Annotated in this window: 60 protein-coding genes, 1 riboswitch and 2 other annotated features (1 of these 63 running past the window's edge); of the genes, 11 read left to right on the top strand and 49 right to left on the bottom strand. The window is 27.2% G+C overall.

The annotated features are described in order from the left end of the window. From ACQPVP_RS14345 to ACQPVP_RS14240, 22 genes are all read right to left on the bottom strand, one after another. On the bottom strand, nt 1–13 hold the 5' end (the start) of the coding sequence (locus tag ACQPVP_RS14345; RefSeq protein ID WP_430851067.1) for an NAD(P)/FAD-dependent oxidoreductase. The gene continues 1,211 nt to the left of window position 1, outside the view; 13 of the gene's 1,224 nt are visible here — the first part of the coding sequence; it begins with the start codon at nt 11–13; the stop codon falls past the left edge of the window. Beyond that, complete coding sequence (locus ACQPVP_RS14340; protein WP_430851065.1) at nt 13–426, bottom strand: 4Fe-4S dicluster domain-containing protein; 414 nt, start codon at nt 424–426, stop codon at nt 13–15. The genes ACQPVP_RS14345 and ACQPVP_RS14340 overlap by 1 nt, the downstream gene beginning before the upstream one ends. After that, entirely contained in the window at nt 413–2,518 is a 2,106-nt protein-coding gene (locus ACQPVP_RS14335; RefSeq protein WP_430851063.1) for a molybdopterin oxidoreductase family protein, read from the bottom strand. The genes ACQPVP_RS14340 and ACQPVP_RS14335 overlap by 14 nt, the downstream gene beginning before the upstream one ends. A gap of 138 nt (nt 2,519–2,656) precedes the next feature. Beyond that, nucleotides 2,657–3,112, bottom strand: a complete 456-nt coding sequence (locus tag ACQPVP_RS14330; protein ID WP_430851061.1) for an MOSC domain-containing protein — start codon at nt 3,110–3,112, stop codon at nt 2,657–2,659. Between the two features lie 4 nt (nt 3,113–3,116). Further along, a complete protein-coding gene (gene moaA, locus ACQPVP_RS14325; RefSeq protein WP_430851059.1) occupies nt 3,117–4,088 on the bottom strand; it encodes a GTP 3',8-cyclase MoaA in 972 nt (323 codons plus the stop codon). Between the two features lie 18 nt (nt 4,089–4,106). Continuing rightward, nucleotides 4,107–4,586, bottom strand: a complete 480-nt coding sequence (gene moaC / locus ACQPVP_RS14320) for a cyclic pyranopterin monophosphate synthase MoaC (RefSeq protein ID WP_430851057.1) — start codon at nt 4,584–4,586, stop codon at nt 4,107–4,109. Nucleotides 4,587–4,595: 9 nt separating this feature from the next. Further along, on the bottom strand, nt 4,596–5,612 hold the full coding sequence (locus ACQPVP_RS14315) for a molybdopterin-binding protein (protein ID WP_430851056.1): 1,017 nt from the start codon (nt 5,610–5,612) through the stop codon (nt 4,596–4,598). 23 nt (nt 5,613–5,635) lie between these two features. Beyond that, a complete protein-coding gene (locus tag ACQPVP_RS14310) occupies nt 5,636–6,127 on the bottom strand; it encodes a MogA/MoaB family molybdenum cofactor biosynthesis protein (RefSeq protein ID WP_430851054.1) in 492 nt (163 codons plus the stop codon). After that, entirely contained in the window at nt 6,128–6,691 is a 564-nt protein-coding gene (gene mobA, locus ACQPVP_RS14305) for a molybdenum cofactor guanylyltransferase (protein WP_430851052.1), read from the bottom strand. It lies immediately after the preceding gene. Between the two features lie 9 nt (nt 6,692–6,700). Further along, nucleotides 6,701–7,903 carry a molybdopterin molybdotransferase MoeA gene (locus ACQPVP_RS14300; protein ID WP_430851050.1) on the bottom strand — a complete coding sequence of 401 codons (1,203 nt, stop codon included), beginning with the start codon at nt 7,901–7,903 and terminating at the stop codon, nt 6,701–6,703. Nucleotides 7,904–8,057: 154 nt separating this feature from the next. Continuing rightward, a riboswitch (molybdenum cofactor riboswitch) is annotated at nt 8,058–8,193 on the bottom strand. Between the two features lie 8 nt (nt 8,194–8,201). Beyond that, entirely contained in the window at nt 8,202–8,699 is a 498-nt protein-coding gene (gene mobB, locus ACQPVP_RS14295) for a molybdopterin-guanine dinucleotide biosynthesis protein B (protein ID WP_430851048.1), read from the bottom strand. A gap of 264 nt (nt 8,700–8,963) precedes the next feature. Then, complete coding sequence (locus ACQPVP_RS14290) at nt 8,964–10,190, bottom strand: NAD(P)/FAD-dependent oxidoreductase (RefSeq protein ID WP_430851046.1); 1,227 nt, start codon at nt 10,188–10,190, stop codon at nt 8,964–8,966. Next, nucleotides 10,190–10,597: a 4Fe-4S dicluster domain-containing protein gene (locus ACQPVP_RS14285; protein ID WP_430851044.1), complete on the bottom strand. Its 408-nt coding sequence runs from the start codon at nt 10,595–10,597 to the stop codon at nt 10,190–10,192. The genes ACQPVP_RS14290 and ACQPVP_RS14285 overlap by 1 nt, the downstream gene beginning before the upstream one ends. Nucleotides 10,598–10,608: 11 nt before the next feature. Continuing rightward, nucleotides 10,609–12,693, bottom strand: coding sequence for a molybdopterin oxidoreductase family protein (locus ACQPVP_RS14280; protein WP_430851042.1), 2,085 nt, complete (start codon nt 12,691–12,693; stop codon nt 10,609–10,611). 165 nt (nt 12,694–12,858) lie between these two features. After that, nucleotides 12,859–13,467 (bottom strand): ATP-binding cassette domain-containing protein, encoded by a 609-nt coding sequence (locus ACQPVP_RS14275; RefSeq protein ID WP_430851040.1) that lies wholly within the window; start codon nt 13,465–13,467, stop codon nt 12,859–12,861. After that, entirely contained in the window at nt 13,460–14,227 is a 768-nt protein-coding gene (locus ACQPVP_RS14270; RefSeq protein WP_430851038.1) for an ABC transporter permease, read from the bottom strand. Before ACQPVP_RS14270 ends, ACQPVP_RS14275 begins: the two co-directional genes overlap by 8 nt. Then, complete coding sequence (locus tag ACQPVP_RS14265; protein WP_430851036.1) at nt 14,202–15,194, bottom strand: ABC transporter substrate-binding protein; 993 nt, start codon at nt 15,192–15,194, stop codon at nt 14,202–14,204. Before ACQPVP_RS14265 ends, ACQPVP_RS14270 begins: the two co-directional genes overlap by 26 nt. Before the next feature lie 177 nt (nt 15,195–15,371). Further along, nucleotides 15,372–16,313, bottom strand: a complete 942-nt coding sequence (locus ACQPVP_RS14260) for a ribonuclease Z (RefSeq protein WP_430851034.1) — start codon at nt 16,311–16,313, stop codon at nt 15,372–15,374. A 99-nt stretch (nt 16,314–16,412) separates the two neighbouring features. Continuing rightward, nucleotides 16,413–17,123, bottom strand: coding sequence for a purine-nucleoside phosphorylase (gene deoD, locus ACQPVP_RS14255; protein ID WP_430851032.1), 711 nt, complete (start codon nt 17,121–17,123; stop codon nt 16,413–16,415). A 110-nt stretch (nt 17,124–17,233) separates the two neighbouring features. Beyond that, nucleotides 17,234–18,547, bottom strand: a complete 1,314-nt coding sequence (locus ACQPVP_RS14250; RefSeq protein ID WP_430851030.1) for a bifunctional folylpolyglutamate synthase/dihydrofolate synthase — start codon at nt 18,545–18,547, stop codon at nt 17,234–17,236. 2 nt (nt 18,548–18,549) lie between these two features. Further along, nucleotides 18,550–19,338: an ATP-grasp domain-containing protein gene (locus tag ACQPVP_RS14245; protein ID WP_430851028.1), complete on the bottom strand. Its 789-nt coding sequence runs from the start codon at nt 19,336–19,338 to the stop codon at nt 18,550–18,552. Beyond that, nucleotides 19,335–20,228, bottom strand: coding sequence for an ATP-grasp domain-containing protein (locus ACQPVP_RS14240; RefSeq protein ID WP_430851026.1), 894 nt, complete (start codon nt 20,226–20,228; stop codon nt 19,335–19,337). Before ACQPVP_RS14240 ends, ACQPVP_RS14245 begins: the two co-directional genes overlap by 4 nt. Nucleotides 20,229–20,339: 111 nt before the next feature. On the opposite strand from ACQPVP_RS14240, the gene ACQPVP_RS14235 reads away from it, so the two are divergent. Continuing rightward, entirely contained in the window at nt 20,340–20,771 is a 432-nt protein-coding gene (locus ACQPVP_RS14235; RefSeq protein ID WP_430839070.1) for a hypothetical protein, read from the top strand. A gap of 178 nt (nt 20,772–20,949) precedes the next feature. Here the strand turns inward: ACQPVP_RS14235 and ACQPVP_RS14230 are convergent, their stop codons facing one another. From ACQPVP_RS14230 to ACQPVP_RS14220, 3 genes are all read right to left on the bottom strand, one after another. Then, nucleotides 20,950–23,592, bottom strand: a complete 2,643-nt coding sequence (locus tag ACQPVP_RS14230) for a valine--tRNA ligase (RefSeq protein ID WP_430851025.1) — start codon at nt 23,590–23,592, stop codon at nt 20,950–20,952. A 111-nt stretch (nt 23,593–23,703) separates the two neighbouring features. Then, nucleotides 23,704–23,926, bottom strand: a binding site (T-box leader). 127 nt (nt 23,927–24,053) lie between these two features. Further along, entirely contained in the window at nt 24,054–24,179 is a 126-nt protein-coding gene (locus tag ACQPVP_RS14225) for a CPC_1213 family protein (protein WP_430851023.1), read from the bottom strand. A 57-nt stretch (nt 24,180–24,236) separates the two neighbouring features. After that, nucleotides 24,237–25,181, bottom strand: coding sequence for a carbohydrate kinase family protein (locus tag ACQPVP_RS14220; RefSeq protein ID WP_430851021.1), 945 nt, complete (start codon nt 25,179–25,181; stop codon nt 24,237–24,239). 222 nt (nt 25,182–25,403) lie between these two features. Here ACQPVP_RS14220 and ACQPVP_RS14215 point away from each other — a divergent pair, with 222 nt between their 5' ends. Next, complete coding sequence (locus ACQPVP_RS14215; RefSeq protein ID WP_430851019.1) at nt 25,404–25,760, top strand: tetratricopeptide repeat protein; 357 nt, start codon at nt 25,404–25,406, stop codon at nt 25,758–25,760. Between the two features lie 23 nt (nt 25,761–25,783). Here ACQPVP_RS14215 and ACQPVP_RS14210 read toward each other — a convergent pair whose 3' ends face one another. From ACQPVP_RS14210 to ACQPVP_RS14200, 3 genes are read right to left on the bottom strand one after another with little or no spacing between them, the layout of a single operon-like run. Then, a complete protein-coding gene (locus ACQPVP_RS14210) occupies nt 25,784–26,854 on the bottom strand; it encodes a transglutaminase-like domain-containing protein (protein ID WP_430851017.1) in 1,071 nt (356 codons plus the stop codon). A 23-nt stretch (nt 26,855–26,877) separates the two neighbouring features. After that, a complete protein-coding gene (gene recX, locus ACQPVP_RS14205; RefSeq protein ID WP_430851015.1) occupies nt 26,878–27,513 on the bottom strand; it encodes a recombination regulator RecX in 636 nt (211 codons plus the stop codon). 16 nt (nt 27,514–27,529) lie between these two features. Continuing rightward, nucleotides 27,530–28,768 (bottom strand): M16 family metallopeptidase, encoded by a 1,239-nt coding sequence (locus ACQPVP_RS14200; RefSeq protein WP_430851013.1) that lies wholly within the window; start codon nt 28,766–28,768, stop codon nt 27,530–27,532. A gap of 348 nt (nt 28,769–29,116) precedes the next feature. On the opposite strand from ACQPVP_RS14200, the gene ACQPVP_RS14195 reads away from it, so the two are divergent. Together ACQPVP_RS14195 and ACQPVP_RS14190 are read left to right on the top strand one after the other, a co-directional pair. Further along, entirely contained in the window at nt 29,117–29,791 is a 675-nt protein-coding gene (locus ACQPVP_RS14195) for a response regulator transcription factor (protein WP_430851012.1), read from the top strand. Further along, on the top strand, nt 29,787–31,295 hold the full coding sequence (locus ACQPVP_RS14190; RefSeq protein ID WP_430851077.1) for an ATP-binding protein: 1,509 nt from the start codon (nt 29,787–29,789) through the stop codon (nt 31,293–31,295). The genes ACQPVP_RS14195 and ACQPVP_RS14190 overlap by 5 nt, the downstream gene beginning before the upstream one ends. Nucleotides 31,296–31,419: 124 nt before the next feature. Here ACQPVP_RS14190 and ACQPVP_RS14185 read toward each other — a convergent pair whose 3' ends face one another. The 4 genes from ACQPVP_RS14185 to ACQPVP_RS14170 form a co-directional block, all read right to left on the bottom strand. Continuing rightward, nucleotides 31,420–32,721, bottom strand: coding sequence for a VanW family protein (locus ACQPVP_RS14185; protein WP_430851010.1), 1,302 nt, complete (start codon nt 32,719–32,721; stop codon nt 31,420–31,422). A gap of 106 nt (nt 32,722–32,827) precedes the next feature. Next, complete coding sequence (locus ACQPVP_RS14180) at nt 32,828–33,151, bottom strand: hypothetical protein (RefSeq protein ID WP_430851008.1); 324 nt, start codon at nt 33,149–33,151, stop codon at nt 32,828–32,830. Continuing rightward, nucleotides 33,144–33,761: a hypothetical protein gene (locus ACQPVP_RS14175; RefSeq protein WP_430851006.1), complete on the bottom strand. Its 618-nt coding sequence runs from the start codon at nt 33,759–33,761 to the stop codon at nt 33,144–33,146. The genes ACQPVP_RS14180 and ACQPVP_RS14175 overlap by 8 nt, the downstream gene beginning before the upstream one ends. Nucleotides 33,762–33,930: 169 nt before the next feature. After that, entirely contained in the window at nt 33,931–36,129 is a 2,199-nt protein-coding gene (locus ACQPVP_RS14170) for a DNA topoisomerase III (RefSeq protein ID WP_430851004.1), read from the bottom strand. Between the two features lie 186 nt (nt 36,130–36,315). Between ACQPVP_RS14170 and ACQPVP_RS14165 the strand changes: the two genes are divergently transcribed. Then, complete coding sequence (locus ACQPVP_RS14165; protein ID WP_430851002.1) at nt 36,316–36,732, top strand: hypothetical protein; 417 nt, start codon at nt 36,316–36,318, stop codon at nt 36,730–36,732. Between the two features lie 63 nt (nt 36,733–36,795). Here the strand turns inward: ACQPVP_RS14165 and ymfI are convergent, their stop codons facing one another. The 3 genes from ymfI to ACQPVP_RS14150 are packed head-to-tail and all read right to left on the bottom strand — an operon-like array spanning nt 36,796 to nt 39,450. Further along, nucleotides 36,796–37,539: an elongation factor P 5-aminopentanone reductase gene (ymfI, locus tag ACQPVP_RS14160; protein WP_430851000.1), complete on the bottom strand. Its 744-nt coding sequence runs from the start codon at nt 37,537–37,539 to the stop codon at nt 36,796–36,798. Between the two features lie 20 nt (nt 37,540–37,559). Then, nucleotides 37,560–38,492, bottom strand: coding sequence for a dipeptidase (locus ACQPVP_RS14155; protein ID WP_430850998.1), 933 nt, complete (start codon nt 38,490–38,492; stop codon nt 37,560–37,562). Nucleotide 38,493: 1 nt separating this feature from the next. Then, on the bottom strand, nt 38,494–39,450 hold the full coding sequence (locus ACQPVP_RS14150) for a metallophosphoesterase (protein ID WP_430850996.1): 957 nt from the start codon (nt 39,448–39,450) through the stop codon (nt 38,494–38,496). Between the two features lie 154 nt (nt 39,451–39,604). Here ACQPVP_RS14150 and ACQPVP_RS14145 point away from each other — a divergent pair, with 154 nt between their 5' ends. Then, nucleotides 39,605–40,726: an amidase domain-containing protein gene (locus ACQPVP_RS14145; protein ID WP_430850994.1), complete on the top strand. Its 1,122-nt coding sequence runs from the start codon at nt 39,605–39,607 to the stop codon at nt 40,724–40,726. A gap of 220 nt (nt 40,727–40,946) precedes the next feature. Here ACQPVP_RS14145 and ACQPVP_RS14140 read toward each other — a convergent pair whose 3' ends face one another. The 6 genes from ACQPVP_RS14140 to glyA all read right to left on the bottom strand — a co-directional run bounded on the left by ACQPVP_RS14140 (nt 40,947) and on the right by glyA (nt 46,553). Beyond that, nucleotides 40,947–42,014 (bottom strand): sulfate/molybdate ABC transporter ATP-binding protein, encoded by a 1,068-nt coding sequence (locus ACQPVP_RS14140; RefSeq protein WP_430850992.1) that lies wholly within the window; start codon nt 42,012–42,014, stop codon nt 40,947–40,949. Nucleotides 42,015–42,025: 11 nt separating this feature from the next. Then, nucleotides 42,026–42,697, bottom strand: coding sequence for a molybdate ABC transporter permease subunit (modB, locus tag ACQPVP_RS14135; RefSeq protein ID WP_430850990.1), 672 nt, complete (start codon nt 42,695–42,697; stop codon nt 42,026–42,028). Between the two features lie 9 nt (nt 42,698–42,706). Continuing rightward, a complete protein-coding gene (modA, locus tag ACQPVP_RS14130; RefSeq protein WP_430850988.1) occupies nt 42,707–43,507 on the bottom strand; it encodes a molybdate ABC transporter substrate-binding protein in 801 nt (266 codons plus the stop codon). A gap of 52 nt (nt 43,508–43,559) precedes the next feature. Further along, on the bottom strand, nt 43,560–44,291 hold the full coding sequence (locus ACQPVP_RS14125; RefSeq protein WP_430850986.1) for an N-acetylmuramoyl-L-alanine amidase: 732 nt from the start codon (nt 44,289–44,291) through the stop codon (nt 43,560–43,562). Nucleotides 44,292–44,480: 189 nt separating this feature from the next. Then, nucleotides 44,481–45,236 carry an exodeoxyribonuclease III gene (locus ACQPVP_RS14120; RefSeq protein WP_430850984.1) on the bottom strand — a complete coding sequence of 252 codons (756 nt, stop codon included), beginning with the start codon at nt 45,234–45,236 and terminating at the stop codon, nt 44,481–44,483. Between the two features lie 78 nt (nt 45,237–45,314). After that, the gene (glyA, locus tag ACQPVP_RS14115) at nt 45,315–46,553 is read right to left on the bottom strand and encodes a serine hydroxymethyltransferase (protein ID WP_430850982.1); all 1,239 of its coding nucleotides are present in this window, start codon (nt 46,551–46,553) and stop codon (nt 45,315–45,317) included. Nucleotides 46,554–46,758: 205 nt separating this feature from the next. Here glyA and ACQPVP_RS14110 point away from each other — a divergent pair, with 205 nt between their 5' ends. Together ACQPVP_RS14110 and ACQPVP_RS14105 are read left to right on the top strand one after the other, a co-directional pair. After that, on the top strand, nt 46,759–47,523 hold the full coding sequence (locus ACQPVP_RS14110; protein ID WP_430850980.1) for a threonine/serine exporter family protein: 765 nt from the start codon (nt 46,759–46,761) through the stop codon (nt 47,521–47,523). 14 nt (nt 47,524–47,537) lie between these two features. Continuing rightward, complete coding sequence (locus ACQPVP_RS14105) at nt 47,538–48,014, top strand: threonine/serine exporter family protein (protein WP_430851075.1); 477 nt, start codon at nt 47,538–47,540, stop codon at nt 48,012–48,014. Nucleotides 48,015–48,039: 25 nt separating this feature from the next. Here the strand turns inward: ACQPVP_RS14105 and ACQPVP_RS14100 are convergent, their stop codons facing one another. The 3 genes from ACQPVP_RS14100 to ACQPVP_RS14090 all read right to left on the bottom strand — a co-directional run bounded on the left by ACQPVP_RS14100 (nt 48,040) and on the right by ACQPVP_RS14090 (nt 50,070). Next, nucleotides 48,040–48,228, bottom strand: coding sequence for a ferredoxin (locus ACQPVP_RS14100; RefSeq protein WP_430850978.1), 189 nt, complete (start codon nt 48,226–48,228; stop codon nt 48,040–48,042). A 161-nt stretch (nt 48,229–48,389) separates the two neighbouring features. Next, entirely contained in the window at nt 48,390–49,403 is a 1,014-nt protein-coding gene (asnA, locus tag ACQPVP_RS14095; protein ID WP_430850976.1) for an aspartate--ammonia ligase, read from the bottom strand. 62 nt (nt 49,404–49,465) lie between these two features. After that, nucleotides 49,466–49,722, bottom strand: a binding site (T-box leader). 75 nt (nt 49,723–49,797) lie between these two features. Continuing rightward, nucleotides 49,798–50,070 carry a metal-sensitive transcriptional regulator gene (locus tag ACQPVP_RS14090; protein ID WP_430839101.1) on the bottom strand — a complete coding sequence of 91 codons (273 nt, stop codon included), beginning with the start codon at nt 50,068–50,070 and terminating at the stop codon, nt 49,798–49,800. 166 nt (nt 50,071–50,236) lie between these two features. Between ACQPVP_RS14090 and ACQPVP_RS14085 the strand changes: the two genes are divergently transcribed. After that, on the top strand, nt 50,237–51,613 hold the full coding sequence (locus tag ACQPVP_RS14085; RefSeq protein WP_430850974.1) for an aldehyde dehydrogenase: 1,377 nt from the start codon (nt 50,237–50,239) through the stop codon (nt 51,611–51,613). 81 nt (nt 51,614–51,694) lie between these two features. After that, entirely contained in the window at nt 51,695–52,861 is a 1,167-nt protein-coding gene (locus tag ACQPVP_RS14080; protein ID WP_430850972.1) for an iron-containing alcohol dehydrogenase, read from the top strand. A gap of 72 nt (nt 52,862–52,933) precedes the next feature. Here ACQPVP_RS14080 and ACQPVP_RS14075 read toward each other — a convergent pair whose 3' ends face one another. Together ACQPVP_RS14075 and ACQPVP_RS14070 are read right to left on the bottom strand one after the other, a co-directional pair. Beyond that, nucleotides 52,934–53,617, bottom strand: coding sequence for a TIGR01906 family membrane protein (locus tag ACQPVP_RS14075; RefSeq protein WP_430850970.1), 684 nt, complete (start codon nt 53,615–53,617; stop codon nt 52,934–52,936). Nucleotides 53,618–53,768: 151 nt separating this feature from the next. Further along, the gene (locus tag ACQPVP_RS14070) at nt 53,769–55,094 is read right to left on the bottom strand and encodes an APC family permease (RefSeq protein WP_430850968.1); all 1,326 of its coding nucleotides are present in this window, start codon (nt 55,092–55,094) and stop codon (nt 53,769–53,771) included. A 218-nt stretch (nt 55,095–55,312) separates the two neighbouring features. Between ACQPVP_RS14070 and ACQPVP_RS14065 the strand changes: the two genes are divergently transcribed. Further along, nucleotides 55,313–55,570 carry a DUF1294 domain-containing protein gene (locus tag ACQPVP_RS14065; protein WP_430850966.1) on the top strand — a complete coding sequence of 86 codons (258 nt, stop codon included), beginning with the start codon at nt 55,313–55,315 and terminating at the stop codon, nt 55,568–55,570. A 74-nt stretch (nt 55,571–55,644) separates the two neighbouring features. Here ACQPVP_RS14065 and ACQPVP_RS14060 read toward each other — a convergent pair whose 3' ends face one another. Genes ACQPVP_RS14060 through ACQPVP_RS14050 form a run of 3 tightly spaced genes read right to left on the bottom strand, consistent with a single transcriptional unit; the run spans nt 55,645 to nt 57,495 of the window. Beyond that, the gene (locus ACQPVP_RS14060; RefSeq protein WP_430850964.1) at nt 55,645–56,265 is read right to left on the bottom strand and encodes an ABC-2 transporter permease; all 621 of its coding nucleotides are present in this window, start codon (nt 56,263–56,265) and stop codon (nt 55,645–55,647) included. Nucleotide 56,266: 1 nt separating this feature from the next. Further along, nucleotides 56,267–57,118, bottom strand: a complete 852-nt coding sequence (locus ACQPVP_RS14055; RefSeq protein WP_430850962.1) for an ABC transporter ATP-binding protein — start codon at nt 57,116–57,118, stop codon at nt 56,267–56,269. A 2-nt stretch (nt 57,119–57,120) separates the two neighbouring features. Further along, a complete protein-coding gene (locus ACQPVP_RS14050) occupies nt 57,121–57,495 on the bottom strand; it encodes a GntR family transcriptional regulator (protein WP_430850960.1) in 375 nt (124 codons plus the stop codon). Nucleotides 57,496–57,671: the final 176 nt, after the last annotated feature.

Genomic DNA, 57,671 nt, shown 5'->3' with positions numbered 1-57,671 from the left:
TTACATATTTCATTATTCTTTTACCTCCTCTAATGTTAAAGCATCCATAGGGCATTTATCTACACATTGAGGGTATTTGCTTTCTGTAGATAAACACATATCACACTTCATAACCTCTCTATTAGTTTGATAATCCATTTTTAGTACTCCATAAGGACATGCCATTATACACATATAACATGTTGCACATCTGCTTTTGTCATAAATAACATAGCCAGTTTCATCATCTCTTCTCATTGCACCAGTTGGACATGAATAAACACATTCTGCTCTAGTACAATGCCTACAATAAATCGGAGCATATCTCCCTTCACTATTTATCACTATCCTTCCCCTAGTATCTCTACATCCATGGGAAACCTTACAAGCAGTTGTACATGTTAAGCAACCAATGCACTTTTTTCTATCTATATTAATTCTCTTCATTAATATCACCTTCTATCTTTTCTATCTTAACTGGTGTATACTTATAGTTAGGTTCCTTAGAATAAGTATCGAATACTGAAGGTAATATTGAGTTTGCTTGAATATAATGCATAGGCGCATACAATTGATCCTTTTTTACAGTTCTACTTAACTTAACTAAAAATCTATTAGTAACACCATTAGGTGAACTTACCTTTACAATATCATTTTCCTTAATATCAAGTTCTTCTGCCAAATCAGTATTTAAGTTAATATATCCTTTTTTTACTATTATTGCTTCTACATCTGGTATTTCTCTAGTTCTAGTTTGAGTATGCCATTGACCAACAGTTGCTCTACCAGTGTTTAATATATATGGATATTCTTCACTCTTCTCATATGGTGGATTCATAATTTCTTCGTATATAAATTTAGCCTTTCTATTAGGCGTATAAAATTTTCCATCTTCAAATAATCTTCTTTGGTTATTTTCAATATTTTCATTTTCTCTATAAGGCCATTGAACCCCTTCTGATCCCTCTAATTCATCATAACTTACACCTGTAATATCGCAAGGCATTCCTTTAGTGCATTTTTTTAAAATCTCAAAAGCATCCTTAGGTGACTTCCACTTATCTAATAAGCTCCCCATTCCCAAAGCTTTCCCTATTCCAAGCATAATTTCATAATCTGATAATTCATTTTCTTTTTTATCTAGAACAGGTTGAATTTTAGATAGTCTTCTCTCCGTGTTAATAATTAGTCCTTCCTTTTTCAATCCATTTGTAGAAGGAAGAATTAAATGGGCATATCTAGCAGTTTCTGTATCAGAATAAATATCTTGTACTGCTAAAAATTCAAGTTTTTCAGCAGCCTTCTTAAATTCTAAGTCGTTAATCCATGAAACTAAGGGATTAGTACATAAAACCCATAATGCCTTTATTTCTCCATTGTTTATTCCATCTACTATTTCGTTATAAGGTTTTGTTGGTTTCTTTGGTAAAAGTTCCTCATCAATTTCTAATATTTCAGCTACAGCCTTTCTTCTCTTTTCATCACTATACTCCCCTCCTCCATAAAGACCTGTTGTATTACTAAAAAGCCTAGATCCCATTGCATTACATTGTCCTGTTATAGAGTTAGCACCAGTTCCAGGCTTTCCGATATTACCCGTCATTAATGCAATATTTATTATTGCTTGTGCAGTCCTTACAGCTTGAAATCCTTGATTTACTCCCATAGTCCACCATAAAGAAACTTTTTCTCCTTTATGAATTATTTCTGCAAGTTCTAATACTCTTCCTTTTGATATTCCTGTATACTCTTCTATATCATTAATATCATATTTTTTTACATGATTTTTAAAACCTTCAAAGTCCTCTGTATTATTTTTAATAAACTCTTCATCAATCCATCCTTTTTCTATTAATACATTTGCTAATGTATATAATAATCTTATATCTGCTTTTGGTTTAATATCTATCCACATATCGGCTCTTACCGCAGTTTCACTTTTTCTTGGATCTATTACTATTACTTTTTTGTTCTTATTTTTATTTTTTGCAACTCTACTCCATAATATTGGATGAGCTACTATAGGATTGCATCCAATAAATATCATCACATCTGAATGCTCTAAATCATCTAAAGTATATGGAGGGGCATCAAAGCCAAAGCTTTGCTTATAAGCTACTACTGCTGTTGCCATGCACAATCTAGTGTTTCCATCACCATTACCACCTAAAAAATTTCTTCCAATATATCCAGCTAATGCCATTTCTTCACTTAAAAGCTGACCAGTACTTAAAAAAGCAAAACTTTCTTTTCCATATTTATCTTGAATTTTTTTAACCTTGTCTGCGAAAACATTAAAAGCTTCTTCCCAAGAAATATGTTCAAATTCTCCATTTTCTTTTCTTATTAGAGGTAAAACAGGATTTTCATGTATAGTATTTTGCTTGTCTAAATTTAAACCTTTTACACAACAAAAACCTTGATTAACTGGATAATCCTCTGCTGGTTTAACTCTTTCAATAAATCCATTATCATTTACATGGAAATCAAAATTGCAAGCTATAGAACAATAATTACAAGTAGACCTAACAACCTTCATATTTTTATCTCCTTTATTTTCATATACTTTTCATAATTAGTATTACAAGTATTTACTATCTATATTCATTTATCCCTTAATAAAAAAAATTGCTAGCAATACTTTTTAGTACTACTAGCAATATAAATAATTAATTTCTTATAATGTAAAAACTTTTTTTTCACTTTCTAACAAAGTACATTTATCTCCAACTTTTACTTTTCCACCCTTCAAAACCTTAGTGAATATTCCGTTTTTAGGCATTATACATTCACCAACTTGATAATATATTGCACATTTATCATGGCACTCTTTTCCTATTTGAGTTACTTCCAATAATACTTCTCCAACTTCTATTTTTTGTCCTATTGGTAACTTATTTAATTCAATACCTTCAACTACTAAATTTTCTCCAAAGGCACCAAAATCAACATTTCCACCTTTATTTCTAAACTCATCTATTTTTTCAAAGGCTAATAAACTAACTTGTCTATGCCATTTACCCGCATGAGCATCTCCTTCTATCCCAAAATCCTCTATAAAATTTCCTTCATTAATTTCTTTTTTTAAAGTTCCCTTATGCTTACTAGTACATACAGCTAATACCTTGCACATATATTTATCCTCCAATTTGATTCATAAACTTTAATTCCTTATCTTTACTTTTTTCTAAGAATAAATGTTTCTCTGGTTTATTGAAGATATTATCTTTGATGAGATTTAAAATTTCCTCTTCTGATGCTCCACTTCTAATCAATTTTCTAAGATCAATACCATAATTAAAATGAAGGCATTGTTTTAGAAATCCTTCTGAGGTAAGCCTAATTCTATTGCAATTTTCACAAAAGCAATTACTAATTGCACTTATGAATCCTATTTGCCCTTTGCCATCCTTTAACTTAATATAAGTTGCAGGACCATCAGTTTTATTTCTTCTTACTTCTTCAATATCTTTATAATTTTCATTAATTAATTCTTTAATTTCTTCGTTACTTACTCCTTTATACTTACTTCCAATACCTATTGGCATAAGCTCTATAAATCTAACATCTATATTTTTTTTTAAAGTAAGCTTTACAAAATCTAATATTTCATCTTCATTCATACCCTTTATCATAACTGTATTTAACTTAACCTTAATTCCAAGTTCTAAACATTTATCTATGGCAGACAATACTTTTTTTAAGTCTCCTAATCTAGTTAACTTATGAAACATTTCTTCCTTTAATGAGTCTAAACTAATATTTACCCCCTTTAATCCAACTTTTTTTAGTACTTCAACTTTTTCTTCTAATATAATTCCATTTGTTGTTAAGTAAATCTCTTCTATTTCAGGAATATTATTTATTTTTTCCATAAGTTCAACAATATCATTTCTTACTAAAGGCTCACCACCTGTTAATCTAATTTTCTTTATACCAAGTTTTGCACTAACACTAACTATTTTACATATTTCATCTTTTGTAAGTTTTTCTTCATTTTTAAAAAAATTACTACCTTCTTCCTCCATACAATAAACACATCTTAAATTACATCTATCTGTTAATGAGATTCTTAAATAATCTACTTCTCTACCATACTTATCCCTCATATTATATTAAAGAGCCAATTATAAGAAGTTAAATTCTCCGCTCTTACCTCCTGTTTTTTTAAGTAAATGAGTTCCCTCTATTACCATTCTCTTATCAACAGCCTTACACATATCATAAATAGTTAATGCAGAAATAGTAACAGCCGTTAATGCTTCCATTTCTACTCCAGTTTTATCTACTATTTTCACTGTTGCTTTAATATCTATATATCTTTCTTCATCATTAATTTCAAAATCAATATTGCAACTAGAAATCATAAGAGGATGGCACATAGGAATTAAATTTGATGTTTGTTTACTTCCCATAATTCCTGCAATTCTCGCAACTCCTAATACATCGCCTTTCCCTATTTTTCCTGCCTTTATTAGAGATAACGTTTCTTCACTTACTCTTATTCTAGAAACTGCGATAGCCACTCTTTCAGTTTTATCTTTTTCAGATACATCCACCATTCTAGCATTTCCACTATTATCAAAATGAGTTAATTTATTATTCATTAATACCTCCTACTTACCAAAAGAACAATGAGGAAATGTACAAACTTTACAATCTAAACATAGTCCACCATGCCCATATGCAGCTATATCATCTAAAGTCAATTTTTCATTTGCTAAAACTCTAGGTAAAACTAAATCCAAAATTGTTCTTTTAGAATACATAGCACAGCTTGGAACTCCAAGTATTGGAATATCATTGTAATATGCTAATAGGAACATAGCTCCTGGTAATACGGGTGATCCATAAGTAACTAATTCCCCACCACATTCTTTAATAGCTGTAGGGGTTACATCATCTGGATCTACTGACATTCCACCTGTACAAATTATCATATCAACTTTTTCATCAAATCCTTTTTTTATTTCTTCTATAATTCTTTCCTTTGAATCTGGTAAAATTACTTGTCGAATAACTTCACTTCCATAATATCCAAGCTTAGACTTAATTACAGGTAAAAAAGCATCTTTAATTCTACCACTATATACTTCATTTCCTGTAGTTATGAGTAAAGATTTTTTATGTATTATTTTTTGAATATGAATAATCTTATTTTGTATAAGTTCTTCGGCTTTAATAATTTTATCTTCTTCTATTATCAATGGAATAACTCTCGTTGCACCTATTTTTTCACCTTTTCTTATTGGAATATTATTATGTAATGTTGATACTATAATTTCTCCTAAAGAATTTAATTTAAGTAGCTCCTCTTTGTTTACTTTTAATACTCCATCTCTATCAGCAAAGAAATCTATCTTTCCTTCTTTAATCTCTTCCGATTTACTAACCCCTTCACCAAGAACAAGGTTTGCTAATCTAATAGCTGCATTATTTTCATGTAATTCCCCTTCTTTTGGCTCCCAAACATAAATATGCTCTTTTCCTATAGATAAAAATTTTTCAATATCTTCTTCCTTTATTATATGACCCTTTTTAAATAACCTTCCCTTAAATTCTCCAGGTATTATTTGAGTAACATCATGTGATAAAATGCATCCTACTGAATCATATACACTTATCATCTTCATATAAAACATCTCCTAAATTATAATTATTTTCTTGCACATTCATTTTGTTCACCTAATAAAATACCAATGCCATGCTTTAAATCTTCTAATACAAAGTCTAAAGCTTCCTCACAGGCCTTCGGACTTCCTGGTAAATTAACTATCAAAGTATTACCTCTAATTCCAGATACTGCTCTAGATAACATTGCTCTTTTAGTAATTTTAATACTAAACATTCTTATAGCTTCACATATTCCCGGTGCTTCTCTCTCAATTATTTCCTTAGTAGCTTCTGGAGTAATATCTCTTTTTGAAAAACCAGTTCCTCCTGTACTTAATATTAAATTTAAATTTAATTTATCAGACATATAAATAAACTCTTTTTTTAGCATTTCTTTATCATCCGGTAAAATAACATATCTTTTTACTTCAAAACCTACTTCTTCTACTATTTTTTTTATAATTTCTCCACTTTTATCTTCTCTTTCTCCCAGATACCCCTTATCACTACTAGTTATTATTCCAACTGTATACAATTAAATCTCCTCCAGTAATTCATATTCTTTTTCTGTGTTTATATTTAAAAAATCTTTTGAACATAGATTATCTTTTAAAACTTTATACTCTGTAGATAAAATGAACTTTTGAATCTTATTATCTCCATTAAATAATGCCTTTTCAATCTTAGGAATTAAACTCTTAGAATATATAGCACACATCGGTTGAAGTCTATTATTAACCCTTGGGATTAAAACTTCATAATCCCCATAAGTATTTCCAATAATTCTCAAAGTTTTTTTAGATATTAATGGCATATCACAGGCTATACAAAGAACCTTATCATTTTTTGAATTCTTTAAGGCAGAATGAATTCCAGATAAAGGGCCATTTCCAATGTATATATCATGGTATACTCTTAAATTTAAGTTTTTATATTCTTCTATTTTATTTGCTATAATTATTATTTCATCAAATTCTTGTCCTGAATTTATTATATTTTCTATAAAGGTTTTTTCTTTATAACATAATAATGCCTTATTATTATAATTCATTCTGCTACTTTTCCCACCTGCTAAGATAGCTAAAGTCTTTTTAATCATTTTTATCTCCTAAAGTTTTATAATATCTACTAAATCTCCATTTTGTATTTCCTTATTGTTAGCTTGAATTTCTATTATACAATTAGAATTTATTGTTGAACTAAGTATTCCATTACCAGATTTTTTTTGAGTAATATAAACGTATTGTTTATATTCTTTTATTTCAAAGTATCCTCTTACAAATCTTCTTTTTAAAGATTTTTTAATACTTCCTTCTGCTAATATAGCCTTTTCTCTATTAATTTTAATTTTCTTATTTCCAGAAAGCTTTTCAAGAGTAGTTTTCCCTAAAAGTTCAAATGTAGTTAATGCAGCTGTTGGATTTCCAGATAAACTAATAACAATAACTTCATTAACCTTACTACACAAAACTGCCGATCCAGGTTTAATCATTATTTTCCAGAATAATTTTTCTCCACTTATACTATCAATAGCATCCTTCAATAAATCCTTTTCTCCAACAGATACTCCACCTGTTGTAATTATTAAATCTACTTCTTTAGATATTTCTTCTATTTTGCTACCTATTTCCTTATAATCATCATTTATATGAATAATTTTATTGATATCGTATCCAAGTTCTAATATCCTTGATATAATCGAATATTTATTACTATTATATATTTTACCATCTAATAGTTTATCCCCTATATCCATAACCTCATCTCCAGTACTAATAAATGCTATTTTAGGTTTTCTAAAAACCTTTATTTTATTAATACCTGAACTAGCTAAAATTCCTATATCTGCATAATCGAGTTTTTTATTTTTACTTATTAGTAAATCTCCTTTAGATATATCTTCTCCTTCAATACATATATTTTCATTTTCTTTTACATTGCTTGTAATTACTATATTTTTTCCTTCTACAATAACATTTTCTTGCTTTATAACAGCATTTGCTCCCTTTGGTATTGGAGCTCCTGTCATTATTTTAACAGCTGTATTTTCTGTTACAAAACTTTTACAAACCTCACCTGCATATACCTTATCTATTACTTTTACCTTATTGTTCATGAAGGAATCTTTTACTTTTATTGCATATCCATCCATTGCAGATTTATCGAAAGGTGGGTTATTTATTTTAGAGTACACATCTTCACTCAACACTTTTTTTAAACCATTAAATAAGGTAACTTCTTTATCATCTAAATTATTTACTTTTTCATTTAATATATCTATAGCTTCTTCTAATGAAATAAAGGATTTCATCTTGCCCTCCTATAAAATACTTAAATAGTAAAAAGGCTTATTATTCATTTTGCGAATAATAAGCCTAAATTTAAATATGCTTAATAACTATAAATATAGTATTAAAATTTAGCTTAAGATAACATTTTACATAAAAACATTTCTTAGACTACTATTTAAATCAACTTATTTTCCTTCCCAAAACGTGGAGATACTACCTTTTCAGATATGTACCCTGTGAATTTAAAATTCAGGTATAAGAACCATAGAATCTCCTTAGGAATCTTATACTCTAGAAAATTTTATTGATAATTAATTTTTAAGTATTGTATTCTTTTTCTTTTAAAACTAAATCTGCTAATTTGTTAAAATCATCTTTTTTTATTACTAAAATATCTTCAAGTTCTAATTCATCATCACTAGCAATTGCTATTAAGCTTTCCTTTGATGATATTATTTCTTTACTAAAACCTTTTCTATACACTTCTATTTTTCTTAAGCTACTATTTTTATATCCTTCTACTAAAACTATGTCTTTATCCTCAGCTAAATCAATAAGACTTTCTAAATCCACTTCTTCTTTAACTTCTTTAATCATAGCAAATCTTTTAGGTGAAGAAATTATTACCGTTTCAGATCCTGCTTCTCTATGCTTATACGTATCCTTGCCTTTCTTATCAATATCAAAACCATGAACATCATGTTTGATTGTGGCAACACTTAGTCCTCTATATATTAATTCTTTTATTAACCCTTCCATAACAAAGGTTTTTCCTACATTAGATTTATCTCCAACGATATTTACAACTTTCGCCATAATACTTCATCCTTTAGCTTAAATTATTAAAACTATTTTACATAAATATATCTTCTATACTTATTATAATAATTTTTATAGCTTTAACAATTAAAAAGTAATAAAATTTACTTCTATATTAATTTTCTTATTATGTCAGAACCTATAACTCAGCGTAAAATTAATAGAATAACTTCAGCACTAACGAAAAGAATTTAACTTTAGTAATTCTTCATTTCAAATTTTTAATTCTTAATGTGGGCTGTTTCTACCACAGCCCACATTCTATTTATAACTAAACTCAAAATTCTTTTCTAAATTAAAGAAATCTGCATAATCTATATCAAAAATATTTTTAGTTACTTTTGATATATCAATCTTTTCTTTTATTAATTGTGTTAATACACCTGCATAAGATAAATCGCCTTGTAGTATAGCACCATATATTTTACCATCTTTATGAATTATCTTCTTATAATTATCTTCTTCAATATTTATCTCAACCTTATAGCTTTCATCTTTAGGTTCAACATCCCCTAATGACATAGTAGCAATTCCAACAAAGTTCATTGTATTTTTGCTACCAAAGAAATCTGTCATTATCATTTCTTTACCTAACATATTATGAGCTGCTATTATACCTTCTTTTACTGCAGTTGGCCATATTGGATTTCTACCAGTAACATCGCCAGCTCCATATATATCTTTAATATTAGTTTTTCCCTTTTCATCAATTATTAAACCAAATCTATCACATTCAACATTACTATCTGTTAAGAATCCAATATTCGATCTAACGCCAGTTGCAACTATCACTAATTCACATGGTATTTCTTCTCCTGTGTTTAATAATAAAGCCTTAGGATTTTTTTCTTCATCAAGTATTAACTTTTCTGCTTTAACTCCTAGCTTTAAGTTAACACCTTGTTTTGAAAATTCATTTTCATATACTGAAGAAGCATATTTATCTAATTGAATAGGAAGAACTTTATCTCCCATTTCTACTAATGAAATATTTACTCCAGTATCTATAAGTCCACTTACAGCGTCTATTCCAACAAGTCCAGCTCCTAAAACAACAATATTTTTTATCTTAGAAGCTTCTTCCTTTATTAAAATTGCATCATCTAAATTTCTAAGACCTACTACATTTTTACCTTCTCTTAATCCTTCAACTGGTGGTATAAAAGCAGATGCACCACTACAAATCATTAACTTGTCATATTTAACAGTTTCACCATTTGAAAGATTTAATGTTTTTTCTTCATCCTTTAAAGCTACAACTTCTACACCTTTAATCCAGTTTATATTATATTCTTCAAAAAAATTTTTAGATGTAAAATTTAATTTTTCAATATTTCTATGGTTAGATATATAATGATGTAAAATACATCTTGAATATACTTCAATATCTTTAGAAATTAATATTATTTCAGCATCCCTATCTAATTCTCTTAAAGTTTTTGCACCGCTAATTCCAGCAGCAGATGCTCCTATAACTACATATCTCATTAATTAGATACCTCCTCTAATGTAATAGCTGCCATTGGACATTTTTCTACACATTGTGGAGTGCCTGCATCTTTACATCCATCACATTTCATTATTTCCTTATGAGTTCTACTATCAGCTTTTAAAACCCCGTAAGGACATGCCATAATACACATATAACAGCTTGCACAACGATTTTTATCATAAGTTACTAATCCCATATTCTTATCCTTGCTCATGGCTCCTGTCATGCAAGTATAAACACATTCAGGTCTATCACAATGCCTACAAAAAATTGGAACATATTTACCATTACTATCTATAGTTATTCTGCTTCTTGTATCCTCGGAGTTATGTGAAACTATACATGCAGTTGTGCATGTTAAACAACCAACACATTTAGATCTATCAATCTTAATTCTTTTCATCTTTAAATCTCCTACTTCTTAGAAATATTTACTGCAACAGTTTTAAAAGATGGCTCCTTTGAATAAGGATCATAAACTGAAGGAGTAAGTGAATTTGTTTCAATATAATGCATAGGTGCATATATATGATTTTTCTTTACATTTTCTGAATACACTACATTAAATTCGCTAGTATTTCCATTTTGAGAAGTAATATTTATTCTTTCATTTTCTTCAATATTTAATTCTTTTGCTAATTCTGGATTCATTAAAACATAAGATACCTTACTATAAATCTTATTATGTTCTATTTCTCTTGATCTAACTTGAGTATGCCATTGCCCAACTGTTCCTCTTCCAGTATTAAAGATATAAGGGAACTCTTCTGAAGTTTTATTCGGATTTTCTGCTATATCTTCAAATAAAATATTAGCCTTCTTTGAAGGTGTATAGTAATTTCCATCTTCATATAATCTTCTTTCATCTTCTTCTAATACTTCCCCCTCTCTAAATGGCCATTGAATACCCCTAGAGCTACTCATATTCTTTCCTTCTAACATTTCATAAGTAACACCAGTAATGTCACAAGGCATTCCTTTAGAACATTTTTTTAATAATTCAAAAGCATCTCTTGGAGTCTTCCAATTATCTAATAAGCTTCCCATGCCTAACTCTTCACCTATTTTGAAGAAAATTTCATAATCAGTAAGTTCACCTTCTTCTTTAGCTATAACAGGGTTAACCTTTGATATTCTACGCTCAGTATTTATTAGTACACCCTCTTTTTTAATAGCTGGAACAGATGGTAAATATAAATCACAAAGCTTAGCTGTATCTGTATCCTCATATATATCTTGAACTACTAAGAAATCTAAGTTTTTAGCAGCTTTCTTAAATTCCTCATTGTTTACAAATGAATGTCTTGGATTTGTACAAATTACCCACAAGCCTTTAATTTCACCAGCAATAGCCTTTTCTATTATTACGTTATATGGTAATGTTGGCTTAGTTATAAGTTCTTCTTCTTTAACACCTAAAGCTTCTGAAACAATTTTTCTTCTTACAGGATTATCAAAATCTCCACCACCATAAAGTCCAGCTGTATTACTAAATGCTCTCGATCCCATTGCATTACATTGTCCTGTTAATGAGTTAGCCCCTGTTCCTGGTCTCCCTATATTTCCAGTAATCAAAGCTAAATTAATTATCGATTGTGCTGTTCTAACTGCTTGATAACCTTGGTTTATTCCCATTGTCCACCAGAAAGATACCCTTTTACCATTATGTATTATTTCTGCTAATTCAAGAACTCTTTCTTTTGAAATTCCAGTTTTATCTTCAACATCTTCTAAAGTAAACTTAGAAACATGCTCTTTAAACTTTTCAAATCCTTCTGTATGTTCTTCAATATACTTATTATCAATCCACCTCTTTTGAATCAATGTATTAGCTAATGTATACATTAAAACTAAATCAGCTTTTGGTTTAATATCAATCCACAAATCTGAATTTAAAGCTGTTTCTGACTTTCTTGGATCTATTGTAATTATCTTAGCATCATTATTTTTTCTTATTCTTCCCCAAAATACTGGATGAGCAATTACAGGATTTGCTCCAATTAAAAATATTGTATCTGAAAGTTCAGCATCATTTAAAGTATATGGAGGAGCATCAAAACCAAAGCTTTGCTTATGAGCTACTACAGATGTAGCCATACATAATCTTGTATTACCATCTCCATCCATTCTCATATAATTTCTACCAACATGACCTAGTAAAGCCATTTCTTCAGTAGTCATTTGACCTGTACTAATATAGGCTACACTTTCTTGTCCATATTTATTTTGAATATTTGTCATTTTTTCAACAAATAACCTAATTCCTTCTTCCCAAGATACTTCCTTCATTTCTCCATTTTCATCTCTTAATAATGGAGATTTTCTTCCTTTAATTTTAGTTTGTTGCTTATCTAAACTTAAGCCCTTTATACAACAAAACCCTTTATTAACTGGATAATCTTTAGTAGGAGAAACCTTTTTTATTTCACCATTTTCAACATAAAAATCTATGTTACATGCTAAAGCACATAAGTTACAAGTTGATTGAATTTTTTTCATATAATTTACATCTCCACTTCTAATTTTAGAAATTAATTTATATTGATTACATTTTAACATTTATAAAAAACATAAACTGTGATAATAATCACAATTAAAATATTTTTTGTTATATTATTAACAAAATTAGATTAGTGGTTTTCTAAATACAAAAAAAGAGGTTAATTAAACCTCTTCTATATATAGCATCTTTTGCTCAACAGGCTCACCCTTTAGCAAAATATATCTATTAACAAATTCCTTCACTTCATTAATATCATGAGTAATTATTATTACTGTTTTTTGCTTTTCCTTAAAATAATCTTTTAGAAACTTTATAATTCTTTCTTTATTATCCTTATCTAGACCCTTAAAAGGCTCATCCATAATAAATATATCTCCATCAGATAATATTGCTCTAGCTATGCTAACTCTTTGTTTCATTCCTCCACTAAGTTCATGTGGAAAAAGACTCTCTATACCTTTTAAATTCATACTATTTAATATTTCTTCAATTACTTTTCTTCTTTGATTTTTATTATATTTATCTTTTATAACTAATTCTAAGTTTTTATATACATTCTTCCAAGGAATTAATCTACTTTCCTGAAATGTAAAACTTATTTTATTCCCTTTTGTTAAAAGTTCATCTTTTAAATACTTTATTAATGTTGTTTTTCCTATTCCTGATTCTCCCATTATAAAATTTATAGAGTTTTCAATAAATGAAATAGAAAAATCTTTATACAGTATTCTCTCATCAAAGGATAAATTTATATTCGTAAACTTAATCAATTAAATATCTACCACCTTTTAAAAGCTTGTTTATAAAACTCATAATTACTTTATCAGTTATAAAACATAAAATTGAAACAATAATAATCCATGCAAATATACCTGCTGTATTAAAATTAATTTTTTCTCCTTGTATTGCTGTTCCTATACCAAAGGTTGGTTGTCCAAAAACTTCTCCTGCAATTACAACTTTAAATACTAATGAAAATGTTGAGGTTGCAATTTGTGAAATATTAATTATAATAGACTGAATATGTAGATTCAAAAGTCTATCAATAAAATTAATATTAAAAGATTTAAGCATTTCAAGTAAGTCTTCATTAGAATTCAAAATAGAGTTTAAAGTACTTTCATATAATATTGGAAAGGCTATAACAATTCCAATTAAATATGGTGCATAGTTTTTATTTAGCCAAATTAATGCTATAAGTATAAATGCAATATTAGGTATAGATTTTAATATTGCATTAATTGGATAAAAAAAGTTGTAAAATAATTTACTAAAGCTTGATATAATCCCCAATATAACTGCAATTATTAAAGCAATTATAAAGCTAAGAGCTCCTCTTATTAATGAATATATTATATTTTTAATAAATCCTTTTTCTTTTGTAATAGTACTAATTTCCTTAATTACTTCACTTACCTTAGGTAAATATATAGAGTTATTTATTATATTAGATATAATAATCCAAATAAGTATTATTAAGATTAATGATATAAATATAAGTTTTTTATTCTTCATAGAAGAAGTTTTCATCTGGTAACTTGTCTCCTATAGATTTAGCATTTTCACTTTCTAAAACTTTAAAGTAAGCCATATAATCTTCTTCATTATCTTTTGCTTTTATAAATGCTATATTGCTGTTAGATATTGACTTTTCTAATATTGCTTCTTCTACTTGTGAACCATTTTCTATTGAATATGTTGCTGCATCTTTATTATTTTTATTTACCCAATTTATAGAACTTTCAATTTCCTCTGTTAACTTATTTATAAAGTCTTTATTTTCATTAATCAATTCTTCTTTTACTATTAAGCTTGCTTGTGGAAAACCCGTTTCACTATTAAATTTATCTTTCCATAAGTCATTTAGACTAGCAACTACCTTAATATTAGGATTTTTAGTTAATATGGTAGTTAATACTGGTTCTGGAACTACTGCATAATTTGCTTTTCCTCCTAATATAGATGGTGCTAACTCAGTTGCCCCACCAACGTAACTTAATGTAACATCTTTAATTCCACTTTCATTTAATAGAGCCTTAAATACTATATCTGGTGTTAATCCACTTCCAATATTAAATACTTCTTTTCCACTTAAATCTTCAAAGTCTATTTCTCCTTCAGTTGATACTAGATATAAGGCTCCTAGGCCTGTTGTTCCTACTAACTTATATCCTAATCCCTTATTATATGCCTGAAGAGCTAAATTAGATGGAACTATTGCTATATCAGGTTCTCCCTTCATAACAGCTGTAGCTAAAGTATCAGATGTGTTTTCAATAGAATAATTAATATTATAATTATCATCTATTTGAACATTTTCTTTTATCATCTTAGAAATAGCTGTAGCTGGTACTCCACTAGGTGCAACAAAAGAAATTTCCTTTTTCACTATATTTGCATTATCATTAGCCTCTTCTTTTGGGCTACATCCCACAAATGCTAACAACATAAAAATTGATAATGCCAAACTAAATTTAACTTTATTCTGTTTATTCATAATCTCGTCCCTCCTGATTCTTCCATTATATCACTTTTTAAATATAAATAAAATGAAAAGCATAAGTGGTGTTTTTGCATTAATCTCAGTTGTAAGAAATATGATATGGCTTTCTTAATTTCAATTAGAAGAAATAGAAGATACTTCTTATAGCAATTAAATTTAAAGCCTTAAAGTTTAATTTATAAACTTTAAGGCTTTTATCATTCCATCTTCCCCTATTATAGTGTTTTCAAATATAGATTTTGCATTTTCTATAAAATCTTTGGGTTCGTTCATTGCAGGGCTAAAGTGAGTAAGTAATAATTCATTGACTTTTCCTAAATCAGCTAAGGTTGCTGCTTCTCTAAAGATCATATGCTTATTTTTAATAGCTTTATTTATATCATCATCACTACCATAAGTTCCTTCGCATATAAATAAATCACTACTTTTTATTAATTCTATAATTTTATCTATTGGCCTTGTATCTGTAATATAGCTTAACTTTATTCCTCTTCTTTCATCACCTAAAACCATAGAACTATCATAGACTACTCCATTAAATTCAACCATTTCTTCTTTTTGCAACTTACTCCATAATTCCTTTGGAACATTCATTTCTATAGCTTTTTCTAAATTGAATTTTCTTCTTCTTTTAAAATATAAACTATAACCTAAACAAGGAGCAGAATGATCAAGCTCCTCAGTATCTAATATAAAATCACACTTATCATTACTACTTAACTCTATTAAATCTCTATTAAATATAAATTCCAATTTTCTTGGATTTTCTATTATTTTTAATTCATAAGGTAAATATTTAAATAAAACACTAAGTCCTTTTATTACATCAATTATTCCAACTGGACCTATTATAATTAAAGTATTTTCTCTTCCACTATTCCCTATTGTAGAAAGAAGTCCAGGCAATCCAACAATATGATCTCCATGAGCATGAGTTATTAATATTATATCTATATCTTTAAATCCTAGCTTATTTTTTCTTATTGCAACTTGTGTTCCTTCTCCCACATCTATTAATATCTTTCTTCCTTTAATATTAATAAAAAGAGATGATAAATGTCTATTAGGCATAGGCATTCCACCACCACATCCAAGTAAAGTTAAATCTATCATAATACACCCCTTAGTGTGCTTCGCACAATGAATAATTAATAATTAAAAATGAATAATTATAGAAAAAACTCCCGTAGGAGTTTTCATTTTAATCTTTTTTTATTTTGCAAGCTCTAAAGCAATTTCCATCATATCTGTAAAGCTTTCTTGTCTTTCTTCTGGTGTAGTTTCTATTCCCTTAAATATATGATCAGATATAGTAAGAATTGATAATGCTTCTACTCCATATTTTGCAGCAAGAGTATATAATTCTGCTGACTCCATTTCTATAGCTAAGCATCCATATTCTGCCCAAAGCTTTGCTCCACCTACATTTGTATCATCGTAAAATAAATCTGAAGATAATATATTACCAACCTTTATATTTAAACCTTTTTCTTTTCCTTTATTATATGCTTCTAATAAAAGATCAAAGTTTGCTGTAGGAGCATAATCCATTCCAAGGAATCTTCTTTTATTTATTCCTGAATTAGTAGATGCACTTTGAGCTAAAACTATATCTCTAACATTAACATTATCATTTATTGAACCTGCTGATCCAATTCTTATAAGTCTTTTTGCCCCATAGAATCTTATTAATTCATTTACATAAATTGAATGTGATGGTAATCCCATTCCTGTTCCTTGTACTGATATTCTTTTTCCCTTATATGTACCAGTATAACCATACATTCCTCTAACTGTATTGTAGCAAACAGGATTTTCTAAGTAAGTTTCAGCAATAAACTTTGCTCTTAGTGGATCTCCTGGTAATAATACTGTTTCTGCTATTGCCCCTTCACTAGCCATTATGTGTAAATGCTTTGACATTTTAAAAGCCTCCTTAATTTATATTTATAAAAACTTTTTTATAATCCTATACTATTATATACTTATATTATTATTTTAAAAAGAGTATATATAAAAACACTCTATATTAACTATATTTTATACTTATTTATCCTATTAAATATATCTCTCATTTGTCCAATCATATACAATGATCCAGCTGCTAAAATTAAATCTTCTTTACCTGCTTTTTCTATTGCAACTCTAGCTGCCTCTTCATAATCCTCAAAGGATAAACAATTTTTATTATAGTTCTTTACTATTACTTTTAAATCTTCTGAACTTTTTGCTCTAATAGAATTAGAAGTTACTGTATAAACTTCTTTAGCTAAAGGACTAATTATTTCTACTATTTTTTCTACTTCCTTATCAGCAAGTATTCCAATAATTAAATATAAGTTTTTATAAGCGAAGTATTCCTCTATATTTCTTTTTAAAAATTGAATTCCAGCTACATTATGTGCACCATCAATCACTATATAAGGATTTTTACTTAATATTTCTAGTCTACCCTTCCATTTTACTTTTTGAACAGCTAATTTAATTTTATTAATATCTAAATCAATATAATTTAAGTTTTCTAACTCTTTTACAGCTTCTATAGCAAGAGATAGATTAATAATTTGATGCTTTCCTAGTAAGGATAAATTTAATAATTCATCTTTACCTTTATAATTAACTAAAATTTTTTGACTTATTGTATTATTTTTATCTATTTTTAGGAAATTATAATTATTAGGATTAACTATTATTAAGTTAGAATTCATCTTAATAGCTTTTTCAGTAATCACCTTCATTGCTCCATCTTTTTGTATACATGTTACAATAGGAATAAGCTTCTTAATAATACCTGACTTTTCCCTTGTAATTTCTTCAATAGTATCTCCTAAAATATTGGTATGGTCTAAGCTTATTGATGTGATTACAGATAAAATTGGAGTTAATACATTAGTAGAATCTAATCTACCTCCAAGTCCAACTTCTATAACTCCAAAATCAACATTTTGCCTATATAAATATAGAAACATAATACAAGTTAAAACTTCAAATTCAGTTGGATGATTAAACCCTTCTTCAACTACCTGATTAACAAAAGGTTTTATTTCATTTATTAAATCTATAAAGTCTTCTTCTTTTATATTTTCATCATTTATTCTTATAGTTTCTTCAACTTCCTCTAAATGTGGAGAATTAAAAAAACCAACTTTATATCCATGCTCTATTAGTATACTACCTAAAATTGCAGATGTTGAACCTTTACCATTAGTACCTGCAATATGTATCAACTTTAAACTATTATGTGGATTTCCTAATAGTTCTAATAATCTTTCTGTACGTTCTAGACCATAATTTGATCCAAGTACTCTTAATTCTTCTAAATATTTTAATGTATCTACATCCTTCATTTTTACTCCATCCCTTTAATTTCATTAACTATATGATTTAAAAACTTCTCCATAGTATCATTTATACCTAAGTAGCTTAACATCCTACTTCCAACAGCATCTTCAAATTCATTAAATAATATTTCTCCATTTTTTAATAGTAGGAAGTCTATTCCACCAAAATCTATATTTATATTTTTTAAAATCTTATTTATAATTTCTTTTTCTTTAATAGAATAATTATAAACTTCTACATTCCCACCTTGTGTAAAGTTTGAAACTAAACTATCCTTCTTTGGAATTCTTATTACTGCATGTTCAATATTGTTATTTATTATGTAGAATCTTATATCTCCAACATAATCTTCTATATATTCTTGATATACATTTTGGCTAAAATTTAAACTATTAAATTCTTCTAATATTCTTATATTAGCTCCACCATGACCATTTTTCGGTTTTTCTATAATTTTTTTATCTTTTTGAAATTCTTCTAAACTTCTATATACTTTAGGATATTTTATTCCTAAAGTTTCAATATAATCATAGGCAATTAATTTATCATTTCCTAATATACAAAACTTATATTCATTAAAAACCCTAGTTCCACTCTCTTCTAACTTATAAGTTACATTAAAGTTTCTAGACCTATTTATTGCAAATTCATATTTACTTGTTAATTTATCTATATCTTTATCTAACACAAGCTTTATTATAATATCCTTATTTTTTCCTTCTTCTATTAACCAATTAATATAAGTTTTATTTCTTTCTACATCTTTTTCATCATAAATAACCAAACCTTCTATCATAAGATTTCCCCTAATACATATTCTAATATTTTTTCACCAAAACTTTTTCCCCAAATATTTTCAAAACTTAAAAAATTCAAGTTTGAGTTTACTTCACATAATAAAGGCTCATCATTTTGTCCAAATAACAAATCAACACCTGAAAAATCTAATCCTAGAACTTTATGTGCTTTTAGTGCTATTTCTTCTTGTGATTTAGTAAGCTCTACTAATCTACCTGTACCACCTTGTGAAATATTAGCCCTAAAATCACTACTAGACTCCCTAAGCATTGCCCCTATTACTTTGTTTCCAATTATATTAACTCTTATATCTCTTCCAAAACTACTTTTAATATTTTCCTGAATTATAAAATCAACCTTATTCTTATTTAATTCAGTAACCTTATTAATAAATTCTTCCCTATTATTTATTAAATAAACTTGCATTCCAAAGGATCCCATAGACTCTTTTATTATTACACTTTCACCAAGAGTCTCATAGCATTTTATTAAATAATCTTCACTATTTAATGAATAATCAAATATCATAGGAGATAAAATAGTTCTTGGCATTTTTATATTATTATTTGATAGAACTAAATGCATTAGTCCTTTATGATCACAATACTTTATTGCTTTACTTGAATTAAAAACTTTATAACCCATTTTTTCTAAATGACTAGCAAGTAGTACATCTTTATCCCAAAAAATTATAAACTCTGGTTCTTCTAATTTCTTTAGATACACTAATTCTGCTTTTCCTTCATTTGAATACATAGGAATTATTTCAGTATTTTTAACAGCTTCTAATTTTATATTTAATTTCTTTCCTTCCTCAACTAGAGTATCTACTAGTTCTTTTATCTTTGGTACATTTAATGTTCCATTATATATTATCCATCCTGTCATATTCAACCTACTCTCTTGATATGTAGTATTAATTAAGCTATTTTTATCACTTTTAAAATTCTTTGTCAACATATATACTTATATTATCAAAAAAATACAAAGGAGATAATTATGAATGATTTAAAAGAAGTATTAAATTTAAATTTAGACAATATATCTATTTTTGAAATAAATGAAGAAAAATTAATAGAACTAAAAAATTGTGATTATTATTTAAAAAACAATTTCTATTTTTGGCTTATAAATAAGATTTACTATTTTGAAGATACAAATAATAATAAAGATTTAGCATATGCCCACTATCTAATGTCTTATTATATATTTATAGTTCTAACGCCTTTATCCTATGAGTCTTTAGCTTTTAATCATATAAAAAGAGCTTTAAAATATGATGATAATATTAAATATAAAGAATGGATTCTTATATTCTCTACATTGCCAACTAGTTATCTAAAGCAATATGATGCTATAAAAATAGCTGAAGAAGTAATTAATGAAGATCCTACTAGCTCATTGGCCAATACTATATTACAGATATTTTAATATTAAAAAGTTGTCTATTAAAATTTATTGTTTTTATAGCTATTTTCATAATAAAAAAACTCTCCAATAAACTTGAGAATATCAAGTCTATTGGGAGTTTTTTTAATAAATCTAATCTCAGTAATCTGGTACAAATTACTTCATTAATTTTTAATTTTTCATTCTTAATTCTTCATTCTTAACTAAGCGCTTCTATTCTAACTAAAACTGCATTTAACATTTCTTGATACTTTTCTCTCTTTTCTTTTTCACCATCTATTACAGCTTGTGGTGCTTTAGATACAAATCCTTGATTAGAAAGCTTTTTATCTATTCTTTCTACTTCGCCTTCTAATTTCTTCTTTTCTTTATTTAATCTTTCAAGTTCCTTTTCCTTATCTACTAAGTCAAGTAAAGGCATAAATAACTCTCCACCCTTAACAACTAAAGATACTGCATTTTCTGGAACTTCATTTTTATCAGCTATAAATGCTACTTCAGAAGCAGATGCTAACTTTTCTATATAATTAACCCCTGATTCAAAGGCTTCTTTTGCTTCATTTGTTGTATAAGCTATAACCTTAGCTTTTCTTGATGGTGGAACGTTCATTTCAGCTCTAACATTTCTTAAACCCTTAATTGCTTCAATTATAAAGTCCATATCTTTTTCAGCTTTATCATTTCTTAAAGCTTCATTATATTTTGGCCAATTTGAAGTAACTATTGCTTCACCATCTGTTAATGTAGTAAATATTTCTTCAGTTATAAATGGCATTACAGGATGTAATAATTTAAGTCCTGTTTGTAGAACTGTATTTAAAACATTATAAACTATTCCTTTTGCCTTTTCATCTTCACTATATAACACACCCTTAACTAATTCTATATACCAATCACAGAATTCAGTCCACATAAAGTCATATACTTTTTGAAGAGCAATTCCTAGTTCATATTTTTCCATGTTTTCAGTAACTTCACTAACTAGAGTATTCATTCTTGAAAGAATCCATTTATCTGCTAAACTATATTCTTTGCAATCTTCATATTTTTTCATAATTTCATTATCTAAATTCATCATAACGAATCTAGATGCATTCCACATTTTATTTGCAAAGTTTCTAGCTGCTTCAACTCTTTCTGGAATATATCTTATATCATTTCCTGGAGAGTTACCTGTTACTAGCATAAATCTTAAAGCATCAGCACCATATTCATCTATAACTTCTAATGGATCTACACCATTTCCCAAAGATTTACTCATTTTTCTTCCTTCTGAATCTCTAATAATTCCGTGAATTAATACAGTATCGAAAGGAGTTTTATCCATGTTGTGTAATCCTGAGAATATCATTCTTGCAACCCAGAAGAAAATAATATCATATCCAGTAACTAAAACATTAGTTGGATAAAAATATTCTAAATCATCTGTTTTATTTGGCCATCCTAAAGTTGAAAAAGGCCATAAAGCTGATGAGAACCAAGTATCTAATACATCTTCGTCTTGATGCATATGTTTTGATCCACATTTTGGACAAACTTCTGGTGCATCAATTTCAACTATCATTTCTCTACAATCATCACAGTACCAAACTGGAATTCTATGTCCCCACCATAATTGTCTTGATATACACCAGTCTTGAATATTTTCCATCCAGTTAAAGTATATTTTATCAAATCTTTCTGGAACAAATTTAGTTTCGTTATTCTTTACAACTTCTATTGCTGGTTTTGCTAAAGATTCCATTTTAACATACCATTGCTTTGATATAATAGGTTCTATAACAGTTCCACACCTATCATGAGTACCTACATTATGAGTATGTGGTTTAACTTTAACTAATAAACCTAAATCTTCTAAATCTTTAACCATTTGCTTTCTTGCTTCGTATCTATCTAAGCCTTGGTATTTTCCACCTAACTCATTAATAACTCCATGATCATCCATAATTCTAATTTGAGGTAAGTTATGTCTAAGTCCTACTTGGAAGTCATTCGGATCGTGAGCAGGAGTAATTTTAACAGCACCTGTTCCAAATTCAATATCAACATAATCATCTACAACTATAGGAATTTCTCTATCTGTTAGAGGTAATTTTATTGTCTTTCCTACTAAATGCTTAAATCTGCCATCATTTGGGTTTACGGCAACTGCAGTATCACCAAGTAATGTTTCAGGTCTTGTAGTTGCTATTTCTAAATATCCACTACCATCAGCTAATGGGTAATTTATATGCCAGAAGAATCCTTCTTGCTCTTCATATTCTATTTCTGCATCTGAAAGTGCTGTTGAACACTTTGGACACCAGTTAGTTATTCTATTTCCTTGATAAATTAAGCCTTCATTATATAACTTAACAAAAACAGTTCTAACTGCCTTATTTAAATTTTCATCCATAGTAAAAGCTTCCCTTGAGAAGTCACAAGAAACTCCCATTTTCTTAAGCTGAGTTCTTATAGTTCCTCTATATTCCTCTGCCCACTCCCAAACTTTTTCTAGGAAGGCTTCTCTTCCCATTTCTTTTTTAACTAAACCTTCTTTTAAAAGTTCATTTTCAACCTTAACTTCAGTTGCAATTGAAGCATGGTCTTGACCTGGTAGCCATAAAGTACAATATCCTTGCATTCTCTTAAATCTTATAAGCATATCTTGAAGTGTATTATCAAGAGCATGACCTAAGTGAAGCTTTCCAGTTATATTTGGGGGTGGCATAACTATTGAAAATGGCTTCTTATTTTTATCAATTACTGGTGTAAAATACTTATTTTCTTCCCAATTTTTATATATTCTTTCTTCAAACTCTTTTGGGTTATATGTTGTAGCTAAGTTCTTCTTTTCTGACATATATTTTCCTCCTTTATCTAATTAGCTAATACTAGAAATATAATATTTAAAATAATATGGCTATTAACCTATTATAAATATCTTTTTAAATAACAAAAAAAGCCTTCATCACAAAAGGACGAAGACTCGCGGTACCACCTTTTTTCTTAATATAAATATTTATATTAAGCTCTTTATATATTAACGACTAAGAACAGCCGCCTTTACCTACTTTATTTCAGTAAAGATGCTCAAAAGCTACCTTCAAGATACTTTAATATAGAAGGCTTTCAGCCTGTGACCTTCATTCTCTTTATATACAGTATTCCCTACTCCTCTTTATCATTGCTTTTATTATATGATTTTGTAAGGTTATATTATACTATATTATTATTTTTGTCAATATTCTGCTATTCAAATAAAATTTTAAAATATAAAAGCTACCTTAATGGTAGCTTAATTAAATAATAACTTTTATAATATTAAATTTTAAAATCCTTCATATCATGTTCTTTTGCCTTTGGTTCTCCAAAAGCTGCTTTTACACTTTCTACTTGTGGATTATGATTAATATGTTTTTTATGACTATTTTTAGGTTTCTTACTCATTTCTTTCACCTCCAAGATTATATAATTATCTTATGTAAAAGAAATTAAATTATGTAATTAGCCTTCTATCCAAGTCATATTTTTTATAAATTCACTAACAAAATCTTCACTCATATTTGGATTTATAGTTTCTTCGTGCATTATAGTTACTATAGACATAGCCATAGCATATTTTACAGTATCCTTTATTGAAAGATTATTCATGTATCCATATCCTACACCAGATACAAATGAATCTCCAGCTCCTGTAACATTTTTAACATCTACACAAGTGGTTTTTATCTTCCCTTCTTCCTTAGAATTCTTGTAGTATATTCCATCTTCATCTAAACTTATAAAGACATTTTCTACTCCCAATTCTAGAAAATAATTTGCTGCATTAATTAAACTTTCATTACTTTCAACTTTAAATCCACATAGCATCTCAGTTTCAATTCTATTTGGTTTTACTGTATGAAAATATTTAATTAAATGACTAACCCTCTTTGCTTTAGTTGCAGAAACTGGATCCAAAATAAATTTAGTTTTTCCATAAAACTTAGTTAAAATATATTCCAATAATTCTGGATTATCTGCATCTAAAATTACATACTCAGCATTTTCAATAACACTTGCCTTTGAATCTATAAAGGAAGTATCCATTTTATTTAAACATTCCATATCTACAATAGCTGATTCCATTTCACCATTTTCATTTAAAATGGCCATATATGTAGGTGTATATTCATTTTCTAAAATTAAAGAATGCTCCATATTATATCCTATCCTCTTAGAATTTTCTAATATATTCCTACCTTGATCATCTCCACCTAATATAGATATAAACTCAGTATTTACATTAACTCTTGCTAAATTTTCAGCAATATTTCTACAAACTCCACCTAAAGATATTTTAATATGTCCAGGTATTGAATCTCTTTTTTGATATTTCTTTCTGCTAAAGCCTATAATATCTACTATTGATGCCCCTAATACTAATATATAAGGTTTATTCTTACACATACCATCTCTCCCGATCTATAAAGTCCATTCAAAAAAACATAACTACATTATATTAAAGAAACATAAAAAAATAAAGATTTTTTTTAAAAACTTTGTCGAATTTTATTTTTACTATAAAACTATCTATTTGTAACCATAATTTATATATCTTTCATATATTGAATATTAACTTACTGAAATGTCAATAATTTTATTAAAAGATAATTATTTCTGGAGGTATTTATGAATTTCTTTGATGAAGGTAATAAATATTATAATCTTAAAGATTATGAAAAAGCTATAAATTTTTATAAAATGTCTATAGAAAATAATGAACATACTGCATGCTCTTATTACAATTCTGGGGTTTGTTATATAAAATTAAAAAATTTTAATAAATCAATAGAAATGATAAAAATAGCTTTATCTACTCAACTAGACAGCAAATACTTTTTTAATCTAGCATATTGCTATGCTATGAAGGATGATATGAAAAAAGCTTTGATTTATTTTAATATGTCGTGGTCTTTAGATCCTTCTGATAAAGATTGTGAAAAGGCAATTAATTTAATTATGACAAAAAATAAAAAAGCCTTATAACCTTTTTAGGTCATAAGGCTTCTTTAATTCCATTCCCCAGCAATTTCTGCATTTAAATGATCATTATTAAAATCTACACTATCAAAATAATCTCCCGATAAATAGAAAGTTGGATCTACATTAATCCATATTCCTTCATCCTCTAAATAAGCTTGATTCCATGCATGAGGGCCATAACTTTGCCCATCATAAGCATCTCCAGTAATTATTCTACTACCAAGCCCAACTGCTCTAGACATAGCTACATAAAGACATGCATAATCAAAGCATATACCACTTCTAGTATTCCATGCTTCTACAGCTCCACTATTAGTTACCCCTTCAGGTCCAAGAGCCATTTCAGCTTTGCTAAAATCATATTTTATATTAGAACCAATCCAAGCATATAGTCTTTTTGCCTTTTCCCTATCTGTTTTAGCATTTCCCACTATTTCTTTTGCTTTTTCATCTATTTCTGGCAAAGACTTTATTCCATCTTCTAAAGTTACACCATTATAGTAAACAATAACATTAGTATTAGCTGGTATATATTCTTTAAAATCATTATAAGATAGAATCGGTTTATTAATAGTTACTATATTTTCTAATGTATTATATCCGTTTATACCGTTAAAAATGTTTATTTTCATACCTCTACCAAAGGTAGAATTATATGTTATAACTCCCATAAACATTATTAATATAATTATTAAACCTTTTACAAAGCCAAAAATTGTTGAAAACAAAACTATTCTCATTTTACCTTTATTCAGTAAAAAATTATATGCTTTTGTTAAAGGTTCATTTAACCATTTCAAAATCAAATAAATAATACTTTGAAGAATAAGAAACATCCCTCCTAATATTAAAGCCTTAAATAAATTATTATTTAAGCCATATAAATTAGGATTATTGCTTATAAATTTTAGAATCACTAAATATATTTTTTCTAAATTTAGGAGCATAATTAAAAATGTTATAAATATAGAAAAATAATATATTAATTTATTTAAGGAGTATTTTGCACTTTCTTCTTCTAGAGAACCCTTAATACTATCTTTTATTGAAAAAATAATCAATAAGGCACCAATAATTTGTGGTAAATATGCAATCATTATCTTTCCTCCTTTGAAATATTTTAAATATCATTCATATTTGTAATTTTCTTTACAACATATGAAACTGTATCATAATCATATCCTTTTGATAATAAAAATCTATATAACTTTTGTGATAATTTAAACTTATCATTTTCCCTTTTAGCTATTGTATTATATTTTTTTATTGCTAAATTGTATGCACCTTCTCTTTCATCTTCTTTTTCTATGCTTGATATTTCTTCTTCTATTATATTATCTTTTATTCCTTTTTTTATTAAATCAAACTTAATTTTCTTTTTTCCTTGAATTCTACTTTTATCCTTAACATACATCTTTGCATAATTATTGTCACTTAGGAAATTATACTCTTTTAAAAAATTCATTGTTTTATCTATAGATTCATTATCATACCCTTTTAAAATAAGTTTATCTTTTAACTCTTTTTCACTTTTATATGCTTTTTCCACTATTCTTAACGCAGTATTTTTGCATTTCAAATAATTATCTTTACTTGCAATATCTTTTATTTTTTCTATATCAACTTTTTCATTAACCTTAAGTCCTTCTTTATAAACTAACTCACAACTTAAAGAAAAAGCATAATCATTATCAATATAGATATTAACCCTATCTTTGTTCCTCTTTTGCAATTCAATTTTTGTAATTATATTCATAATTATCTCCAATTTATTAAGATTTTAATATATGGATAGTTGGATTATTTAAAACTGTATTTGCAACTTCATTAATCTTATTTATATCTAATCCATTAAGCTTTTCCATATCATCTACAAACTCATAAATATCTTCCTTATCTAGTGCCTGATGAAGCATATAATTACATAATTCAGATGGGTCTTCTAAAGTTGAAATAACAGCAGTCTTATGAACCTTTTTCATAAGTTCTAAATCTCTTTCGCCTATTGATAGATCTCCATTTTTTACAGATATTATTGTTTCATCTATTGCTTCAATAGCAGAATTTAAATCATCTTCCCCTACTGCTGTATATATATATAAAGTCTTTACATTATTAGTCATATCTATACTAGTATAAATATCATAAGCAAGTCCCCTTTTTTCTCTTACTTCTCTAAATAATAGTGAATTAGAACTTTCACCTAGCCTATGATTTAAAATCCTAAGAGGTAATTCTAAATCCTTACTTAAATTATAGAAAGTATATAAGTAAACTATAGTATTTTGCTCAATATTATCTTTAATTGTAGTAACTGATTTTTGAAGATTATGTTCTTTAACAAATAATTTTTCAGGGCTTTCACCAATTTTCCACTTAGAAAATACTTTTTTAATTTCCTCAAAAGCTTCACTGTGATTATAAGAAGATACTATAGTAACTAAAGAATTATTTGGTAAGTAATACTTATTATAATAATTTAATAAATCCTTTCTTTTATAGGATTTAACATTTTCCTCTAATCCTGCTACATCATATTTTAGCGGATTCTTATTAAATGCAATTTCATTAGTTCTTTTGAAACTTAAATCTTCAATATCATCTTTACTTGCTCTCATTTCAGCAAGTATTACTCCTCGTTCTTTTTCTAATTCATCACTATTAAATGCAGGATTTATTATCATATCACCCAAGATGCTGATTGCATTTTTAATTTCTTCTTCAAGACAACTAATAGTATAAACAGTGGATGTATAATCTGTATATGCATTATACTCTCCCCCTAAAAATTCAAGTTCATCATTTAATTCCTCATAAGTTCTACTTTTAGTACCTTTAAATAACATATGTTCAATAAAGTGTGATATTCCCTTTTCATTTATTTCTTCATACAATGATCCAACCTTAACTCCAACATTAATTGAAGTTATTTTAGTATCCTTTTTTATAGTAATAACTTCTAATCCATTATCCAAAAAATGTCTTTTGACATCAAAATTCAATTTTAACATTCCAGTCCACCCATCCTCATATTATCTTGTTTATTTAAAATATAATATGACTACATTTAAAATATAACAATATAATTATATCCATGTTTATAGTAATTATCTACATAATTATCCTTATTTAATTTAAATAATTTATAATAAGACTTTACCATATTTTTATTGGCATTTATAATAAATATAAGAAGAATAAAAAAGTGAGCTATATAAATTTGCTTATTATGCCATATTCCTTAAAAGTAATAGTATCCTTATATAGCACACTTCGAAGCTAAATTATAAAAATTATAAAACCTTTATTCACAGAATAAGATTTTTATAATTTCAAAAAAATAAATGAGGAGGACTTTTATGAAAAAAAACATTCTTTTAATAGAAGACGAAACTCGTATAAGATTTTTACTTAGAGATTATTTTCTTAAAGAAGGTTTCAATATTATAGAAGCTTGTGACGGTGATGAAGGAATTAACTACTTTATAAATAATAAAATAGATTTAGTAATTTTAGATATTATGATGCCTAAAGTAGATGGAATAACAGTTCTTGAAACTATTAGAAAAGTTTCTTCTGTACCTGTAATTCTTCTGACTGCAAAGGGACAAGAAGAAGATAAACTTTTTGGTTATGAGATGGGTGCTGACGATTATATGACTAAACCATTTTCTCCAAAGGTATTAATTGCTAAAGTAAAAGCTCTACTTAAAAGAACATCAGAAGAAACATTTTCTAGTTCAAATGAATATGATGGCTTAACTATTAATAAGTTATCTCATGAAGTTAAGATTAATGATGAAATTATAAACCTTTCTCCTAAGGAATTTGAGTTATTACTATACTTATGTGAAAATGAAGGTATAGCTTTATCTAGAGATACCATATTAGATAATGTTTGGGGGTTAGATTATTATGGTGATTTAAGAACTGTAGATACAAATATAAAAAGACTTAGAGAAAAGCTTGGAGATAAGGCTTCATATATAATTACAGTTAGAGGAAGTGGATATAGATTTGAAGCAAAAAATTAAATTTAGTCTTTCAAAAAAATTATTTTTAATAACCTTTGGATTAATTTTCATAGTCTTAATTATTAGTATGCTGTTTCAAATTTTATTTTTTGAAGATTTTTATTTAAGTAAAAAAATTAAAGATTTGACAAGAGAAACAACAAAATTTAGTGAAATTTATTCCTATGATATTTCTGACTATAATAATCTAAAAACAGCTTTATTTAGGTTTGAGCAAGAAACAAATTCTAGAATTGCTATTTTTTCTACAGATGGTCAACTTAAATTTTTACTTAATTATAATAATTCAAATAGTGATGATTTGCATACATTAACTTCATACTTTTCAGAACTTATTAATGATAAATCTCTTATTAATAAAGTTCTTAATACTGATAAAGCACAAGCTAGTGTTTTTGAGAACAAGCTTAGTAATACTACTAAAATTGGTATTGTAGCTCCAATGTCTTTAAATTCAAAAAATGACTCTATTATAGTAACTGTATCTTCCATGCAACCTATTCATGAAGCTAATGTTGTAATAAGAGAGTTTTATATTTATTTATTTTTAGGCTTTAGTGTAATTGGAATATTTTTATCTTCTGTTTATGCAAACTTAATATCAAAACCTTTAGTGAATATAAATAAAGTAGCTAAAAGAATGTCTTCTATGGACTTTACTGTAAAATGTGAGGCAACCTCTGAAGATGAAATTGGAAATCTTGCTATTACACTAAACTTTTTATCATCAACCTTAAAAAGCACCTTGGATGATTTGAAACTTAAAAATAAAAAACTTGAAGAAGATATTGAAAAAGAACGTAAACTTGAAGAAATGAGAAAAGACTTTGTTGCAAGTGTTTCCCATGACTTAAAAACACCTATAGGTATAATTGAAGGCTATGCCGAAGGATTAAAAGATGGAATAGCTACTGGTGAAGATGCTTTATTATATCTTGAAACTATAATTGATGAGTCACATAAAATGAATAGATTAGTAACAAATATGTTAGAGTTATCAAAACTAGAATCAGGTAATTTAGAGCTAATAATAGAAAAATTTAATATTTTAAGATTAATTCGAAAATTACTTAAGAGTTTTAAACTAGAATTTGATTCAAAGAATATTAATATAATGCTTAATACAGATTTAGAATATTGTTATGTTATAGGTGATGTTTTTCAATTAGAGCAAGTAATAACTAACCTTATAAGCAATGCTCTTAAATACACTCCAAATGGAAATGATGTAATAATAGAAGTAACTTGTATTGATGACTTAGTAAACTTATCAATTGAAAATAAGGGAATTCATATCCCTGAAGAAGAAATAGATAACTTATATAATAAATTTTATAGAATAGATAAAGCTAGAAATTCCTCTAATAATAGTAATGGTTTAGGTCTTGCTATAGTTAAAAGAATTTTAACTTTACATGAAAGCTTCTACTCTTTATATAATACTGAAAATGGAGTAAAATTTGAATTTACATTAAAAAAAGCTGATGATGTTGAACTAATATAACATTTATTAGTTTGAAATTATTTTAAAACTCTTCAATATATCTTTAAACTAAAAAAGAGGAATTCTAAAAATGAATTCCTCTTTTTTATAATCTAATAAGAATAAGCTTTTGTAATTATTTTTATTAGCTAAAAGGTTTATAAACACTACTATCTAAATATACTTCTGATATTTGTTCACCAGCTGAATTATATCCATATAAATAAGTATCTGCTGATAAAGTACCAGTTTGATAAGCCTTTGGTTCGTAAGTTATTCCACCTGTTGCTTGGCTATTTGACCAGAACTCTGCTGTAATAGATCCAGATCCATCAGAATAAACATTTACTACTATAGGATAATCATATGGATTTTCAAAAATCAAATCTGGCCATTCATCACCAATAGTTGCATCTAACCCTTGTGGTACATATGACACTGTCATTTCATGATTCATTCTATAAGTTGGAATAATTCCTGCTCTTAATTCTGCATTATAAATAGTGCTAGATATTTGACATACTCCACCACCTAAACCTGGTACGACTTTACCATTAAGATAAGTATTAGCTGATACAAATCCACGATCTAATGTTGTAGGTCCTATAGCTTCTACTGTTGAAAATTCATCCCCAGGCATAAGCACTCTACTACCTATCATTCCAGCTCCCCTTATTATATTAGTTCCACTAGGTCCTGCTGGAAAATGAGTAGTATAAGAAGAAATTTTAGTATCTACTGTTTGTAATGCTTCTGCAGTTATATATGGTTGTACTTCATTAAGTTGTCCAGATATCGATACTAAATTTTCTCCATTTACATCAGATAATGCTGTTTCTATTTTGGTTGTTAAATCTTCTTTATTTAACTCATATCCAATTGTACTAGGTGTGATATTTACAGTTCCATTGCTTATAGTTACTCCTGCATCAGTTGGATTAACTAATACATGGTCATTTACCTTATCTAAAAATGTAGAAATCTTTTCATCACTATATGTCAAATCAAACTCATAAGTTTTACTTTCAGGTTTTTTTATCAGATTAAGCTTTTCAAAAAAACTCATATCCTTTCCATACCCGAATACTTCATTTTCAAAAGTTTCATAATCTATAGTAGTGTCAAAATCTAAATAACTTTCTTCAAAAGTATTATCACCTATAGAAATATTTATCTTTCTTGATGAAATATCATTTACCATTGCTTCTAAAACATTATGCAATTCATTTTTAGTTAATCCTGAAACATCTTCATCAAAAACAAATGTTCCTGGATACACTTTATCATTATAGGAATTTACAAGGTCTCTATTTTTTATACTTAAGTAAGTAACAGTTGCTCCAACTAATATAATAATAGCTAATATTACAAAGAACACTATTTTCTTCATTTTATTTTTTGGTTTATTAATTAATTCATTTGTTTGAGGTGTAATATTATTATCCATCACAATCTCCTTTCTCTGCAAATAACTCATACCATTTTTGTAAATCCATGGTCATAATATATTATATACATATTTCATTTTTTTTACAATTATCTTTTGATTATTTTTATATAAATAAACTTATAACTATTAAAATAGATACTATTACATTTAAAGTTAACAGTAGCTTATTATTAAAAGCAATACTTTTCAAATCCTTTTCTTCCTTATTTTCAATCATATCTACAAGTATTAGTAATTGATCTAACTTATTTAAAATTTCTTTATTAACCTTCTTATTTTCGCTAATTTCATTAATATTTTGTATAACTTCATTTTTACTTTTTAATACTTCTTCTTTTATATCATCAATTACAACATCCTTATAAAGTAATTTTAGCTTTTCTTTAACACTTTCCTTTATTGTATCATCACTTAAATAATTATCCACCTAATAACTCCCTCTCTATAAATATCATTTTTTTAGTTATTAATTTCAAATGCTCAAAAGTCAATATTAACTTCATATCCTCTAAATTATTAAAGTTCAAATTATTAACTAACTTTCTTTTTTCTTTATTAAATTCTCTTTTTATATAACTTATAAATATATAAACTAAATTTTCATCTTCTAAAGATGATTTATTAAAACTATTAAATTGTTCCTTTATATAATTTACTTTTTTCATTTCAATATCTAGTATTCTTTTAATTTCTAATATAGCATCTCTAATATCTTCTAGTTTTTCCTTACTAATTTCACTATCTTCATTCATTTTTTCTAACCTTATATCTTTTTCAACTTCCAATTCTTTAAAAGTTTTATTTAGTAATATAATATTCTTTTCAATAAAATTAATTTTTTCTTTAAATTCACTTCTCTTAGATTTAATATATCTAAGAGTATATAGCTTTGATTCGTAATATCTTTTAATGTATAAACTTTCATTTATGCTAATATCACTAATATTTCTTTCATAATCCTTAATAAATGCTTTTATTCCATTTGTTAAAAACATTTCATCATTTATATATGTTTTTTTTTCTAATTCTTGTACCAATTATTTTCCTCCCTTCATTCAAATTACCCTTGAATACTTATGTTATGTTTATTAAATTTTATGCTTACAACATTAATATTATTATAAAAAAAAGAAATAACTAAGTTGCTATAAGAACATCTTAATTATTTCCATTAATACTATATGAAAATTACATAATATTATTTAATTATTTATCATCAAGTTTCATTTCACCAAGAAGAGCTGCAAAAGGATTATTATTAAAGTCTTCTGCTTCCTTTTTCATTTTTTTCATAATATTATTTACTTCTCTTTTATCAACTTTCCCCTTCTTATCAAATCTCTTTTCAAATTGTGATGCCTTTTCTCTAAAGTTACAATTTGCTCCTGTACAAATGTAAATCTTACCTTCACCTTGACCTCTGATTTCTAGTTTCTTTTTACATTCAGGACATCTAGCATTAGTAACTCTACTTACACTTTCCCTATATCCACATTCCCTATCTTGGCAAACATTCATAACACCATTCTTACCTTTTACTTCTAAAAGATATTTACCACAATTAGGACACTTTTTTCCTGTCTTATTATCATGAATAAATTTACTATTGTCTTCTTTTACTGCCTCAACTAATGCAATTGCATAGTTTTTCATCTCTTTAATAAAAGTATTTGGATTTTGCTTACCCTTACTTATTTCATCTAATCTTTTTTCCCACTTTGCTGTTAGTAAAGGTGACTTCAGTTCATTTGGAACTAAGTCTATAAGTTGCTTTCCTTTTGATGTTGGAAGTATTTCTTTTCCTCTCTTTTCAATAACAAAAGAATTAAATAATTTTTCTATTATGTCAGCTCTTGTAGCAACTGTTCCAAGTCCTCCTGTTTCATTTAAAGTTTTAGCTGCTTCCTTATTTACATTTACATACTTTTGAGGATTTTCCATTGCAGATAAAAGTGTTCCTTCATTAAATCTTGCTGGCGGCTTAGTTTCTCCCTTAATTAAATCAATTTTATTTACTTTTATTAAATCACCTTGGCTAAGTTTAGGAATAACCTGTTCCTTTAACTCATCATCATCTATATCCTCTTCAGAATAGTCCTTGTCATATAATGACTTCCACCCTTTAGATTTAATTACTTTTCCTTTAGCAATAAAATCTTCTCCATTTATTTCTGCTCTTATATTAGTTTGTACATACTCAAAAGTAGGCATAAGTACACTTAAGAATCTCTTTACAACAAGATCATATATATGTCTTTCCTCACTGCTTAAATTACTTAAATGTGGTTTTTGTTCTGTTGGTATTATAGCATGGTGATCACTTACCTTACTATTATCTACAAAACTTTTATTAGCATTTATTTTCTTCTTAAGTATATCTGATGTAGCCAACCTATATTCACCTATTGATATAGCCCTTAATCTTTCTGGTATAGTTGCAACTATATCTGTAGAAATATATCTTGAATCAGTTCTTGGATAGGTTAAGATCTTATGATTTTCATAAAGTCTTTGCATTATTGATAAAGTTTGCTTTGCTGAATACCCCCATATCTTATTGGCATCTCTTTGAAGCTCTGTTAAATCGTAAAGGGCTGGTGAGAACTTTTTCTTTGGAGTTTCTGTTATTGAAACTATCTTTGCATCATGTCCTTGTATTTTATTAACTACTTTATTCGCAAATTCTTCACTAAATATTCTTAAATTATTATCTTTATTCGTCCATTGGAAACTTATATCCTTGCCTTTAGTATATACGGTAAAATACTCCTTAGGTTTAAAGTTTTTAATTTCTTCTTCTCTATCTACTATCATAGCTAATGTAGGTGATTGAACTCTACCTGCTGATAGTTGAGCATTGTACTTACATGTTAATGCCCTTGTAGCATTAAGTCCAACTATCCAATCTGCCTCTGCTCTACAAACTGCTGCCTTATATAAATTTTCATATTCACTTCCTTGCTTTAAATTTTTAAAACCTTCTAAAATAGCCTTATCTGTTTGAGAAGATATCCAAAGTCTTTTAATAGGCTTTTTAACTCCTACTTTCTCAATTATCCACCTTGCGACAAGCTCTCCTTCTCTTCCAGCATCAGTTGCAATTACTATTTCCTCAATATCATTTCTATTTAGTAGTTTCTTAACTTCATAAAACTGCTTTGATGTTTTCTTCAAAACTGTTAGTTTCATGTTATTAGGTAACATCGGAAGCGTTTCCATACTCCAAGTTTTATATTTTTCATCATAGCTTTCAGGATCTTGAAGTCCAACTAAATGTCCTAAAGCCCAGGTAATAACGTATTTATTTCCTTCAATATAAGCTCCTTTATTTACATTAGATTTTAAAACCTTTGCTATATCTCTACCTACTGATGGTTTTTCTGCTAATACTAGTATTTTTCCCATATTCATATCCTTTCTGGCGCTGCCTTAAGGACAGCAAATTAAGAATTATTAATTAAAAATGAAAAATTACATCAATAATTTTTCATTTCTAATTGTGCAATAGCACTAAAGTCATTATACCATAGAGTTAGAATTATTGTTATTTTATGATATAATAACCATAAACATATAATGGAGGACAAGTTTATGGTAGAAATATTAAAATTAACAGCAAGTTTTATAAATGATTTACATGATAAAGTATTAGATATTGTAAGCATTGCAGGCTATCAATTAAATGATAAACAACTTCATTTTATATTTATGGCTCTAATTGGCATTTTCATATTTTCTTTTACTCAACTTATATTTAAACAACTAGCTAAATATAGTATTACTGCAATTTCATTTATCTACACATTTACAGTAATGATAGTTATAGTCTTTGCAATAGAAATACAGCAAAAGTTAACAAATAGAGGTAATATGGAATTTGCTGATATTGTATATGGACTATACGGTTTTATTTATATATTTTTAATTTATCTTCTAATTAAGCTAATTGTATTAGCTATAAAAAAACTTTATAAAAAATACTTAAAACAATCTAAAAAGTCAAAATAATAGGCTGTTACAAACAGCCCATTATTTTATATACATTCTGCATTTTAAATTATGTGATATTATTTAAATCATTCCACCATCTATTTTTATAATCTGCCCTGTTAAATATTCACACTTATCACTACATAAAAAAGTTACCATTTTAGCTACCTCTATAGTATTTCCGAATCTGCCAAATGGAATTTCTTCCTCTAATTCTTCTCTTTCTTCCTTTGATAAGAATGAATTCATTTCTGTATTAATTACTCCCGGTGCTATAGCATTTACTCTTACCCCCATTGGAGCTACTTCTTTAGCTAGAGATTTTGTAAATAAATTAATAGCCCCCTTAGTACTAGAATATAATACTTCACATGATGCCCCAGACTCACCCCATATAGATGAAATATTTATTATATTCCCTTTTCCTCTATTAATCATATGTGGAATTGTTTCTTTACTTAAATACATAGCTCCTAATACATTTATTCCAAATATATCATTTATGTTGTTTTCTGAAAAATCCATGAATAATCCTCTAAATGATACTGCTGCATTGTTAATTAATATATCTATCTTACCAAAAGTATCTATTATATAATCTATCATATCTTTGCATACATTATATTTTGATATATCACCTTTGTATAATTTCGAATACCCACCTATATCCTTAATTTCTTTAAGTGTTTCTTCAGCAGATAAATCATTCTTAGAATAATTTATAATTACTGTAGCTCCTTCTTTAGCTAATTCCATAGCTATAGCCTTTCCAATCCCCCTAGAACCACCTGTTATTAATGCTATTTTTCCTTGTAAGTTTTCCATTTTTAACTCCTTAATTTAAATTATAACCATTCCTTAAGTACTCTTTTAATATTTCCATAAAACATTTTATCAATTTCTGAATTCGTAAATCCTTCTTTTAACAATGCATCTCTTAGCTTGCCAATTTCACCTATATTTAAAACTTCAACTTCATTTTCTATTCCATCAAAATCTGTACCAAGTGCTAGTACATCTATCCCCCCAACGTTCTTTATATGTTTTACATGAGATATCATTGAATTAATTGAAGGTATCTTCTCATTACCTAAAAAAGGTGCACAGAAATTCAATCCCATAACCCCACCCTTATTTGCAAGTTTAACTATCATTTCATCAGTTAAATTTCTTGAATGATTTGTAATTGCTCTAGCGTTTGAATGAGTTGCAATAAAAGGCTTTTTACATATATCAACTAAATCATAAAAGCCTCTATCTGATAAATGAGAACAATCTGGTATAATTCCAACTCTCTCCATTTCTTCAACTATTTCTTTTCCTTTTTCTGTTAATCCATAATCTTTATATTTAAATCCAGCATTAGGATATCCAATACTATTCTTAAAATTCCATGTTAGAGTAATAAATCTAATTCCCATATCATAAATTTCTTTTACTCTTTCTACCTTTCCTTCTAAAACCTCTCCCTCTTCTATAGATAGAAATGCTCCAATCTTACCTTTATTGTTTACTTCCTCTAATTCTAATAAATTTTTAACTAACTCTATATCATTTTTATTTTCTTCTAATTCTTTCATGAAATTACTGTACATCTTCTTAAATTCAGTATAAGGATTATCTACAATATTTAACTCTATAAAGTGAGCAAAAACTTGAGCTTTTGCATTAGCTTTTTTTAGCTTTTTAATATCTACCTTACATTCACTTTCCTTTAATTTTAAATTTTCATATAGTAATCTACTTGCAGTATCACAGTGTAAATCAATTGAATACATTTTATTTCCTCCTTAATCTTTCTTCCTTCTTTTCTTCTATCATTCTTATTCTTTCATCTCTTGCCCATAGCAAATAATCCTGTAAATTATTAGGTCCTGTAATCACTTTTCTTCTAACCCATAAAACTCCTGACTCTTGAGATTCTATATTCCATTTAACTAAAGCTATCTTTCCTCTTTCAATCTCTATTGTTGTAATTGCATAGGGTAATATACAACATCCATCATTAAAATAAGGCGGTTCTTTGCATTCTGGCATACGACTATTATGAGTGTGACCACAAAGTATCATTTTACCACTATCTTTTGACCATTTTTCAAGCTTTCTATCAACCTTACTACCTTTTTTATTATTTTTTGCAGGACTTGTAGGATCATTAAAACCTGCTAGTCCATTTAAAAACTTCCATACATATCTTACAAGAAATCTAGATAATAACCAATAAGTTGAATTCATCGGATCTACTTGATGACCATGAGTTACTAAAAACTTTTCATTAGCTGGTATATATTTAAAATTTATTCCCTCCAAAAATTCTATATCCTTTATGAATTTCAAAAAATTTTTCCCATAATTTTTACCTACTTTTTTAAGAGTTCTATATTGAGTATTATAAAAGCTTTCCCTATTCTTTATTATATCATGATTACCATAAATAAGATAAATTCTATTTTCTTCTTTAAATTTATTTAATAACTTGAAAATATCATTATAAATATAAGAAATATCATTACAATTTCTATTTTTCCACAGTTCATCTCCATCTCCAACTTCTACGTAAGTAAATCCTTTTCTATAATAATAAGATAATGCAGTTTTATATATATTTTTATTAGGTAAAAGAGAGTCATAATATGTTCCATCTCCTCTATGAATATCCGAAATAAAAACAAAATTATCACTATCTCCAAATTTAACTTCTTTTGAATTTTCATATAAGTAATTTAATTTTTTCATTATAAAGTCCTTTAAAAATTAATTATTTATATTATATGGTTTATATAACTTTTTTGCTAAAAACATCCTATTTAAATAATCATAACTTATAGATAAATTTAATGTTTTTAGTACAAACTACATTTAAAGTTTAAACGAAAGGAGAAGGAAATTTTTGAAGTTGAAATTAATTAATATAATCTTAATTGCTTTACTTACTTTTAATATAATTCCTATTTCAACTTGTTTAGCCTTTGAAGATGAGTCTAACTCCTCAAAAGTAGATTATTCATCTGATGAGGTAAAAAAAGAATTTAAGGATTTATTAGAAAACTTATTTGCACAAAGAAATACAGCAATAGTTTCAGCTGACACTGAACTTCTTAAGGGATTCTATGATTTAGATATTAAAGTTAGTTTATGGGCCTATGAAAGCGAAGCTAAAAAAACTCAATATTTAATTAATTGGTCAGAAAAACAAGCTGTAAAATTTAAAAATATAGAATCAATAGTAAAGATTAGAAAAGTTGCTGAAAAAGAACCTAACCTTTATGGTGTTATTTGTGATGTTGCAACAGATTTCAATTATTATTACATAGATAGCCCAGAAACTGTTAATCATTTTAGACTTGGAACTAATCATTATTTAAATTTAAAAAAGCAAGGAGATAAATATATTATAACTAAAGAATGGTATACTGATCCCTTTGCAGATTCTTTAGAATTAAAGAATTTAAAATCTGAAGAAATAAAAGAATATATATTAAGCCAAAAAGCTCCCGAATATACTCCTAATGAAAAAATACAAAATGCAATAGATTATGCACATAAATACTGTGGAGTTTCTGAAGATGAAGATTTTACCTTTAAATATAATTCTAACTATAAAGACCATAATCCTGATGGTGGAGATTGTGCAAATTTTGCTTCTCAAATATTATTTGAAGGAGGTGGATTCAACAAAAACTCCACATGGAATTATGCTGCTAAAGCAGGTACAAAAGCTTGGTTAAATGCTCAAGGCTTTAAAAACTATATGGTTAATAGTGGTAGAGCTTCCTATATTGCTAAAGGCTCCTACGAACAAGTTTATAAGGCTGCCTTTAATATGAGGCCAGGTGATTTCGTAGCATATGAGAAGAAAGGAAGAATAACTCACGTATCCACAGTAACAGGATTTGATTCTAAGGGATATCCTCTTGTAACTTGTCATAATACTAATAGGCTTTTAGTTCCTTATGATTTAGGTTGGAGTAACGATAATATTAAATTTCATCTTATACATGTTCACTACTAAAAAAGTGCTTCTATATAATTTTGCTTATTCCGTCACAAGCTCCAAGCCATCGTAATTAATAGAAGCACTTCAAGGCTGAAGGAAAGAAATTGCAAAAAAGTTATTCACATGGTAACATCTTTATAATTTCTAAAGAGTAAAAAAGAGATAAATATTGTATTCATTGATCTGTCATACAATATTTATCTCTTTATACACTAAAGGTAATAATTATTTTTAATTACTCTAAAAATAAAAGTGAATTTTCTGGTAATATTAAATATAAATTTTCTTTATTTTTTCTATTATCCCATTCTTCTTTTTTCACTTTATATAAAATTATACTGGTGTCACTTTTTATATTTGAATTTTTATTTTTAAACATTATGTTATATTCAAATACATCTTCTACTATTTTATCTATTTTACATTCTATAATATTTCTTTTGCTATTTTCACAAATGTTATCGATAATTTCAAAATTATGTGCTCTAATTCCTATATAATTTATTTTATTATTAATCTTTTGTTCAACTTCTAAAGTAATATCCCAATCTAAAGCATACACCTTATTATCAGATATAATTTCACATCTTGAAATGTTTTTACACCCCGTAAGAATTGCTACCTCTTTAATTTTAGGATTTTCAAAAATCTCTTTAGTATTGCCAATTAAAATAGAATTTCCTTTTTCAACTACAACTATATTTTTACAAAATTTATAAACTTCATCTCTACTATGAGTTACCATTAAAACTTCACCTTCATAAATATTTAGAAGCTCTAAAACTTCTGTTTGAAGTTTTTCTTTTAGATATGAATCTAATGCAGAAAATGGTTCATCAAGCATCAATATATCTGGTTTATAAATTATACATCTAGCTAGAGCAACCCTTTGTTGTTGCCCACCAGAAAGCTCATTAGGATATTTTTTTTCAAGTCCTTGCAAATCAAATAAATTAATCATTTCATTTACTTTCTTCTTCTTTTCACTTTTAGATGTAACAAGGCCTATTCCTATATTTTCTTCAACTGTCATATTGGGAAATAAAGCATAATTTTGAAATAAATATCCAATATTTCTTTCTTGAGGCTTTAAATTAATTTTATTCTTAGAATCAAATAATACTTTTCCATTTAACACTATAATACCTTCATCAGGAGTTTCAATTCCTGCAATACATTTAAGTGTCATACTTTTCCCACTTCCAGAGGCCCCTAGGATTCCAAGATAATCACCATTTGTTTCAAAAGAAACATTAAGATAGAATCCCTTTAACTTCTTTTTTATATCTACAAATAAACTCATTATCTTCTTCCTTATTTCAAATATTTTCTTTCTTTTATAGTAAAATAATTTGTTAAAACAACAACTACAAATGAAATCAGAGTAACAATTAATACATAGTTTAAAGCTATATCCATATTTCCTGCTGATACTTCAGAGTAAATTGCTAATGGCAATGTTCTTGTTTTATTAGCAATATTTCCTGCTATCATAGCCGTAGCTCCAAACTCGCCTAAGCCCCTTGCAAATGCTAAAATGCCTCCTGCTGCAACTCCAGGTAGTGCCATTGGCATAATAATACTCCAAAAAATCTTTCTTTCTGACATCCCTAATGTTCTTGCAGCCATAATTAAATTTTTATCCACTTGCTCAAAAGCTCCTCTTGCAGAACGATACATAAGAGGAAATGATATTACTATGGAAGCAATTACAGTAGCAGACCAAGAAAAAACTATTTTAACTCCAAGAAAATCTAATAACATCTTTCCTATAGGTCTATTAACTCCAAAAACAATTAATAGGAAAAACCCCATTACCGTTGGTGGTAAAACTAATGGTAATGTTAAAATTCCATCTAAAATCATTTTCACTTTTTCATACCTTATATTTACAATAAACTTTGCTATAAAAACACCTAATAAAAATGTGAAGATCATTGATATAGTTGCAGTTTTTAACGAAATTATTATTGGCGATATATCCATTACATTCTCCTATTTATTTGATGAAAATCCATAAGACTCAAATACCTTTAACGCTTCATCTGTTTGTAGAAAATCATTAAAAATCTTAGCCGTATATTTATTTTTACTGTTCTTTATTATTCCTATTGGATATATTACTTTAGAAACACTCCCTTCAGGAGCTTCTGCTACAACTTCAACTTTATCATTTGAAATAGCATCTGTTGAGTAAACAACCCCCGAATCAGCACTAGCTTCAGCGACCCAATTTAAAACCTCTGTAACATTGGTTCCTAAACTTGCTTTAAGAACTACTTCATCCCAAATATTTAAATTTTCAAATAATTCCTGAGCATATTGTCCTGCTGGTACACTAGCTGGATCTCCTATAGCAATTTTATCAGATTTTAATATGTCTTCAAAGTTTTTTATTCCATTATCACTTCCCTTTGGGACAATTAGCACTATTTTATTTTCAACAAGCTCCACTATAGATTCATCTTCAATTAGTCCTTCTTCCTTCAATGCATTCATTTGTTTTTTTGCCGCAGACATAAATATATCTATATCTGCACCTTCTTCAATTTGACTTTGTAATTTTCCTGAACTATCATAAGTTGCTTGTACTTTGATATTAGGATACTTCTCATTAAACATAGGAATTAATTTATCATCCATACAATTTTTTAAACTTGCTGCTGCAGCAATGGTAATGGTTACTTCTTTTTCATTATTATTTGTATTATCTAAAGATTGATTATTATTAGTACATCCACTTAAACTGAATATTAATAATCCCATACTTAAAATTAAACTAATTTTCTTTTTCATTTTTATTCACCTTACCTATAAAATAATTATTAACTCTAATATACATTAATTTTTAATTACTCATTTCCTTGTATTTATCTAATGAATCTGCAACTATATTCATAAGTTTTTTTTGATAATTTTCATCACATAACATCTTATCTTCGCTATAATTACTCATAAATCCCATTTCTAATATTATAACTGGTACTGTTGACCAATTAAACCCTGTAATATCACTTCTTTCAAAAACTCCATTTACTTTTATACCTTTATTTTTTAAATCTTCCTTTAATATATTGGCAAATTTATTACTTTCTTCATAAATAGCTTTAGTATTACTTTCCTTACTAGATGGAACTAATATAGTTGCTCCTGTTTTACTTCCATCCTTTAAACTATCGCAGTGGATTCTAATAGTCATATCTGCCTTTGAGTTATTTGCTATTTCAGCTCTTTCGGCATTACTTATATTAACCTCATGACTTTCTCTAGTCATGATAACATTATATCCTTTATTAGATAAAATATCTTTTAATATAACTGATGCTTCTAAATTCACTACATACTCAGCCTTTTTTGTTCCTACTCCTTCTGTTCCTTGCGATACCCTAGGTTTTTTATTTCCTGAACCAGGAGAAACAGATTCTAATTTACTATCACCTTTCTTTTGATGTCCTGGATCAATACAAATAGTAAATTGTTTTTGACTTTCTCCTGCATTATATGCAAAAGATAACTTAGCATTTAAATTTAAAAATACTATTGTTAATAAAAATAAACTTATTTTTCTAAATTTTTTCATTTTAACCTCCAAAATTATAATAATTAATATTATAATTTCCAAGGCTTGTTCAAATTATTCGTTATCATTTATTAACTTAATTAATTGACAATACATCACCCCCATTTATTATAATGTTATTTTTCTCTATAAATGTAATAAAGTTACTTTATCATTATATTAAAAATGGTAAAGTAACTTTAAATTAATCTAAATATTAATTGTAACTTCTACAGGACAGTGATCTGAACCTAAAATTTCTGTATGAATTTTAGCATCTTCTAACTTATCCTTTAAAGAATTTGATACTAAGAAATAATCAATTCTCCATCCAGCATTCTTTTCTCTTGCTTTAAACCTATATGACCACCAAGAATATGCTCCTGTTACATCTGGATAAAAATATCTAAATGTATCTATAAATCCTGAATTTAATAATTCTGTAAATTTACTTCTTTCTTCTTCTGTAAAGCCTGCATTTCTTAAATTAGTTTTAGGATTTTTCAAATCTATTTCTTTATGTGCAACATTTAAATCACCACAAACTACCACAGGTTTTTTCTTATCTAGCTCTAATAAATATTCTCTAAAGGCATCTTCCCAAACCATTCTATAATCTAGTCTAGCAAGTTCATTTTTAGAATTAGGTGTATACACTGTTACCATATAAAATTTATCAAACTCTAAGGTAATAACCCTTCCTTCTTTATCATGCTCTTCTATACCAATACCATATGAAACATTTAAAGGCTCTTCTTTAGTAAATATTGCTGTACCTGAGTAACCTTTTTTTTCAGCATAATTCCAATATTGGTGATAACCTTCTAAGTTTAAATCTATTTGACCTGATTGAAGTTTGCTTTCTTGAATACAAAATATATCTGCATCCATTTCATTAAAATAATCTAAAAAGCCTTTTGTAACACAAGCTCTTATTCCATTAACATTCCATGATATTAACTTCATTGAATTTCTCCTTTATAGTAAAAATATTATATATATATTATAACAGTTTTAACAGGTAAAACATAATAAATCTACATATTAATAATTATATAAAGGGTGTTTTTCACATAAAGTTTTTACCCTAGCTTTTAGACTTTCTATATTAGGATTTTCTACAGAAAGAGCATCATTTATAATAGAAGCTATTTCCTTCATATCTTCTTCATTAAATCCTCTAGTTGTAACTGCTGCTGTTCCAATTCTAATTCCAGATGTTATAAATGGACTCTTTGTTTCATTAGGAACTGTATTCTTATTTACTGTAATACCTATTGAGTCCAATAAAATTTCTGCATCCTTCCCAGTAACATCTTTATTATTTAAATCTACTAAAATCAAATGGTTATCTGTACCACCAGAAACAATTTTAAATCCATACTTCTTTAATTCATTAGCTAATATGCTACAGTTACCTACAACATTATTTATATATTCCTTAAAAGATGAATCTAATGCTTCTTTAAAACATACTGCTTTTGCTGCTATAGTATGTATTAGAGGTCCTCCTTGTATTCCTGGGAAAATAGTCTTATCAAGTTGCTTTGCATATTTTTCTTTGCAAAGTATCATACCTCCCCTTGGTCCTCTTAATGTTTTATGAGTGGTTGATGTAACAAAATCTGCATATGGAACTGGTGATGGATGTGCTCCTGTTGCAACCAATCCTGCTATATGAGCCATATCAACCATTAAATAAGATCCAACCTCATCGCAAATATCTCTAAAAGCTTTAAAGTCAATTATTCTTGAATATGCACTAGCGCCTGCTACAATTAGCTTAGGTTTATGTTTCAATGCAATTTGTCTAACTTCATCATAATCAATTGTTTCTGTCTCTTTATTCACTCCATAAGAAACAAAATTATAAAGCTTACCAGAGAAATTAACTGGTGAACCATGAGTTAAGTGACCTCCATGACTTAAATCCATTCCTAATACCGTATCCCCATATTCAAGTACTGATAAATATACTGCCATATTAGCTTGTGATCCAGAATGAGGCTGAACATTTGCATGCTCTGATCCAAAGAGTTCTTTCGCTCTTTCTCTAGCTATATCTTCAATTTCATCTACTACGTGACATCCACCATAGTATCTTTTGTTTGGATATCCTTCTGCATATTTATTAGTAAGATATGATCCCATCGCTTCCATAACAGCTTTAGAAGCAAAATTTTCAGATGCAATTAATTCAATTCCATCTTGCTGTCTTTTTAATTCCTTATTAATTAATTCGTTAATAACTTTATCTTCCTTTGAAAGATTTTCAAAATTCATTTTATCACCCCAATTTAAGATTTTAGAATATACTTTTTAATAAATTATAAATTTAATTCCAATAATAATCAATTAAAATATGTAATTAATTATTATTTTTATTATTTTTTCTTTTTTATTATTAAATATATAAAGTAGTGTATACTATACAATATTCAATATGTTATAATACCTTAAGAAATTTTAGTTATAAGGAGTATATCTTATGGATTTAAATGAAATACTTCATGTAGCCACATTTGCTGGAAAAATTATGCTTGAGTCCGGTGGAGAAACTTATAGAGCTGAGGAAATCATATGGCGAATATGCAAAATTTACGGTATAGAAGAAGCAGAAAGTTTTGTAACTACTACTGGAATAATGGTTTCAATTTGCCATAACGGGAAAACCCATTCTCTTATCAGAAGAGTTTCAACTAGGACTATAGATTTAAATAAAGTAGATAAGGTTAATGATTTATCGAGAAACATAATTAATAAAGGATTAACAGTTTCAGAATTAAAAGAACAACTTAAAATAATTAATAATGGTGAAAGATACAATGATAAAACAGCTATACTAATTTCTGCTCTAGGTGCATTTTGCTTTGTTTTTCTTTTTGGTGGAAAAGTCCCTGAAGCAATAGCTGCATTTTTTATTGGACTTGTCATAAAGTCATTATCTATAAAATTTGCTACCCTAGAAATAAATCAATTTTTTATTAATAGCATATGTGCAGGAACAACTGCAATAATGGCAATTATATTTTTAAAACTGAACCTTATAAATGATATTGATAAGACTATTATTGGATCTATAATGCTATTAGTTCCAGGTCTTGCTATTACTAATGCTATACGTGACACTATTTCTGGCGATTTATTAGCAGGATCAACTAGAGCAGTTGAAGCTTTTTTAGTTGCAATATCAATTGCTGTTGGAACAGGAGCAGTACTTAGCTTTTGGATTTCTACATTTGGAGGATTATAATGAGTAATGCAACAATGATTACGCAATCGATCTTTGCTTTTTTTGCTACCCTTGGTTTTGGAATATTATTTAACATTAAAGGATATAAACTTTTTTATGCTGGATTAGGTGGTGGTATAAGTTGGTTTATTAGTTTATACTTTGAGAATCTAGGATTTGATACAACTTCTTCCTTTTTTATAGCCTCTATTATTTTTAGTATTTATTCAGAAATAATGGCTCGAGTTTTAAAAACTCCTGTTACCACTTTAATTATTTGTGCATTAATCCCTTTGGTTCCAGGCGGTGGAATGTACTATACTATGTATGAGGCAATCAATGGGAACATTATGGAATCTATTGAATTGGGTTTACATACCATGGCTAATGCTGGCTCCCTAGCATTAGGAATAATTTTTGTATCTACTTTAACTAGACTTTTTATGTCTGCAAAAAAGAAAAGAGAAGTTCGTGAATTAGAAAAATTAGCAAAGAAAAAGCCACATATTTAAGAAATATGTGGCTTTTTCTTGTGTATTATTCTTCTACTGATATTGCACTTACTGGACAGCTGTCGCAAGCTTCTCTTGTAGCATCTTCAAACTCTGCAGGAACATCTCCTTCTTTTGCAGTAGATACTCCTGTTTCTAATGTAAATATTTCTGGACAAATTCCTTCACATAATCCACAAGATATACATGTATTTTCATCAACAAATGTTTTCATAAACCCGCCTCCTTTATTTATATTAAACTTAATTTTCCATAAGCTAACATTTATCTTTCAATAATTATTTATACACTCATTATAGATAATTATAAAAAATTGTCAATAATTTTCATAAGGCATAATCTGCGATAAATATTAGTTGCATCAAATTAAATTGCTTATAATAGTTTTATATCGTATTCTCTACATATTTTCATATTTTTATCATCCCATGTACTTGCTTGAACTTCTCCAATATGAGCTTTATTTAAAAAGAACATGCAAATTCTAGATTGTCCTATTCCTCCTCCAACAGTAAATGGAAGCTCTTCTTTTAATAAAAGCTTATGAAATTCTAATTCTCTTCTATTGTCATTACCAGAAACACTTAACTGATAATCTAATGCTTTTTTATCTACTCTAATACCCATTGATGAAAGCTCTACTGCTCTTTCTAATAATGGATACCAAAATAGTATATCTCCATTTAGGCTCCAATCATCATAATCTGGACTTCTTCCATCATGCTTTTTTCCAGATTTTAAAGTATCTCCAATTTTCATTATAAATACAGCCTTATGTTCTTTACATATAGCATCTTCTCTTTCCTTTGGAGTTAAATCAGGATATATATCTTCTAACTCCTGAGTTGTAATAAAGAAAATATCCTCTGGAAGTTTATCCTCTTCTTTAATCAAATCACTATGAACATATTTTTCAGTTTTCTTAAAAACATCATATATATCTTTAACTATCTCTTTTAATTTTTCTTCATTTCTATCTTCTTTAGTTATGATTTTTTCCCAATCCCATTGATCTACATAAATTGAATGTAAATTATCTAATTCCTCATCTCTTCTAATTGCATTCATATCTGTATATAAACCTTCTCCTACATTAAATCCATATCTATATAGACTTAATCTTTTCCATTTAGCTAAAGAATGAACTATTTCAACCTCTTCGCCAGTTGCTAATATATCAAATTTAACAGGTCTCTCTACCCCATTTAAATTATCATTTACACCACTTTTAGCATCTACAAATAAAGGTGCTGAAACTCTAGTTAAATTTAATTTTTCTGCTAAAGTCTTTTCAAAAAAATCTTTAATTTTCTTAATGTTTACTTCTGTTTCAATTAATGTAGTGTTACTTTTATAATCCTTTGGTACTATTATTCCTTCGATTTTCATAGAAAAATCCCCCTTTAATCTATTAGTAATTTATTTTATAAAATAAAAAAACTTTCATCCTATAAAAGGATGAAAGTAAAATTCCATGTTGCCACCTTAATTCGTTATTATTTCACAATAATAACCTTATCAAGTACATAAGTAAACTTAGATACTCTATCACTATAACAGGTGAACCTGATTACCGCCTACTAGTTGTTATCTTTCGGGGTATAGCTCAGAGATGTTATTCAAATTAACTTTCTTATTCTACTTTCAGCCATGGTAGAACTCTCTTTGAAGATACATTAACTCTACTTCTTCTCTTCATTGCCTCTATATACAATATTTTGTTGAAATAAATAATATCATCTTATTATAAAAATGTAAATACTTTTTTTGAAAATTATTATATTTATTTTACAAAAGTATTAATAGTTTTAATAAGTTGTTTTAAGGTTTCCTGTTCCATTGATCCTTCTTCTATATTTAAGCAATTATTAGCATAATATTCAATAGTTAGTCCTCCGACTCTATTTATAGCTGATCTAATAGCTGAAATTTGTACTAGTATATCTGAACAGCAAACGTTTTTTTCAAGCATACCTTGAATTCCCTTTACTTGTCCTTCAATTCTTTTAAGTCTATTAATAATGTCTTTTCTTATCTTTTCATTTTCTTCTTCCAATTTAATACCTCCATATTACTATACCTCTATAGGGTATCTTTATTTTAACATTTATCTATGTATCTTTCAATTAATAAAAATATATCATTCTATTAAATATAAAATGATATAATTAATATATATTATTATGTTAATTTATTTATAATGTGATACCTTGGAGGTTATTATGGAGAAAATATTAAATATATTTAATAGTCAAAAAAACTTTTTTTATACTAATAAAACTAATGATTTAAATTTTAGAATTAATACTTTAAAAAAACTTAAACTTATTATCAAAGAAAATGAAGAAGAGATAATGGAGGCATTATACAAAGATCTAAAAAAATCGAACTTTGAGTCTTATGCCACTGAAATAGGAATAGTATATGATGAAATTAACCTTCATATAAAAAAACTAAAATCTTGGGCAAAAAGGGAGAAAAAGAAAACTCCTCTAATACATTTTCCTGCAAAAAGTTATATATATAAGGAACCTTATGGCGTTGTTTTAATCATCGGACCTTTTAACTATCCATTTCAGCTTATTATAGCTCCTTTAATAGGTGCTATTTCCGCTGGAAATTGTGCAATAATTAAGCCTTCTGAAAATAGCCAAAAAACTGCTTTACTTCTAGAGAAACTAATAAATAATAACTTTGATGAAAGCTATATTTCAGTTATTGATCCTTTAGGTGGAAAGGAAACTGTTTCTTATTTATTAGATTTAAAATTTGATTATATATTCTTTACTGGAAGTGTACGAGTTGGCAAAATTATTATGGAGAAAGCCTCAAAAAACCTAACTCCTGTTACATTAGAATTAGGAGGGAAAAGTCCTTGTATAGTAGATAGCACAGCTAATATAGACTTAGCTGCTAAAAGAATTGTATGGGGTAAATTTTTAAATTCAGGCCAAACTTGTGTAGCTCCTGATTATATATTAGTTGAAAGCAGCATTAAAAATAAATTATTAAAGGCCTTAGCAAAAGAAATTACAAGCCAATTTGGAAATGATATTAAATCTAGCCCTGACTTTCCTAGAGTTATAAACAAAAACTCATTAAATAGGCTAAAAGAATATCTTACTGATGGTGAAGTATACTTTGGTGGCTCTTTTTATGATGAAGATCTATATTTAGAACCTACCATTCTAGTAAATATTAAGGATAACTCTAAAGTTATGGAAGATGAAATATTTGGTCCAATTCTACCTATTGTAGAATATTCAACTCTAGATGAGGCTATAAAATTTATTAGATTAAAAGAAAAACCATTAGCCTTATACTATTTTTCAGAAAATAAATCCTCTATTGAAAAAGTATTATTAAATATTTCTTCTGGAGGATCAACTATTAATGATACTATTATTCATGTTGCTTCTTCCTACATTCCCTTTGGTGGTGTAGGTACTAGTGGAATTGGTCAATATCATGGTAAGGCAAGTTTTGAAACATTTTCCCATAAAAAATCAATTATAAAAAGAGGAACTTTTTTTGAGCTTCCTATTAGATTTGCCCCATACAACAATAAGCTTTCCACTATAAAAAAACTTATGAAATAAACAACTATATTTCTTTTTATTTGAAAGACTCTAATATATAAAGTATTATTAATATATAAATATATTTATTTAGGAGGATTTATGAGAAATTTTAATTACAAAAATGATACAGAAATTATCTTTGGCAAAAATACTGAAGAAAAAATCGGTAAGGAAATAAAAAAATATACTAATAAAATTTTACTTCATTATGGTGGAGGTAGTATAAAATCTAGTGGATTATATGATAAAGTTATTTCATATTTGAAAAATGAAAATATTGAAATAGTTGAACTTTCTGGAGTTAAACCTAACCCAAGGCTTTCTTTAGTTAAAGAAGGTATTGAAATTTGTAGAAAAAATAATATAGACTTTATCCTCGCTGTTGGAGGAGGAAGTGTCATAGATTCTGCCAAAGCAATTGCTGCTGGAGTAAATTATGATGGTGATGTTTGGGATTTATTTATAGATACTTCTATTAATCATCCTTGTTTAAATGTTGCAACTATATTAACTATTCCAGCAGCCGGTAGTGAAACAAGCTCTGGTTGTGTTATAACTAACGAAGATGGGTGGTATAAAAGAAGTACTGGCCACCCTTCTCTAAGACCTGTTTTTTCAATTATGAATCCAGAACTTACTTTTACTCTACCAAAATATCAAACTTCTTGTGGGATTTCCGATATGATAGCCCATATTCTTGAAAGATACTTTACTAATGAAAAGCATGTTGACTTAACAGATAGATTATGCGAAGGTACTTTAAAAGCTATAATTGAAAATGCTTTAAGATTAAACATAGACCCTAATGACTATAATGCAAGAGCTGAAATTATGCTATCAGGCATGATAGCTCATAATAACTCTTTAAGTATGGGAAGAATTGGTGATTGGGCAACTCATGATATTGAACATGAACTAAGCGGTATTTATGATATAGCACATGGTGCAGGGCTTTCAATACTTTTCCCTGCTTGGATGAAATATGTATATAAACATGATTTAAATAGGTTTGCTCAATTTGCTAATAGAGTATTTAATATTGATATTAATATTAACAATCTTGAGGAAACTTCTTTAAAGGGGATAGAGGCACTTGAAAACTTCTTTACTGATATGGATTTACCAACTAGATTAAGTCATGTAGATATTGATGATAATCGCATTGAAGAAATGTCTAAAAAACTAGTTGCTTATTGTGATCATGTTGGTAACTTTGTAGAAATAAGAGAAAAGGAAGCTTTAGAAATATTTAAATTAGCTTTGTAATTTTTACTTACAAATTAAACAAAATGGAGCTGCTTATGTCAGTTCCATTTTGTTTTTATATAAGAATAATCCCTATGCTGATATACTTTTATCTTCTTTATTTTTCTTACTGAAAGTCTTTTTATAATAATATAATTTACATATAAATATATTGGCTATTATTATGAAAATTATGACTATTGCATATAACATAAAAACTTCTTCTGGTAAAACTTTTATAATAGGATCTGTTCTTTCATCAAAAATCCAATAGTCATTATTAAAAAATATCTTATGAAATATAATAAATGCTTTTGAAAAATCAATAAATATAGCTGATAAAAGTACAACTATTATACATGTAAGTGTATTAACTCCATAATTAAATAGCTTATAAATATTATTTTTTTTCTTTTTATTTCTTCTTATAATAAATAAAATAATAAAAAATATTAAAATTATAAATGTTAAAAGATAAATTGATAAAAATATTTTCTTGACTTCATAAAAATGAAACTCTCCATTATTGCTCATAGAAAAATTTTCAAACTTCAACTTATCTACAAATGGATTTTGTAAATAATTAATTAATGTACTATAATCCTTAATAAGCATTTCTTTAGATACTTGTCCAACTTTATCTAAGTTATATTTATCTATAGACAAATTATAAATAAACTTTAAATTTAAAGATATAATAGTTGAAATTCCTATAGTAAATAATGCTACTAAAACGCCATAAAAAAAATTTTTAATGGCTTCTAATATTCTCTTCATATTCCCATCCCCCAATTACTTATTTATTTTTTATTTAATAATAACATAAAATTTATTATATATACAAAAAAGAAGGTTACCCCTTCTTTTTTAGATAAATTTCTTAGACTTTATAAATTCAAGTCTAATATGTAGATTTTTTATTATCATATTAAATAGATTTTTCTTTAAATTTCCAAAATATAATTGCTCCTAACAATAAAGCTCCACAAATTGCAATAAACACTAAAAATAATGGATTTGTAAAACTACCAAAGAAAATTATAAGTGATCCTACTGATGCTAATATTGGATTAATTTTACCCTTCCAAACTCCTTTAATTTCTCCACTTAAACCCATTTTAAAAACTTTGAAATACAATAATATGTATAATAAATAATTTACAGTTATAGATATTTCAGACACATCTGCATTTGGTAAATAATTATTTTTTTGAGTTATATAATGAATTATTAAACAAACTAAAGTTATTATAAAAGCTATAATTGCTGAATAAATTGGCATTCCTATCTTTTCATTAATTTTTTTTATTTTTTCAGATTTAGGAAACATACCTCTAATTGCTAATGAATAAGGCATTCTTATATGACCCATAATAAGTCCATTTAAAGTTCCTAAAATTGAAACAACTACAAATGTTAATATGATTTTAGCACCCCATGCACCAAATAACATATTAGCTGCTAAATTAACGTGTGCATCTTCTAAAGCCATTATTTTTTCAGGTCCTACATATATACTAATTCCAACAAAATACAAAACGTATATTATTAATATAAATAATGGAGCAATTACTAAAGCTTTTGGAAGATTCTTTTTTGAATCTTTTATTTCATGTCCAATAGATGTAGCTATTATCCAACCATCAAAAGAAAATGCAATTGGAGCTATTGCTGCCATCCATGTTGCTGACTTCATATGAGTAACATCACCAATATTAATTACATTTGGATTTCCAAAAAATACACCAGCTAATGCAATCAATATTAAAGGAATAACTTTAATGACTGTCGATACATTTTGAAAATAGCCACCTAATTTTCCTGATAATATGTTTATAATATAAAACATTACTATAAATACAAATCCAATAGCTATATTAATAGCTAGTCCACCATCAATTCCAAATAACATACATATATATATTCCTGCAACCCATGAAACTACAGCAATTAAAGTTGGATAATACAAGAATGTATGAAACCATCCAAATGCACATGCTGCAGATTCATTATAAGAATATTCTGCATATGTTATTATTCCCCCTGGTCTACTTTCCCTAGAAGCAAGCTCTGAAATAGTTAAACTTCCAAATATAATTCCCAAAGCAGCTATGGAGAAAACTATAACTCCTAGACTTATACTACCATTTGTTGCAACAAGTATATTATCACTCTTAAAAAATATACCTGATCCAATTACTATACCTACTATCATACCTATGGCAGTAAATAAACCATATTCATTTTTCTTCATAATTCCACCTCAATTTTAATATAATATTCTATAATGCCAAATTTATATGTACAATATATCATATAAATAAAAAAATTAGAACAATAAATTTATTATAATTAAAATTTTTTAAAAATATTTAATTTAACTCTTTATAATTAAATTAAATAATTTTTATTTCTATAAAAATTGTTCCAGTATATAATTAATCTATAAAATAAATTTTACAGGAGATTATTATGAAAAATATTTTATTTTATTATTTAATTTTAATTAATACTATTGCTTTTATTACTATTTATATAGATAAGAGAAAAGCTATTAAACATAAGTGGCGAATCAAGGAATCATCTTTATTTTTATTATCAACTTTAGGAGGAAGCTTAGGAACTCTTTTAGGTATGTATACATTTAGACATAAAACTAAACACTTAAAATTCACAGTAGGAATTCCATTAATTTTAATTCTTCAAATTTTAATTTTTATCTTTAAATAACAATAATAGAAATATATCATAGTGCTTGCTCCGTCGCTTTGCTCCAAGTCGCCACACTATGATATATTTCTATGTTATTGAATATCTTTTTTTGCATATAAATTTGATGTTATATAATACGAAGATAAAATTAATGTAATTATACAAAGCATAATTAGTGCTATAAAAATATTGTTATTAAAATTTATTGTAGCTAGAATTTTAGTTAATTCTGTTGAGTATACTAAAGGAAAAACTGTTAAAAATACTAAGGCAATTCTTCCTTTTTCGAAACCCAATAATATCTCTAAAGGAATTAATATGCTCATCATAAATATTCCTATCCCAGCTATCGTTAACATTAATGCCCATAACGGTCCTAAATCTCCTTTATTAATGATTGTCATATACATATATATTATAGATGATATCATCATTGATATTATAGTATTAATTCCTACAAATATATATTTAGATAAAATATATTCGTTACTTTTTACCGGCAATGAATGTATTAAGTAGTTTGATTTGCTTTTTTCTTCGTAAAATGCTGAATTATAACAAGTTGCCATTATAAAGAGAACACCTACAAATTGAAGCATATTTGGTTGTGTAAATACCATAAATATCGCTATAGCTAATATTATTCCCATATATTTTTTTAATGCAAATACAGTTTCGAACTGTAATAATATTAAATTTATAATTCTACTCATACTATTCCCTCCCTGTATAATAGACCATAATATCTTCTAGTGTAGCCTTTTCATATATTACTTCTTTGCCAAATATCTCAAAGGCTTTTGCCTTGTTAGCTGTTAGGCCTTCAAAGTTATATCCACTTGTTTTAATTGATACAAATTCCTTTTTTGTATCTATATCCAAAATTTCTTTTTTCCCCTTAATAATTGAATGGCTTTCTAATATTAAATCTTTTTCTCCATATAATATTAGCTTACCTTTATAGATAAAAATTATATAATCAGCACACTTTTCTAAATCACTAGTTATATGAGTTGAATAAAAAACAGTACTATCTTCATTTTCCATTTGCTCTTGCAAAACTTCTAAAAATTCATTTCTAACTACTGGATCTAAATTTGCAGTAGGTTCATCCATTATTAAAACTTTTGGCTTTCTAGCTAAAGCCATAGCTAATTCAAATTGTTTCTTTTTACCTTTAGATAATTTTCCATAAATAGAATCTTCATTAATATTAAATTTATTAATCAATTTATTATAAAGGTCATTATCCCAAATTTTATAAAATCTTGAAACTGAACGTTTAATATTTTTGACCTTATTTTCTTCTAAAAATCCATATGTATCTCCTACAAAGGAGACTGTTTCTTTAATATTTACATTATTAAATATATTCTCTCCAAGAACTAAAACTTCTCCTGAGTCAATATTAATCATATTCATAATAGCTTTAATTGTAGTTGTCTTTCCTGAACCATTAGGCCCTATAAAACCAGTAATATATCCTTTCTTTACAATTAACTCTTTAATATCTAACTTAAAATTTTTATATTCTTTTTCTAAACCTCTAATCTCAATAGCTTCCATATTTAAACCTCCCCATATAAGCTTCTTATTATATCTAATGTTTCTTCTAATGTTAATCCTATTGCTTTAGCTGATATTAAAGCATCTTCTAATTTATTTTCTATCTCATACATTGCCACTTCTCTTAATCTTTCATTATTTGCTTCAGCTACAAATGTCCCTTTTCCTACTACAGTTTTTATAAACCCTTCTTTTTCTAACTCTTCATAAGCTCTTTTAGTAGTTATAATACTAACCTTCAATTCCTTTGCTAAAGTTCTAATAGATGGCAAAGGCTCCCCTGGCTTTAAAACCATATTAACAATTTGATTTTTTATTTGACTTTCTATTTGTTCATATAATGGAATTTGCGAAGAATTACTAATGATAATATTCAATTTTTCACCTCCAAGTGTATATAAAGTGTATATATTACCTATATACATATATTAATACCAATATACATTCATGTCAATAATAAATCTAATCTTTTATTTATCGAGTAGGAGGAAAATAATTATTTTATTTTCCGTCCTCTCACACCACCGTGCGTACCGGCCTGGTACACGGCGGT

The organism is Clostridium nigeriense (assembly GCF_050585265.1).
Taxonomy (GTDB): Bacteria; Bacillota; Clostridia; order Clostridiales; family Clostridiaceae; genus Clostridium; species Clostridium nigeriense_B.
This window is presented reverse-complemented; position numbering and strand designations above follow the sequence as displayed.

What these genes read in the sequence shown, in the direction of transcription:
- ACQPVP_RS14230 (WP_430851025.1), bottom strand. Translation starts at nt 23,592, where the DNA reads ATGTCAGAAAAGAAGAACTTAGCTACAACATATAACCCAAAAGAGTTT.
- ACQPVP_RS14195 (WP_430851012.1), top strand. Translation starts at nt 29,117, where the DNA reads ATGAAAAAAAACATTCTTTTAATAGAAGACGAAACTCGTATAAGATTT.
- ACQPVP_RS14225 (WP_430851023.1), bottom strand. Translation starts at nt 24,179, where the DNA reads ATGAGTAAGAAACCTAAAAATAGTCATAAAAAACATATTAATCATAAT.
- ACQPVP_RS14055 (WP_430850962.1), bottom strand. Translation starts at nt 57,118, where the DNA reads ATGGAAGCTATTGAGATTAGAGGTTTAGAAAAAGAATATAAAAATTTT.
- ACQPVP_RS14220 (WP_430851021.1), bottom strand. Translation starts at nt 25,181, where the DNA reads ATGTGTAAGAATAAACCTTATATATTAGTATTAGGGGCATCAATAGTA.
- ACQPVP_RS14340 (WP_430851065.1), bottom strand. Translation starts at nt 426, where the DNA reads ATGAAGAGAATTAATATAGATAGAAAAAAGTGCATTGGTTGCTTAACA.
- ACQPVP_RS14330 (WP_430851061.1), bottom strand. Translation starts at nt 3,112, where the DNA reads ATGTGCAAGGTATTAGCTGTATGTACTAGTAAGCATAAGGGAACTTTA.
- ACQPVP_RS14280 (WP_430851042.1), bottom strand. Translation starts at nt 12,693, where the DNA reads ATGAAAAAAATTCAATCAACTTGTAACTTATGTGCTTTAGCATGTAAC.
- ACQPVP_RS14085 (WP_430850974.1), top strand. Translation starts at nt 50,237, where the DNA reads ATGGAGAAAATATTAAATATATTTAATAGTCAAAAAAACTTTTTTTAT.
- ACQPVP_RS14075 (WP_430850970.1), bottom strand. Translation starts at nt 53,617, where the DNA reads ATGAAGAGAATATTAGAAGCCATTAAAAATTTTTTTTATGGCGTTTTA.
- ACQPVP_RS14155 (WP_430850998.1), bottom strand. Translation starts at nt 38,492, where the DNA reads ATGTATTCAATTGATTTACACTGTGATACTGCAAGTAGATTACTATAT.
- glyA (WP_430850982.1), bottom strand. Translation starts at nt 46,553, where the DNA reads ATGAATTTTGAAAATCTTTCAAAGGAAGATAAAGTTATTAACGAATTA.
- recX (WP_430851015.1), bottom strand. Translation starts at nt 27,513, where the DNA reads ATGAATATAATTACAAAAATTGAATTGCAAAAGAGGAACAAAGATAGG.
- ACQPVP_RS14110 (WP_430850980.1), top strand. Translation starts at nt 46,759, where the DNA reads ATGGATTTAAATGAAATACTTCATGTAGCCACATTTGCTGGAAAAATT.
- ACQPVP_RS14315 (WP_430851056.1), bottom strand. Translation starts at nt 5,612, where the DNA reads ATGAAGATGATAAGTGTATATGATTCAGTAGGATGCATTTTATCACAT.
- moaC (WP_430851057.1), bottom strand. Translation starts at nt 4,586, where the DNA reads ATGAATAATAAATTAACTCATTTTGATAATAGTGGAAATGCTAGAATG.
- ACQPVP_RS14060 (WP_430850964.1), bottom strand. Translation starts at nt 56,265, where the DNA reads ATGAGTAGAATTATAAATTTAATATTATTACAGTTCGAAACTGTATTT.
- ACQPVP_RS14080 (WP_430850972.1), top strand. Translation starts at nt 51,695, where the DNA reads ATGAGAAATTTTAATTACAAAAATGATACAGAAATTATCTTTGGCAAA.
- ACQPVP_RS14260 (WP_430851034.1), bottom strand. Translation starts at nt 16,313, where the DNA reads ATGATAGATTTAACTTTACTTGGATGTGGTGGTGGAATGCCTATGCCT.
- ACQPVP_RS14200 (WP_430851013.1), bottom strand. Translation starts at nt 28,768, where the DNA reads ATGTTAAAATTGAATTTTGATGTCAAAAGACATTTTTTGGATAATGGA.
- ACQPVP_RS14240 (WP_430851026.1), bottom strand. Translation starts at nt 20,228, where the DNA reads ATGACAGGATGGATAATATATAATGGAACATTAAATGTACCAAAGATA.
- ACQPVP_RS14065 (WP_430850966.1), top strand. Translation starts at nt 55,313, where the DNA reads ATGAAAAATATTTTATTTTATTATTTAATTTTAATTAATACTATTGCT.
- modB (WP_430850990.1), bottom strand. Translation starts at nt 42,697, where the DNA reads ATGGATATATCGCCAATAATAATTTCGTTAAAAACTGCAACTATATCA.
- ACQPVP_RS14300 (WP_430851050.1), bottom strand. Translation starts at nt 7,903, where the DNA reads ATGAAATCCTTTATTTCATTAGAAGAAGCTATAGATATATTAAATGAA.
- ACQPVP_RS14235 (WP_430839070.1), top strand. Translation starts at nt 20,340, where the DNA reads ATGAATGATTTAAAAGAAGTATTAAATTTAAATTTAGACAATATATCT.
- ACQPVP_RS14245 (WP_430851028.1), bottom strand. Translation starts at nt 19,338, where the DNA reads ATGATAGAAGGTTTGGTTATTTATGATGAAAAAGATGTAGAAAGAAAT.
- ACQPVP_RS14335 (WP_430851063.1), bottom strand. Translation starts at nt 2,518, where the DNA reads ATGAAGGTTGTTAGGTCTACTTGTAATTATTGTTCTATAGCTTGCAAT.
- ACQPVP_RS14150 (WP_430850996.1), bottom strand. Translation starts at nt 39,450, where the DNA reads ATGAAAAAATTAAATTACTTATATGAAAATTCAAAAGAAGTTAAATTT.
- ACQPVP_RS14120 (WP_430850984.1), bottom strand. Translation starts at nt 45,236, where the DNA reads ATGAAGTTAATATCATGGAATGTTAATGGAATAAGAGCTTGTGTTACA.
- ACQPVP_RS14185 (WP_430851010.1), bottom strand. Translation starts at nt 32,721, where the DNA reads ATGGATAATAATATTACACCTCAAACAAATGAATTAATTAATAAACCA.
- ACQPVP_RS14070 (WP_430850968.1), bottom strand. Translation starts at nt 55,094, where the DNA reads ATGAAGAAAAATGAATATGGTTTATTTACTGCCATAGGTATGATAGTA.
- ACQPVP_RS14125 (WP_430850986.1), bottom strand. Translation starts at nt 44,291, where the DNA reads ATGAAAAAATTTAGAAAAATAAGTTTATTTTTATTAACAATAGTATTT.
- ACQPVP_RS14265 (WP_430851036.1), bottom strand. Translation starts at nt 15,194, where the DNA reads ATGAATAAACAGAATAAAGTTAAATTTAGTTTGGCATTATCAATTTTT.
- ACQPVP_RS14105 (WP_430851075.1), top strand. Translation starts at nt 47,538, where the DNA reads ATGATTACGCAATCGATCTTTGCTTTTTTTGCTACCCTTGGTTTTGGA.
- ACQPVP_RS14285 (WP_430851044.1), bottom strand. Translation starts at nt 10,597, where the DNA reads ATGAAAAGAATTAAGATTGATAGATCTAAATGTGTTGGTTGTTTAACA.
- ymfI (WP_430851000.1), bottom strand. Translation starts at nt 37,539, where the DNA reads ATGGAAAACTTACAAGGAAAAATAGCATTAATAACAGGTGGTTCTAGG.
- ACQPVP_RS14170 (WP_430851004.1), bottom strand. Translation starts at nt 36,129, where the DNA reads ATGGGAAAAATACTAGTATTAGCAGAAAAACCATCAGTAGGTAGAGAT.
- modA (WP_430850988.1), bottom strand. Translation starts at nt 43,507, where the DNA reads ATGAAAAAGAAAATTAGTTTAATTTTAAGTATGGGATTATTAATATTC.
- ACQPVP_RS14290 (WP_430851046.1), bottom strand. Translation starts at nt 10,190, where the DNA reads ATGAGATATGTAGTTATAGGAGCATCTGCTGCTGGAATTAGCGGTGCA.
- ACQPVP_RS14100 (WP_430850978.1), bottom strand. Translation starts at nt 48,228, where the DNA reads ATGAAAACATTTGTTGATGAAAATACATGTATATCTTGTGGATTATGT.
- ACQPVP_RS14270 (WP_430851038.1), bottom strand. Translation starts at nt 14,227, where the DNA reads ATGAAAACTTCTTCTATGAAGAATAAAAAACTTATATTTATATCATTA.
- ACQPVP_RS14215 (WP_430851019.1), top strand. Translation starts at nt 25,404, where the DNA reads ATGAATTTCTTTGATGAAGGTAATAAATATTATAATCTTAAAGATTAT.
- ACQPVP_RS14210 (WP_430851017.1), bottom strand. Translation starts at nt 26,854, where the DNA reads ATGATTGCATATTTACCACAAATTATTGGTGCCTTATTGATTATTTTT.
- moaA (WP_430851059.1), bottom strand. Translation starts at nt 4,088, where the DNA reads ATGAGGGATAAGTATGGTAGAGAAGTAGATTATTTAAGAATCTCATTA.
- ACQPVP_RS14140 (WP_430850992.1), bottom strand. Translation starts at nt 42,014, where the DNA reads ATGAGTTTATTTGTAGATATAAAAAAGAAGTTAAAGGGATTCTATCTT.
- mobA (WP_430851052.1), bottom strand. Translation starts at nt 6,691, where the DNA reads ATGATTAAAAAGACTTTAGCTATCTTAGCAGGTGGGAAAAGTAGCAGA.
- deoD (WP_430851032.1), bottom strand. Translation starts at nt 17,123, where the DNA reads ATGTCAAAGCATTTACACATAATGGCTAGTGAAGGGGCAATAGCAGAA.
- mobB (WP_430851048.1), bottom strand. Translation starts at nt 8,699, where the DNA reads ATGGCGAAAGTTGTAAATATCGTTGGAGATAAATCTAATGTAGGAAAA.
- ACQPVP_RS14165 (WP_430851002.1), top strand. Translation starts at nt 36,316, where the DNA reads ATGGTAGAAATATTAAAATTAACAGCAAGTTTTATAAATGATTTACAT.
- asnA (WP_430850976.1), bottom strand. Translation starts at nt 49,403, where the DNA reads ATGAAAATCGAAGGAATAATAGTACCAAAGGATTATAAAAGTAACACT.
- ACQPVP_RS14250 (WP_430851030.1), bottom strand. Translation starts at nt 18,547, where the DNA reads ATGAAGGATGTAGATACATTAAAATATTTAGAAGAATTAAGAGTACTT.